46 protein-coding genes and 2 pseudogenes are annotated in these 51,435 nt (G+C 52.1%); 20 read left to right on the top strand and 28 right to left on the bottom strand.

Annotated features, from left to right (window positions below; genetic code table 11):
* The 3 genes from A7589_RS05670 to A7589_RS05680 form a co-directional block, all read left to right on the top strand.
* Positions 1-778: ABC transporter permease subunit (locus tag A7589_RS05670; RefSeq protein WP_108188760.1), on the top strand; the 778-nt coding region annotated here is incomplete at its 5' end.
* Positions 779-808: 30 nt separating this feature from the next.
* The gene (locus tag A7589_RS05675; protein WP_001237477.1) at positions 809-1,750 is read left to right on the top strand and encodes an ABC transporter substrate-binding protein; all 942 of its coding nucleotides are present in this window, start codon (positions 809-811) and stop codon (positions 1,748-1,750) included.
* Between the two features lie 60 nt (positions 1,751-1,810).
* Positions 1,811-2,812, top strand: a complete 1,002-nt coding sequence (locus A7589_RS05680) for a carbohydrate kinase family protein (RefSeq protein ID WP_000970595.1) — start codon at positions 1,811-1,813, stop codon at positions 2,810-2,812.
* On the opposite strand, the pseudogene A7589_RS05685 reads toward A7589_RS05680, so the two are convergent.
* A pseudogene (locus A7589_RS05685) lies at positions 2,809-3,375 on the bottom strand (winged helix-turn-helix domain-containing protein); the annotation flags it as partial. The gene A7589_RS05680 and the pseudogene A7589_RS05685 sit on opposite strands and share 4 nt — an antisense overlap.
* 299 nt (positions 3,376-3,674) lie before the next feature.
* Between A7589_RS05685 and yjcS the strand changes: the two are divergent.
* The 7 genes from yjcS to yjcO all read left to right on the top strand — a co-directional run bounded on the left by yjcS (position 3,675) and on the right by yjcO (position 13,836).
* The gene (gene yjcS, locus A7589_RS05690; protein ID WP_105282759.1) at positions 3,675-5,660 is read left to right on the top strand and encodes an alkyl sulfatase YjcS; all 1,986 of its coding nucleotides are present in this window, start codon (positions 3,675-3,677) and stop codon (positions 5,658-5,660) included.
* Positions 5,661-5,868: 208 nt separating this feature from the next.
* Positions 5,869-6,144, top strand: coding sequence for a YtcA family lipoprotein (locus A7589_RS05695; protein WP_010358139.1), 276 nt, complete (start codon positions 5,869-5,871; stop codon positions 6,142-6,144).
* Between the two features lie 18 nt (positions 6,145-6,162).
* On the top strand, positions 6,163-7,194 hold the full coding sequence (gene mdtN, locus A7589_RS05700) for a multidrug efflux transporter periplasmic adaptor subunit MdtN (RefSeq protein WP_000446396.1): 1,032 nt from the start codon (positions 6,163-6,165) through the stop codon (positions 7,192-7,194).
* Positions 7,194-9,245 carry a multidrug efflux transporter permease subunit MdtO gene (mdtO, locus tag A7589_RS05705; protein WP_001275235.1) on the top strand — a complete coding sequence of 684 codons (2,052 nt, stop codon included), beginning with the start codon at positions 7,194-7,196 and terminating at the stop codon, positions 9,243-9,245. The genes mdtN and mdtO overlap by 1 nt, the downstream gene beginning before the upstream one ends.
* On the top strand, positions 9,242-10,708 hold the full coding sequence (gene mdtP, locus A7589_RS05710) for a multidrug efflux transporter outer membrane subunit MdtP (protein ID WP_000610540.1): 1,467 nt from the start codon (positions 9,242-9,244) through the stop codon (positions 10,706-10,708). Before mdtO ends, mdtP begins: the two co-directional genes overlap by 4 nt.
* A 197-nt stretch (positions 10,709-10,905) precedes the next feature.
* The gene (gene fdhF, locus A7589_RS05715; protein ID WP_077630356.1) at positions 10,906-13,053 is read left to right on the top strand and encodes a formate dehydrogenase subunit alpha; all 2,148 of its coding nucleotides are present in this window, start codon (positions 10,906-10,908) and stop codon (positions 13,051-13,053) included.
* A gap of 93 nt (positions 13,054-13,146) precedes the next feature.
* Positions 13,147-13,836, top strand: coding sequence for a Sel1 family TPR-like repeat protein YjcO (gene yjcO, locus A7589_RS05720; protein WP_000719891.1), 690 nt, complete (start codon positions 13,147-13,149; stop codon positions 13,834-13,836).
* A gap of 194 nt (positions 13,837-14,030) precedes the next feature.
* On the opposite strand, the gene gltP is transcribed toward yjcO, so the two are convergent.
* The 8 genes from gltP to nrfA all read right to left on the bottom strand — a co-directional run bounded on the left by gltP (position 14,031) and on the right by nrfA (position 22,059).
* Positions 14,031-15,344 carry a glutamate/aspartate:proton symporter GltP gene (gltP, locus tag A7589_RS05725; protein WP_000789605.1) on the bottom strand — a complete coding sequence of 438 codons (1,314 nt, stop codon included), beginning with the start codon at positions 15,342-15,344 and terminating at the stop codon, positions 14,031-14,033.
* A gap of 341 nt (positions 15,345-15,685) precedes the next feature.
* Positions 15,686-16,282: a heme lyase NrfEFG subunit NrfG gene (gene nrfG / locus A7589_RS05735; RefSeq protein ID WP_000812887.1), complete on the bottom strand. Its 597-nt coding sequence runs from the start codon at positions 16,280-16,282 to the stop codon at positions 15,686-15,688.
* Positions 16,279-16,659: a heme lyase NrfEFG subunit NrfF gene (nrfF, locus tag A7589_RS05740; protein ID WP_001032529.1), complete on the bottom strand. Its 381-nt coding sequence runs from the start codon at positions 16,657-16,659 to the stop codon at positions 16,279-16,281. The genes nrfG and nrfF overlap by 4 nt, the downstream gene beginning before the upstream one ends.
* Positions 16,652-18,370 (bottom strand): heme lyase CcmF/NrfE family subunit, encoded by a 1,719-nt coding sequence (locus tag A7589_RS05745; RefSeq protein ID WP_071988046.1) that lies wholly within the window; start codon positions 18,368-18,370, stop codon positions 16,652-16,654. Before A7589_RS05745 ends, nrfF begins: the two co-directional genes overlap by 8 nt.
* Before the next feature lie 19 nt (positions 18,371-18,389).
* Positions 18,390-19,346, bottom strand: a complete 957-nt coding sequence (gene nrfD, locus A7589_RS05750) for a cytochrome c nitrite reductase subunit NrfD (protein WP_000189602.1) — start codon at positions 19,344-19,346, stop codon at positions 18,390-18,392.
* Entirely contained in the window at positions 19,343-20,014 is a 672-nt protein-coding gene (gene nrfC / locus A7589_RS05755) for a cytochrome c nitrite reductase Fe-S protein (RefSeq protein ID WP_000220281.1), read from the bottom strand. Before nrfC ends, nrfD begins: the two co-directional genes overlap by 4 nt.
* Positions 20,011-20,577 carry a cytochrome c nitrite reductase pentaheme subunit gene (gene nrfB / locus A7589_RS05760; RefSeq protein ID WP_010354304.1) on the bottom strand — a complete coding sequence of 189 codons (567 nt, stop codon included), beginning with the start codon at positions 20,575-20,577 and terminating at the stop codon, positions 20,011-20,013. The genes nrfC and nrfB overlap by 4 nt, the downstream gene beginning before the upstream one ends.
* A 45-nt stretch (positions 20,578-20,622) precedes the next feature.
* Entirely contained in the window at positions 20,623-22,059 is a 1,437-nt protein-coding gene (gene nrfA, locus A7589_RS05765; RefSeq protein ID WP_000196877.1) for an ammonia-forming nitrite reductase cytochrome c552 subunit, read from the bottom strand.
* A 393-nt stretch (positions 22,060-22,452) separates the two neighbouring features.
* Between nrfA and acs the strand changes: the two genes are divergently transcribed.
* The 3 genes from acs to actP all read left to right on the top strand — a co-directional run bounded on the left by acs (position 22,453) and on the right by actP (position 26,547).
* Positions 22,453-24,411, top strand: a complete 1,959-nt coding sequence (acs, locus tag A7589_RS05780) for an acetate--CoA ligase (RefSeq protein WP_108188761.1) — start codon at positions 22,453-22,455, stop codon at positions 24,409-24,411.
* A gap of 175 nt (positions 24,412-24,586) precedes the next feature.
* Positions 24,587-24,901, top strand: a complete 315-nt coding sequence (locus A7589_RS05785; RefSeq protein WP_001296646.1) for a DUF485 domain-containing protein — start codon at positions 24,587-24,589, stop codon at positions 24,899-24,901.
* Positions 24,898-26,547 carry a cation/acetate symporter ActP gene (actP, locus tag A7589_RS05790; protein WP_000832546.1) on the top strand — a complete coding sequence of 550 codons (1,650 nt, stop codon included), beginning with the start codon at positions 24,898-24,900 and terminating at the stop codon, positions 26,545-26,547. The genes A7589_RS05785 and actP overlap by 4 nt, the downstream gene beginning before the upstream one ends.
* Positions 26,548-26,585: 38 nt before the next feature.
* Here the strand turns inward: actP and A7589_RS05795 are convergent, their stop codons facing one another.
* Both A7589_RS05795 and A7589_RS05800 read right to left on the bottom strand, forming a co-directional pair.
* Positions 26,586-27,275 (bottom strand): LrgB family protein, encoded by a 690-nt coding sequence (locus A7589_RS05795; protein WP_000181101.1) that lies wholly within the window; start codon positions 27,273-27,275, stop codon positions 26,586-26,588.
* On the bottom strand, positions 27,268-27,678 hold the full coding sequence (locus A7589_RS05800; protein WP_000109437.1) for a CidA/LrgA family protein: 411 nt from the start codon (positions 27,676-27,678) through the stop codon (positions 27,268-27,270). Before A7589_RS05800 ends, A7589_RS05795 begins: the two co-directional genes overlap by 8 nt.
* Positions 27,679-27,781: 103 nt before the next feature.
* On the opposite strand from A7589_RS05800, the gene A7589_RS05805 reads away from it, so the two are divergent.
* The gene (locus tag A7589_RS05805; RefSeq protein WP_000354951.1) at positions 27,782-28,666 is read left to right on the top strand and encodes a LysR family transcriptional regulator; all 885 of its coding nucleotides are present in this window, start codon (positions 27,782-27,784) and stop codon (positions 28,664-28,666) included.
* Between the two features lie 35 nt (positions 28,667-28,701).
* Here the strand turns inward: A7589_RS05805 and A7589_RS05810 are convergent, their stop codons facing one another.
* The 3 genes from A7589_RS05810 to soxR all read right to left on the bottom strand — a co-directional run bounded on the left by A7589_RS05810 (position 28,702) and on the right by soxR (position 32,862).
* Positions 28,702-30,351 carry a Na+/H+ antiporter gene (locus A7589_RS05810; protein WP_000402211.1) on the bottom strand — a complete coding sequence of 550 codons (1,650 nt, stop codon included), beginning with the start codon at positions 30,349-30,351 and terminating at the stop codon, positions 28,702-28,704.
* Between the two features lie 150 nt (positions 30,352-30,501).
* Positions 30,502-31,851, bottom strand: a complete 1,350-nt coding sequence (gene ghxP, locus A7589_RS05815) for a guanine/hypoxanthine transporter GhxP (RefSeq protein WP_000106865.1) — start codon at positions 31,849-31,851, stop codon at positions 30,502-30,504.
* A 546-nt stretch (positions 31,852-32,397) separates the two neighbouring features.
* Positions 32,398-32,862 (bottom strand): redox-sensitive transcriptional activator SoxR, encoded by a 465-nt coding sequence (gene soxR, locus A7589_RS05835; protein ID WP_000412428.1) that lies wholly within the window; start codon positions 32,860-32,862, stop codon positions 32,398-32,400.
* Between the two features lie 85 nt (positions 32,863-32,947).
* Between soxR and soxS the strand changes: the two genes are divergently transcribed.
* Positions 32,948-33,271 carry a superoxide response transcriptional regulator SoxS gene (gene soxS, locus A7589_RS05840; protein WP_000019358.1) on the top strand — a complete coding sequence of 108 codons (324 nt, stop codon included), beginning with the start codon at positions 32,948-32,950 and terminating at the stop codon, positions 33,269-33,271.
* A gap of 2 nt (positions 33,272-33,273) precedes the next feature.
* On the opposite strand, the gene pdeC is transcribed toward soxS, so the two are convergent.
* Positions 33,274-34,860 (bottom strand): cyclic di-3',5'-guanosine monophosphate phosphodiesterase PdeC, encoded by a 1,587-nt coding sequence (gene pdeC / locus A7589_RS05845; RefSeq protein ID WP_000019885.1) that lies wholly within the window; start codon positions 34,858-34,860, stop codon positions 33,274-33,276.
* Between the two features lie 448 nt (positions 34,861-35,308).
* Between pdeC and A7589_RS05855 the strand changes: the two genes are divergently transcribed.
* The gene (locus tag A7589_RS05855) at positions 35,309-35,590 is read left to right on the top strand and encodes a YjcB family protein (RefSeq protein WP_000224315.1); all 282 of its coding nucleotides are present in this window, start codon (positions 35,309-35,311) and stop codon (positions 35,588-35,590) included.
* Between the two features lie 98 nt (positions 35,591-35,688).
* Here the strand turns inward: A7589_RS05855 and ssb1 are convergent, their stop codons facing one another.
* Complete coding sequence (gene ssb1, locus A7589_RS05860; RefSeq protein WP_000168309.1) at positions 35,689-36,225, bottom strand: single-stranded DNA-binding protein SSB1; 537 nt, start codon at positions 36,223-36,225, stop codon at positions 35,689-35,691.
* Positions 36,226-36,475: 250 nt separating this feature from the next.
* On the opposite strand from ssb1, the gene uvrA reads away from it, so the two are divergent.
* Positions 36,476-39,298 (top strand): excinuclease ABC subunit UvrA, encoded by a 2,823-nt coding sequence (gene uvrA / locus A7589_RS05865; RefSeq protein ID WP_000357758.1) that lies wholly within the window; start codon positions 36,476-36,478, stop codon positions 39,296-39,298.
* Positions 39,299-39,505: 207 nt separating this feature from the next.
* Here the strand turns inward: uvrA and A7589_RS05870 are convergent, their stop codons facing one another.
* The 6 genes from A7589_RS05870 to dnaB all read right to left on the bottom strand — a co-directional run bounded on the left by A7589_RS05870 (position 39,506) and on the right by dnaB (position 45,425).
* On the bottom strand, positions 39,506-39,862 hold the full coding sequence (locus tag A7589_RS05870) for an MmcQ/YjbR family DNA-binding protein (RefSeq protein WP_000155671.1): 357 nt from the start codon (positions 39,860-39,862) through the stop codon (positions 39,506-39,508).
* Positions 39,863-39,865: 3 nt separating this feature from the next.
* Positions 39,866-40,282 carry a secondary thiamine-phosphate synthase enzyme YjbQ gene (locus A7589_RS05875; RefSeq protein ID WP_000270381.1) on the bottom strand — a complete coding sequence of 139 codons (417 nt, stop codon included), beginning with the start codon at positions 40,280-40,282 and terminating at the stop codon, positions 39,866-39,868.
* Positions 40,283-40,392: 110 nt separating this feature from the next.
* Positions 40,393-41,106 (bottom strand): acid phosphatase AphA, encoded by a 714-nt coding sequence (gene aphA, locus A7589_RS05880; RefSeq protein WP_010344812.1) that lies wholly within the window; start codon positions 41,104-41,106, stop codon positions 40,393-40,395.
* 335 nt (positions 41,107-41,441) lie between these two features.
* A complete protein-coding gene (gene tyrB, locus A7589_RS05885; protein WP_108188762.1) occupies positions 41,442-42,635 on the bottom strand; it encodes an aromatic amino acid transaminase in 1,194 nt (397 codons plus the stop codon).
* 242 nt (positions 42,636-42,877) lie between these two features.
* Positions 42,878-43,957: an alanine racemase gene (gene alr / locus A7589_RS05890; protein ID WP_001147290.1), complete on the bottom strand. Its 1,080-nt coding sequence runs from the start codon at positions 43,955-43,957 to the stop codon at positions 42,878-42,880.
* Positions 43,958-44,009: 52 nt separating this feature from the next.
* Entirely contained in the window at positions 44,010-45,425 is a 1,416-nt protein-coding gene (gene dnaB, locus A7589_RS05895) for a replicative DNA helicase (protein WP_000918355.1), read from the bottom strand.
* 82 nt (positions 45,426-45,507) lie between these two features.
* Between dnaB and A7589_RS05900 the strand changes: the two genes are divergently transcribed.
* Positions 45,508-46,491, top strand: coding sequence for a quinone oxidoreductase (locus tag A7589_RS05900; protein WP_000235547.1), 984 nt, complete (start codon positions 45,508-45,510; stop codon positions 46,489-46,491).
* Between the two features lie 163 nt (positions 46,492-46,654).
* Here the strand turns inward: A7589_RS05900 and pspG are convergent, their stop codons facing one another.
* Together pspG and dusA are read right to left on the bottom strand one after the other, a co-directional pair.
* Entirely contained in the window at positions 46,655-46,897 is a 243-nt protein-coding gene (pspG, locus tag A7589_RS05905) for an envelope stress response protein PspG (protein WP_000891404.1), read from the bottom strand.
* A gap of 135 nt (positions 46,898-47,032) precedes the next feature.
* Positions 47,033-48,070: a tRNA dihydrouridine(20/20a) synthase DusA gene (dusA, locus tag A7589_RS05910; RefSeq protein WP_001528313.1), complete on the bottom strand. Its 1,038-nt coding sequence runs from the start codon at positions 48,068-48,070 to the stop codon at positions 47,033-47,035.
* A gap of 88 nt (positions 48,071-48,158) precedes the next feature.
* On the opposite strand from dusA, the gene A7589_RS05915 reads away from it, so the two are divergent.
* Positions 48,159-49,256: a tyrosine-type recombinase/integrase gene (locus A7589_RS05915; protein WP_000332274.1), complete on the top strand. Its 1,098-nt coding sequence runs from the start codon at positions 48,159-48,161 to the stop codon at positions 49,254-49,256.
* Between the two features lie 61 nt (positions 49,257-49,317).
* Positions 49,318-49,566 carry a DinI-like family protein gene (locus A7589_RS05920; RefSeq protein ID WP_001217553.1) on the top strand — a complete coding sequence of 83 codons (249 nt, stop codon included), beginning with the start codon at positions 49,318-49,320 and terminating at the stop codon, positions 49,564-49,566.
* Here the strand turns inward: A7589_RS05920 and A7589_RS23475 are convergent.
* The 4 genes and pseudogenes from A7589_RS23475 to A7589_RS05935 form a co-directional block, all read right to left on the bottom strand.
* A pseudogene (locus tag A7589_RS23475) lies at positions 49,563-49,643 on the bottom strand (capsid protein); the annotation flags it as partial. The gene A7589_RS05920 and the pseudogene A7589_RS23475 overlap by 4 nt on opposite strands.
* Positions 49,644-49,683: 40 nt before the next feature.
* Positions 49,684-49,971, bottom strand: a complete 288-nt coding sequence (locus A7589_RS05925) for a hypothetical protein (protein WP_021568063.1) — start codon at positions 49,969-49,971, stop codon at positions 49,684-49,686.
* Between the two features lie 43 nt (positions 49,972-50,014).
* Positions 50,015-51,055 carry a tail fiber domain-containing protein gene (locus A7589_RS05930; RefSeq protein WP_108188763.1) on the bottom strand — a complete coding sequence of 347 codons (1,041 nt, stop codon included), beginning with the start codon at positions 51,053-51,055 and terminating at the stop codon, positions 50,015-50,017.
* 12 nt (positions 51,056-51,067) lie between these two features.
* On the bottom strand, positions 51,068-51,337 hold the full coding sequence (locus A7589_RS05935) for a hypothetical protein (RefSeq protein WP_001544317.1): 270 nt from the start codon (positions 51,335-51,337) through the stop codon (positions 51,068-51,070).
* Between the last annotated feature and the right edge of the window lie 98 nt (positions 51,338-51,435).

Here is a 51,435-nt window from a genome sequence, read left to right on the forward strand (position 1 = left end):
CATTATATTGACCGGCGGGATCGATCTTTCTGTAGGTTCAATTCTTGGCACCACGGCGGTAGCGGCGATGGTCGTCTCCCTTAGCCCGGAGTTCGCCATGCTGTCGATCCCGGCTGCGCTGATGCTCGGCCTGCTGCTGGGGTTGTTCAACGGCGCGCTGGTAGCCTTCGCCGGATTACCGCCGTTTATCGTCACACTCGGCACCTATACGGCGCTACGCGGGGCGGCGTATCTGCTGGCGGATGGCACTACGGTTATCAACTCCAACATTAATTTCGAGTGGATAGGCAACAACTATCTTGGACCGATCCCCTGGCTGGTGGTCATTGCGCTGGCGGTAATCGTGCTGTGCTGGTTTATTCTGCGCCGTACCACGCTTGGCGTTCATATCTACGCCGTCGGCGGCAATATGCAGGCGGCACGTCTTACCGGCATAAAAGTCTGGCTGGTGCTGCTGTTTGTTTATGGCATGAGCGGCCTGCTTTCAGGGTTGGGCGGAATTATGAGTGCCTCGCGACTGTACAGCGCCAACGGCAACTTAGGCATGGGTTACGAACTGGACGCCATTGCGGCGGTGATCCTCGGCGGCACCAGTTTTGTCGGCGGCATCGGCACCATCACCGGCACGCTGGTGGGGGCGCTGATTATCGCCACGCTAAACAACGGCATGACCTTAATGGGCGTCTCTTACTTCTGGCAACTGGTGATCAAAGGGGCGGTGATCATCATTGCGGTGCTGATCGACAAATACCGTACCCGACATCATCAAAGCGCATAACAACAATACCCTACACATGAGGAATACAGCATGAGATTGAAGCCCTTAGTGACCGCGCTCTGTGCAGGCGCGCTGCTGGTCGCAGCACCGTTCGCCCAGGCGAAAGAACTGAAATCGATAGGCGTGACGGTGGGCGATCTGGCGAATCCGTTCTTCGTGCAGATAACCAAAGGCGCGGAGCTGGAAGCGCGCAAACTGGCAGGCGATAACGTCAAAGTGACGCTGGTTTCCAGTGGCTACGATCTGGGTCAGCAGGTTTCGCAAATAGATAACTTTATTGCCGCCAACGTCGATATGATCATCCTTAACGCTGCCGATTCAAAAGGGATCGGCCCGGCGGTGAAACGGGCGAAAGACGCCGGGATCGTGGTGGTGGCGGTGGACGTAGCGGCAGAAGGTGCCGACGCCACCATTACTTCCGATAACACCCAGGCGGGCGAAATGGCCTGTAAATACATCACCGATCGCCTGAAAGGCAAAGGCAACGTGGTGATCATCAACGGGCCGCCGGTGTCCGCCGTGCAGAACCGCGTCGAAGGCTGCCAGACCGAATTTAAACGCCATCCTGACATCAAGGTGCTCTCAGACAACCAGAACGCCAAAGGCAGTCGTGAAGGCGGGCTGGAGGTGATGACCGGGCTGCTGGCGGCGAATCCGAAGATCGACGGCGTATTTGCGATTAACGATCCCACCGCGATCGGTGCCGATCTGGCAGCAAAACAGGCACAACGTAACGAGTTCTTTATTGTTGGCGTGGATGGTAGCCCGGACGCCGAAGAGGCGCTGAAGCGTGAGAACTCGTTGTTTGTCGCGACTCCCGCGCAAGACCCACAGGTGATGGCGGCGAAAGCCGTTGAGATCGGTTATGACATTTTGCAGGGCAAGCCCGCGCCGAAAGAGCCGGTGCTAATCCCGGTGACGATGATCGACAAAGACAACGTCGGTAATTACAAAGGCTGGACGGTGAAATAAGTCCGAGGCCGGGCGGCGACGCTGCCCGGCGGTAGCGCATTAGCTAATCCAGGAGCTGGCATGATGGAACGTAAAGGTATTATCGCAGCAGGAAATATGTTGGTTGATCACGTCCACCAGATTATCCAGTGGCCGGAGCGCGGCTGGCTGGCGGAGATCACCCACAGCGAACGCTCTACCGGTGGCGCACCGCTTAACGTCCTGCTGACGCTGGCGAAAATGCGCGCCGGGCTGCCTTTGCAGGCGGTCGGACTAATCGGTCAGGACAGCGATGGCGATTACATTATGGCGATGCTTGAGCAATACCACGTCAACCGCCAGCATGTGCAGCGCACCACCTTTGCGCCGACGTCGATGTCGCAGGTGATGACCGATCCCAGCGGACAGCGCACATTTTTCCATTCACCGGGCGCTAACCGGCTGCTGGATCTCCCGGCGTTCGACCAGCTTGATAGCAGCATGAAAATCTTCCATCTCGGCTATCTGCTCCTGCTCGAAAGCCTGGATATGCCAGACGATGTTTATGGCACTCGCAGCGCCCGCTTGCTGGCGCAGATGCATGACGCTGGCTATGAAACCTGTCTCGATCTGGTTTCCCGCAAGGGCGATCCGCGCTATCAGCCGCTGGTATTGCCCGCGTTGCGTCATCTGGATTATCTGGTGATTAACGAACTGGAGGCCGGAGAATTTAGCGGGCTGGAGATTCGTTTGCCCAACGGTGAGCCACATATCGCGCATATTGCCGCCGCCGCGCGCGAACTGTTAGATGCGGGCGTGCGCCAGCGCGTGGTGATTCACTGCGCGGAAGGCGCATGGGGAGAGACGCCAGAACAGGGCGGCATGTGGATACCCTCACGGAAATTAGAACCGCGCGAGATTATCGGTAGCGTCGGCGCGGGTGATGCGTTTTGTGCCGGATTTTTGTATGGCTGCCACGAACGCTGGACGCTTACCGAGAGCATCAAACTGGCACATGCCTGCGCACGCGCGAGCCTGTTATGCGCCAACGCCATCGACGGGGCAAAAACACTGGAAGAGCTGCAAACAGAAATGTCGGATTAATGCACGTCGGCAGCGAAGACATAACCCAGACCGCGCAGAGTTTTAATCAACATTGGCTGATGCGGGTTCAGTTCGATTTTGCGTCGTAGTCGCATGATTAATACGTCGATGGTGCGATCAAACACCTCTATGCTGTCACTATGGGTAAACTCCAGCAACTGCTCACGGCTCAATACCCGACGGGCGTTTTGTGCCAGAGCCAGCAACAAGCCATATTCGCCCTGAGTCAGCTCAACAAGTTGCTGTCGCGGATTGTGTAGCTGGCAGCGTGTGGTATCGAGATACCAGCCATTAAATGACAGCCCGGCATTTTTCTCCTCATTGACCGCCAGCACGCCAACGCGCCGTAACACCGCTTTTAGTCGCGCGACCACTACCCGTGGGGTAAATGGCTTGCAGATGTAATCATCCGCGCCCATTTCCAGCCCGACCACCACATCAGACTCACTGCCCAGACCGGTCAGCATCACCACCGGCAATGCAGGACGCATTTTCTGTAGTTGTTGTAATACCATCAGGCCGTTGGTATCAGGCAACATCATATCCAGCACCACCAGCACCACGGGTTTCATGGTTACACTCCGCATTATTCGCCTGATTAATCATTGTGCGTACTTCCTGGCGAAGTGAAAGAGGAAAGCAATATATATAATGAAAATATAATTCATGTCACATTATTGATATTATTAATAGATATGCCGTACTTTTTCACCTTCAGCACAAATGCCTAATAAAATGGCTCGTTCCGCTCACACTTCCGTTTATTAAAGTCGTCGTTTCCCAATTATGATAACGCCAGCTTTAAATGACGTATTTTGCATGGATTACATATTTACGACATAAATGATAAATGGAGATTTATATGAATAACTCTCAGTTATTCCGTTTGAGCAGGATTGTTATTGCCTTAACCGCCGCCAGCAGCATGATGGTAAATACCGCTTACGCAACAGATGAAGCGAAAGCCGCCACTCAATATACGCAACAGGTAAATCAGAATTACGCCAAATCATTACCGTTTAGCGATCGTCAGGATTTTGACGATGCCCAGCGTGGATTTATCGCCCCGCTGCTCGATGAAGGTATTCTTCGTGATGCGAATGGCAAAGTTTACTACCGCGCGGATGATTACAAATTTGATATTAATTCCGCTGCACCGGAAACCGTAAACCCCAGCCTGTGGCGTCAGTCGCAGATCAACGGTATTTCTGGCCTGTTCAAAGTCACCGATAAAATGTATCAGGTGCGTGGTCAGGACATCTCCAACATTACGTTCGTGGAAGGCGAGAAAGGCATTATTGTTATCGACCCGCTGGTGACGCCGCCAGCTGCAAAAGCCGCACTTGACCTTTACTTCCAGCATCGTCCGCAAAAACCGATTGTTGCGGTTATCTACACCCATAGCCACGCCGACCATTATGGCGGTGTGAAAGGCATTATCTCTGAAGCTGATGTTAAATCGGGCAAAGTTCAGGTGATTGCCCCTGCTGGCTTTATGGACGAAGCCATCAGCGAAAACGTACTGGCGGGTAATATTATGAGCCGCCGTGCGCTCTACTCTTACGGCCTGTTACTGCCGCACAACACGCAGGGTAACGTGGGTAACGGCCTCGGCGTGACGCTGGCAACCGGTGACCCAAGCATTATTGCGCCAACCAAAACTATCGTCAGAACTGGCGAGAAGATGATTATCGACGGTCTGGAGTTTGACTTCCTGATGACCCCTGGCAGCGAAGCGCCAGCGGAAATGCATTTCTATATTCCGGCACTGAAAGCCCTGTGTACCGCCGAGAACGCTACTCATACCCTGCACAACTTCTACACTCTGCGCGGCGCGAAAACCCGCGATACCAGCAAATGGACCGAGTATCTGAACGAAACGCTGGATATGTGGGGTAACGAAGCAGAAGTCCTGTTTATGCCGCACACCTGGCCGGTATGGGGCAATAAGCATATCAATGATTATATTGGTAAATATCGCGATACCATCAAGTATATTCACGACCAGACCCTGCACCTGGCAAACCAGGGCTACACCATGAATGAAATCGGCGACATGATTAAGCTGCCGCCAACGCTTGCCAATAACTGGGCCAGCCGTGGCTATTACGGTTCTGTCAGCCACAACGCCCGTGCGGTATATAACTTCTATCTCGGCTATTACGACGGTAACCCGGCAAACCTGCATCCGTATGGTCAGGTGGAGATGGGTAAACGTTATGTGCAGGCGCTGGGCGGTTCTGCCCGTGTCATCAACCTGGCGAAAGAAGCGAACAAGCAGGGTGATTATCGCTGGTCGGCAGAACTGCTGAAACAGGTGATTGCCGCCAATCCGGGTGACCAGGTGGCGAAAAACCTGCAAGCCAATAACTTTGAACAGCTCGGTTATCAGGCAGAGTCCGCCACCTGGCGCGGTTTCTACCTGACCGGCGCGAAAGAGCTGCGCGAAGGGGTACATAAATTCAGCCATGGCACCACCGGTTCCCCGGATACCATTCGCGGTATGTCGGTCGAAATGCTGTTCGACTTTATGGCTGTTCGCCTCGATAGCGAAAAAGCCGCCGGGAAGAATATCAGCCTGAACTTCAATATGAGTAACGGCGATAACCTCAACCTGACCCTGAACGATAGCGTGCTTAACTACCGTAAAACGCTGCAACCGCAAGCCGACGCCTCTTTCTACATTAACCGTGAAGATCTGCACGCCGTGCTGACCGGACAGGCGAAAATGGCGGATCTGGTAAAAGCGAAGAAAGCCAAAATTATTGGCAATGGTGCGAAACTGGAAGAAATTATTACCTGTCTGGATAATTTTGATTTGTGGGTGAATATCGTAACCCCGAATTAATTCCACTCATTCTCGGGGGCGTTCAAGCCCCCGAAAGCATTTATATTAAAAATATATGCAGAAAATTAATACACAATATATATAAGTTATGAATGCGGTGGCTGAATAAAGCTATTTTTATTCATCAAGAAAATAGCCATACTGACGCCTTCAATGGATATTGATATTCACTACAGATATTGTTCGCAGCAGACAGGATGTATTTAATATGCCAACAGTTCTCTCTCGCATGGCGATGCACCTCAAAAAAACAGCCTGGATAGTTCCCGTCTTCATGGTTTCGGGATGCTCATTATCTCCGGCGATCCCGGTGATTGGTGCTTATTATCCAAGCTGGTTTTTCTGCGCTATCGCCAGCCTTATTGTGACACTCATCACGAGGCGAATTATTCAGAGGGCAAATATCAATCTGGCATTTGTCGGAATTATTTATACCGCCCTTTTTGCTCTCTACGCCATGCTGTTCTGGCTGGCATTTTTCTAATCTATTTGAGATGCGCTCATGGAAAGTACGCCGAAAAAAGCTCCTCGCAGTAAGATCCCTGCCCTGCTGGTCGTTGCGCTGGCGCTGGTTGCCCTCGTTTTCGTTATCTGGCGCGTAGACAGTGCGCCATCAACCAACGACGCTTATGCTTCTGCCGATACCATCGATGTGGTGCCGGAAGTCAGCGGTCGTATTGTGGAACTGGCAGTCACAGACAACCAGGCAGTCAAACAGGGCGATTTGCTGTTTCGTATCGATCCTCGCCCTTACGAAGCGAATCTGGCGAAAGCCGAAGCCTCCCTCGCCGCACTGGATAAGCAAATTATGCTCACCCAGCGTAGCGTTAACGCCCAACAGTTTGGCGCCGACTCAGTTAACGCCACGGTAGAAAAAGCCCGCGCCGCCGCTAAACAGGCCAGCGATACATTGCATCGCACCGAGCCATTACTGAAAGAAGGTTTTGTTTCTGCTGAAGAAGTTGACCGTGCGAGAACTGCACAGCGCGCTGCAGAGGCCGACCTTAATGCCGTATTGTTGCAGGCGCAGTCAGCCGCCAGCGGCGTCAGCGGCGTCGATGCACTGGTCGCCCAACGTGCGGCGGTCGAAGCGGATATCGCTCTGACCAAACTGCATCTGGAAATGGCAACCGTTCGCGCACCGTTTGATGGTCGGGTCATTTCTCTCAAAACCTCGGTTGGGCAATTTGCCTCCGCAATGCGCCCTATTTTCACGCTAATCGATACCCGTCACTGGTACGTTATTGCCAACTTCCGCGAAACCGATCTGAAAAATATTCATGCCGGTACGCCTGCGACAATCCGCCTGATGAGCGACAGCGGCAAAACCTTCGAGGGTAAAGTGGATTCGATTGGCTACGGCGTGCTGCCGGATGACGGCGGTCTGGTGCTTGGCGGCTTGCCGAAAGTGTCTCGTTCTATTAACTGGGTTCGCGTTGCCCAGCGTTTTCCGGTCAAAATCATGGTCGATAAACCTGACCCGGAAATGTTTCGCATCGGCGCGTCGGCAGTCGCTAATCTTGAGCCGCAATAATGAGCGCCCTCAACTCCCTGCCATTACCGGTGGTCAGGCTGCTGGCGTTCTTTCATGAAGAGTTAAGCGAGCGGCGGCCTGGTCGTGTGCCGCAGACCGTGCAGCTCTGGGTAGGCTGCCTGCTGGTGATTCTGATCTCAATGACCTTCGAGATCCCTTTCGTGGCGTTATCACTGGCGGTGCTGTTTTACGGTATTCAGTCGAACGCGTTTTACACCAAATTTGTCGCGATCTTGTTTGTGGTCGCCACGGTGTTGGAGATCGGCAGCCTGTTTTTGATCTACAAATGGTCATACGGCGAACCGTTGATCAGATTGATCATCGCAGGTCCTGTCCTGATGGGCTGCATGTTTTTGATGCGCACCCATCGGCTGGGACTGGTCTTTTTCGCCGTCGCCATTGTCGCCATTTACGGGCAAACCTTCCCCGCCATGCTCGACTACCCGGAAGTGGTCGTGCGTTTAACGCTGTGGTGCATCGTTGTCGGCCTCTATCCAACCTTGCTGATGACGTTAATCGGCGTGCTGTGGTTTCCCAGCCGCGCCATTACGCAGATGCATCAGGCGCTTAATGATCGGCTTGATGACGCGGTACGTCACCTGGCAGAAAGTCTTGCGCCGCTACCCGAAACGCGGATTGAAAGAGAGGCGCTGGCGCTGCAAAAACTGAATGTATTTTGCCTCGCGGACGACGCCGACTGGCGAACCCATAGCGCATGGTGGCAAAGCTGCGTGGCAACGGTAACCTACATTTACTCCACGCTGAATCGCTACGATCCCACCTCTTTTGCTGATTCGCAGGTAATCATTGAGTTTCGGCAAAAATTAGCCGCTGAAATCAACAAGCTGCAACATGCTATTGCCAAAGGGCAGTGCTGGCAAAGCGACTGGCGGCTTAGTGAAGATGAAGCGATGGCGGCACGGGAATGTAACCTGGAGAATATCTGCCAGACACTGTTACAGCTTGGTCAGATGGATCCGCACACGCCGCCAACGCCCGCCGTCAAACCGCCGTCAATGGTCGCCGATGCCTTTACTAATCCGGACTATATGCGTTACGCGGTAAAAACACTGCTGGCCTGTTTGATCTGTTACACCTTCTACAGCGGCGTGGACTGGGAAGGCATTCATACCTGTATGCTGACCTGCGTGATCGTCGCTAACCCCAATATCGGTTCTTCGTACCAGAAGATGGCGCTACGTTTTGGCGGAGCTTTTTGCGGTGCAATTCTGGCGTTGCTGTTTACGCTACTGGTCATGCCATGGCTGGACAATATTGTCGAATTGCTGCTCGTACTGGCACCGATTTTCCTGGTGGGCGCGTGGTTCGCCACCAGCTCTGAGCGTTCTTCTTATATCGGCACGCAGATGGTGGTGACCTTTGCTCTCGCCACGCTCGAAAACGTCTTTGGTCCGGTTTACGACCTGGTGGAAATACGCGATCGTGCCATCGGCATTCTTATCGGTACGGCGGTATCGGCGGTGATTTACACCTTTGTCTGGCCTGAAAGCGAAGCGCGCGCGCTGCCGCAAAAACTGGCTGGCGCGCTGGGTATGTTAAGCAAACTGATGCGTATCCCGCGCCAACAGGAAGTCACGGCTCTGCGCACTTATCTGCAAATTCGTATAGGTCTACATGCGGCGTTTAATGCCTGTGAAGAAATGTGCCAACGCGTGGCGCTTGAACGTCAACTGGATGGCAATGAACGCGCCTTACTGATTGAACGCTCGCAAACAGTTATTCGTCAGGGACGCGACATTCTTCACGCCTGGGATGCCACCTGGAACTCGGCTCAGGCGCTTGATCACGCGCTCCAGCCGGACAGAGCCAGCCACTTTGCCGATGCACTGGAGAAATACGCTGCCGCTCTGGCAACCGCACTCAGCCATTCTCCCCTGATAACGCTTGAAGAGATACCCGCCTCGCAGGCCATCCTGCCCACCTTATTAAAACAAGAGCAACACGTCTGTCAGCTCATCGCCCGCTTGCCAGACTGGACAGCCCCGGCATTAACGCCCGCCACGGAACAGGCACAAGGAGCCACTCAATGATCAATCGTCAACTTTCATGCTTGTTGTTGTGCAGCATTCTCGGCAGCGCGACGCTGATTTCCGGCTGTGCGTTAGTGCGTAAGGATTCAGCCCCTCATCAACAGCTTAAACCAGAACAGATCAAACTTGCCGATGATATTCATCTTGCCAGTTCCGGCTGGCCGCAAGCGCAGTGGTGGAGACAGTTTAATGATCCACAACTGGATGCGCTGATCCAACGGACGTTAAGCGGTTCTCACACCCTCGCCGAAGCGAAATTGCGGGAAGAAAAAGCGCAGTCGCAGGCAGATTTGTTAGATGCTGGTTCACAATTGCAGGTGGCGGCATTAGGGATGCTCAACCGCCAGCGCGTCTCTGCCAACGGCTTTTTAAGCCCTTATGCGATGGATGCGCCCGCACTGGGAATGGATGGTCCGTACTACACCGAAGCCACCGTAGGTTTATTTGCCGGATTAGATCTCGATTTATGGGGCGTACATCGCTCAGCGGTTGCCGCAGCCATTGGCGCGCATAACGCCGCGCTGGCAGAAACTGCGGCAGTGGAACTGTCGCTCACTACAGGCGTAGCGCAGCTTTATTACAGTATGCAGGCCAGCTACCAGATGCTCGATCTGTTAGAGCAAACCCGCAGCGTGATTGATTACGCAGTGAGAGCGCACCAGAGTAAAGTGGCGCACGGCCTGGAAGCGCAAGTACCGTTCCACGGCGCGCGGGCGCAGATTCTGGCGGTCGATAAACAAATTGCTGCCGTCAAAGGGCAAATCACTGAAACGCGAGAATCTCTGCGCGCATTGACTGGCGCGGGCGCCAGCGATATGCCGGAGATCAAACCAGTGGCATTACCGCAAGTCCAGACCGGCATTCCGGCGACACTCTCTTATGAGTTGCTCGCCAGACGCCCGGATCTGCAAGCCATGCGCTGGTATGTTCAGGCGTCATTAGATCAGGTGGATTCCGCACGGGCGCTGTTCTACCCAAGCTTTGATATCAAAGCGTTTTTCGGACTGGATTCCATCCACCTGGATACCTTTTTCAAAAAAACCAGTCGCCAGTTCAACTTCATTCCGGGTCTGAAATTGCCGTTGTTTGACGGTGGGCGGTTGAATGCCAATCTCGAAGGCACTCGTGCTGCCAGCAACATGATGATTGAACGTTACAACCAGTCCGTGCTGAACGCAGTGCGCGACGTTGCAGTCAATGGCACGCGTCTGCAAACGCTGAATGACGAGCGGAAGATGCAGGCAGAACGCGTAGAAGCGACCCGCTTCACCCAGCGCGCCGCCGACGCCGCCTACAAGCGCGGTTTAACCAGCCGCTTACAGGCAACCGAAGCCGAATTGCCGGTGCTTGCCGAAGAGATGTCACTACTGATGCTGGATAGCCGCCGCGTGATCCAAAGTATTCAGTTGATGAAATCGCTGGGCGGCGGGTATCAGGCGGCTCCCATCACCGAGAAAAAATAAAATGTCTGCCGCGTGATGGCTGTCACGCGGTATTTCGTTTCGTCACGTCAAAACTGACGACAGCCTGTTTTTCGTCAGAGTTTTGAATAAATAGTGCCCGTAATATCAAGGAATGTCCCCAAATAAAATGTGGCATAAAAGATGCATACTGTAGTCGAGAGCGCGTATGCGTGATTTGATTAACTGGAGCGAGACCGATGAAAAAAGTCGTCACGGTTTGCCCATATTGCGCATCAGGTTGCAAAATCAACCTGGTCGTCGATAACGGCAAAATCGTCCGGGCGGAGGCAGCGCAGGGGAAAACCAACCAGGGTACTCTGTGTCTGAAGGGTTATTATGGCTGGGATTTCATTAACGATACCCAGATCCTGACCCCGCGCCTGAAAACCCCCATGATCCGTCGCCAGCGTGGCGGCAAACTCGAACCTGTTTCCTGGGATGAGGCACTGAATTACGTTGCCGAGCGCCTGAGCGCCATCAAAGAGAAGTACGGTCCGGATGCCATCCAGACGACCGGCTCCTCGCGTGGTACGGGTAACGAAACCAACTATGTAATGCAAAAATTTGCGCGCGCCGTTATTGGTACCAATAACGTTGACTGCTGCGCTCGTGTCTGACACGGCCCATCGGTTGCAGGTCTGCACCAATCGGTCGGTAATGGCGCAATGAGCAATGCTATTAACGAAATTGATAATACCGATTTAGTGTTCGTTTTCGGGTACAACCCGGCGGATTCCCACCCAATCGTGGCGAATCACGTAATTAACGCTAAACGTAACGGGGCGAAAATTATCGTCTGCGATCCGCGTAAAATTGAAACCGCGCGCATTGCTGACATGCACATCGCACTGAAAAACGGCTCGAACATCGCGCTGTTAAATGCGATGGGCCATGTCATTATTGAAGAAAATCTGTACGACAAAGCGTTCGTCGCTTCTCGAACAGAAGGCTTTGAAGAGTATCGTAAAATCGTTGAAGGCTACACGCCGGAGTCGGTTGAAGATATCACCGGCGTCAGCGCCAGTGAGATTCGTCAGGCGGCGCGGATGTATGCCCAGGCCGAAAGTGCATCCATTCTGTGGGGCATGGGGGTTACCCAGTTCTATCAGGGCGTGGAAACCGTACGTTCTCTGACCAGCCTCGCAATGCTGACGGGTAACCTCGGTAAGCCACATGCGGGCGTTAACCCGGTTCGTGGTCAGAACAACGTGCAGGGTGCCTGCGATATGGGCGCGCTGCCAGATACGTACCCTGGCTACCAGTACGTGAAAGATCCGGCTAACCGCGAGAAATTCGCCAAAGCCTGGGGCGTGGAAAGCCTGCCTGCTCATACCGGCTATCGCATCAGCGAGCTGCCGCACCGTGCGGCACATGGCGAAGTCCGTGCGGCGTACATTATGGGCGAAGACCCGCTGCAAACTGATGCGGAACTGTCGGCAGTACGTAAAGCCTTTGAAGATCTGGAACTGGTCATCGTCCAGGATATCTTTATGACCAAAACCGCGTCGGCGGCGGATGTTATTTTACCGTCAACCTCGTGGGGCGAACATGAAGGTGTCTACACTGCGGCTGACCGTGGCTTCCAGCGTTTCTTCAAAGCGGTTGAACCGAAGTGGGATCTGAAAACGGACTGGCAAATCATCAGTGAAATCGCCACCCGTATGGGTTATCCGATGCACTACAACAACACCCAGGAGATCTGGGATGAGTTGCGTCATCTGTGCCCGGATTTCTACGGTGCGACTTACGAGAAAATGGGCGAACTGGGCTTCATTCAGTGGCCTTGCCGCGATACATCAGATGCCGATCAGGGGACTTCATATCTGTTTAAAGAGAAGTTTGATACCCCGAACGGTCTGGCGCAGTTCTTCACCTGCGACTGGGTAGCGCCAATCGACAAGCTCACCGACGAGTACCCGCTGGTGCTGTCAACGGTGCGTGAAGTCGGTCACTACTCTTGTCGTTCGATGACCGGTAACTGTGCGGCGCTGGCGGCGCTGGCTGATGAACCTGGCTACGCACAAATCAATACCGAAGACGCCAAACGTCTGGGTATTGAAGACGAGGCATTGGTTTGGGTGCACTCGCGTAAAGGCAAAATTATCACCCGCGCGCAGGTCAGCGATCGTCCGAACAAAGGGGCGATTTACATGACCTACCAGTGGTGGATTGGTGCCTGTAACGAGCTGGTTACCGAAAACTTAAGCCCGATTACGAAAACGCCGGAGTACAAATACTGCGCCGTGCGCGTCGAGCCGATCGCCGATCAGCGCGCCGCCGAGCAGTACGTGATTGACGAGTACAACAAGTTGAAAACTCGCCTGCGCGAAGCGGCACTGGCGTAAATCAGTCCCTCTTACAGCCTCCTTTCGGAGGCTGTTTTTTTATCTATTCGAACTCTTTATACTGGTTACTCCCTACCCAATCGTATTATCAAAATGAAAAAAATTATCGCATTGATGTTATTTTTGACATTCTTTGCCCACGCAAACGACTCCGAACCCGGCAGCCAGTATGTAAAGGCAGCAGAGGCCGGAGATAAACGCGCACAATATTTTCTTGCCGATAGCTGGTTTAGCTCCGGCGATTTGAGCAAAGCCGAATATTGGGCACAGAAAGCCGCTGACAGCGGTGATGCCGATGCCTGCGCGCTGTTAGCGCAGATCAAAATCACCAATCCGGTCAGTCTGGACTATCCACAAGCAAAAGTTCTTGCCGAGAAAGCAGCACAGGCGGGCAGTAAAGAAGGTGAAGTGACGCTGGCGCATATTCTGGTTAATAGTCAGGCGGGTAAACCAGATTATCCGAAGGCGATTTCGCTGTTAGAAAACGCTTCGGAAGATTTAGAGAATGATACTGCCGTTGATGCCCAGATGCTGCTTGGCTTGATTTACGCCAACGGCGTGGGCATTACCGCTGACGATGACAAAGCAACCTGGTATTTCAAACGCAGCTCCGCGATTTCCCGTACCGGTTATTCCGAGTACTGGGCGGGGATGATGTTCTTAAACGGTGAAGAGGGTTTTATCGAGAAGAACAAGCAAAAGGCGCTGCACTGGTTGAACCTGAGCTGTATGGAAGGGTTTGATACCGGGTGTGAAGAGTTTGAAAAATTAACCAACGGTTAAGCCAGGCCTGATAAGACGCGTTAAGCGTCGCATCAGGCGTTGATGTCGGATGCGGCGTAAACGCCTTATCCGACCTACAAAAATCACGCTAAATCAGGCTATTGCACTGTCTGGCGTAGGCCTGATAAGACGCGACAGCGTCGCATCAGGCATCACACATTGCCGGGTGGATATAACCCTCCGGCAATCTTCAATTATTGATCCGCAGTCTTATCAAATTTGCCCAGCATTTCACGTTCATAGGCCATCGCCTTTTTGCGGTCAAATTTGTGTTCCCACTTGGCAATCACCAGCACCGCCAGCGCATTACCCACCACGTTCAGCGCGGTACGCGCCATGTCGAGGATACGGTCAACACCAGCAATAAACGCCAGACCTTCCAGCGGAATACCCACGCTCCCCAGCGTTGCCAGCAGCACCACAAACGACACGCCCGGCACGCCTGCAATCCCTTTCGAGGTCACCATCAGCGTCAGCACCAGAATGATTTCCTGCCAGATGGAAAGGTCAATGCCATACAACTGCGCGATAAAGATAGCGGCAATACTTTGATACAGCGTCGAACCATCGAGGTTAAAGGAGTAACCGGTCGGCACCACGAAGCTAGTGATCGACGCCGGTGCACCGTAGGCTTCCATCTTTTCAATAATTCGCGGCAGCACGCTTTCAGAGCTGGCAGTGGAGTACGCCAGAATCAGCTCATCTTTCAGAATGCGAATCAGGATCCAGACGCTCAACCCGCACAGACGCGCCACAATTCCCAGCACCACCAGCGCGAAGAACAAAATAGCGAAATGCACCAGCAGCACCAGCTTCGCCAGCGGCCACAGGGAAGAGAAACCGAAGTTAGCCACCGTCACCGCAATCAGCGCAAATACACCCACCGGTGCATAACGCATCACCATGTGAGTCACTTTAAACATGGTTTCAGAGATGGAGCGGAACACGGTCACCAGCGGTTCACGATGCGTCGCGGGCAGGGAGGAAAGCCCCAGACCAAACAGCACCGAGAAGAAGATGATCGGCAGCATTTCGCCTTTCGCCATCGACGCCACAATGTTCGTCGGCACCAGCGACAAAATCGTGCCCATAATGCCGTGGGAACTGCTTTGTACCGCTTCCGTAGTGCTCTGATATTTCGAGATATCAACGGTCGCCAGCTGCGACATATCCACCCCGGCACCGGGCTGGAAGACGTTCGCCAGAGTGATCCCCAAAATGATGGCGACGGTGGTGATCACCTCGAAGTAGATAATGGTTTTCGCGCCAATACGCCCGAGCTGTTTGGCATCACCCACACCCGCGATACCCACCACCAGCGTGGAGATCACAATCGGCACAACAATCATTTTGATCAGGTGAATGAAGATATCACCCGCCGGAGAGAGCAAATTGACGACCAGCCATTCTCGACTGTCGCTATGGTAGTGCAGGTAACTTCCCAGGAGAATGCCCAGCACCATAGCAAACAGAATCTGCCAGGCCAGGCTGAATTTTATATTTTTCATATGAATGACTTCCTCAATGGAGCGCCGTTCCCCGCTCAGAAACGCGAGAACGTGACATACTGCCAGGGCATGAATTGTGTTGCGTTGGTTTGTAGATTTTTTTAACGCTTATGATCAGTATCATTTGCGCGGTATGTTGCGCAACCCTTTAACAACAGAGCTTTTCGCTGCATTAATGCATAATAACGCGAGTTTATGACAGGTTATATGAATAACCATTTGTTATGGAAAGATTTTTATTTGTTTAATCTGCAATAATCGTTAATGGTGATTATTTTTTACATGTGTTCATTCGATTATTTTTTACGCAGCTCAATAACATAATCTGCAATACCGAATGATTAGTCCGATCGCCGTTGAAGGAGTTTTGCCATATTAATCGACTCAACCAACTGTGTCCGGTTGACCCTGGGTGAATTGAGATCCATCACTTTTTGCCATAGTTCGATGGCTCGCGCGTAATTCGCCTGCATAAACGCATCGGAAGCCAGCAGCATCAGGGCGGTGATTTCGTTTTCGTCCAGCGCGAGAGCTTTGTCGATCATCGCGCGAGTCTGGGCGGTCATATGCTGGCTGGCCTGGTAATAAAGCACCGTCGCCAGCGCCGCGTACAGTTCTGCATTTTCGCCACGCAGCCGTAGCGCCTGACGGTACGCCAGCAGCGAATTACTGTAATCGTTTTGCCACAGGTAATACTCGCCCAGCAACGCCCATTGTTCGCTGTTTTGCGGGTTGGCGCGGATTTTATCCTGCAATGCCAGAAGCTGTGTCTCTGGTGTTTGCTGGCTGGCAAACTGATGCAACGGATCGCGCTGACGCTGATACTCCGCACGTACCGCCTGCCATTTTGGGCTTAACAGATAACTGCCGACACAGAGAAATACCATCAAAATCGTGAGTATTGTCAGCATTTTCACCGGTATTTTTGGCTGTTTCATCGCTTCGCCCTCACTCGCCAGAGGATTAGTGCCATCAGCAGTAACAACACCACAGGCAGCGCCCACAACACCAGCGTCTGACCCGTTAACGGTGGGTTATAGCGAACAAAATCTCCGTAGCGTTCGGTCATCCAGCCAATGATTTCGACTTCGTTCTTCCCCTCCGCCACCATGCTGTAAACCTGATGGCGCATACTGACTGCCACCGGCGCGTTGGATTCCAGTAAGTTCTGATTTTGGCACTGCGGACAGCGTAACTGACTGGCAATACTTAACGCCTGTTCCTGTTGCTGCGGATTGGCGAATTGCCAGGTGTCTACGACCTGAGCGTGCACAAAACAGGCGAACAGCAGCAAAGTGAGAAGCCCTTTATTCATCGCGCTTCCTCCCCCGCCATCCGCTTAATAACGCGCCCGCAATCATCAACAATCCTCCCCCCCAAATCCAGCGCACACCGCTTTGTACATACAAACGAAAAGCGTAACGATCCGCTCCGGTTTTTTCACCCATGACCGCATACCAGTCATGGATGCCGTTCCAGCGAATTGACGGCTCCATCATTTGCTGACGACGTGCTTCGTAAAAACGCCGCTCCGGTGTCAGTTCACCAATGCGTTGCTGATGGTCAAATAACGCCACTATCGCTTTTTCGCTGGTGTAATTACCTTTGGCTTGTAGATCGAGGCGCTCAAAACGGAAGGTGTATCCTGCCAGCGTCACCTGCTGACCCGGCTGTAAATTCAGGCTGATCTCCTGACGGCTGACGCTGGAGACCACGATCCCGACGGCAAATAACAGCACGCCCGCATGAGCTACCAGCGCCGGAAGCTGCACGCGTTTGCCAGAGACAAACGTCGCCAGCACAATCACCACCAGCATCAACAGACCAAACGGTAACGTCGCGCGGTTAAAATACGGCGCGCCAACGGAGAGGCGTCCCCAGCCCAGCAGGCCGTAAATCATCGGATAAAGCGTTCCCACCAGCACGATCAGTAGCACTGCGCAAAACAGCAACAGCGTAGCGAGGATTAACATTTCCCGCGATAACACCGAAAAACGCACCGCCGGGCCACCGTCCCGCGCTCGCCAGCCATACAGAGCCAAAGACGCAAGGCTAATCAGTGCAAACAGGCTGAACAACGGCACGGCGCGGACGTTATCCAGCGCGAACGCATGAACCGAAACCAGAATGCCAGAACGGACAATTAAGGTGCCCAGCAGCGACAGCATCAGAGTAACTATCGCCAGTAACAGCGACCAGTGGCAGAAAATCCCCCGCTGGCGTGTCAGGGACAAACTGTGCAGCAGCGCAGTGGCAGAAAGCCAGGGTAATAAAGAGGCGTTTTCCACCGGATCCCAGAACCACCAGCCGCCCCAGCCCAGTTCGCAATAGGCCCACCAGGAACCGAGGATGATCCCCGCCGTTAATGCGCTCCAGCCAGGTAGTGCCCAGCGCCAGCAAATTCGGGCGCTGGCCGCATCAAACTCGCCGCGCAGTAAACTCGCCAGCGCCACGCTCGCCGCCACCATCAAACCGCCATAGCCGAGATAAAGCAGCGGTGGATGAAAGATAAGGCCGGGATGTTGCAGCATCGGATTGAGATCGCGACCTTCAATTGCTGGCGGAAATATCCGTACAAAGGGATCGGACCACAGCACCACAAACAGCAACAGTGCGGCGAGCATGAGAGATAAAACGGCTAACGTCAGCGGAAATAACGGATCGGTTTGCTGCCGATAATGCCAGGCAAACAGCGCGCTCCAGGCGGAAAGTAACAACATCCAAAGTAGCAACGAACCTTCATGACCGCCCCACACCGCCGCCAGTTTGAGTTCCCACGACAGCAGGCTGTAGCTATGTTGGGCGACATAAATGACCGAGAAATCGCTGATGAGAAAACAATATGTCAGCACGCCAAAGGCGAGCAGCAGGAGCACGAACTGCGCCAGAATGCCGATGCAAGTGAGTCGCATCATGGCAGGCCAGCGCAACCGCACTCCCGCGAAGGTCGTCAACGGGGTCAACACATTGACCCCAAGACTTAACAACAACGCCAGAAAACCGACTTCAGGAAGGAATACGTCCAGAAACCACCTCTTTTCTGGTTTATGCCACCGTCAACTGTCCGGCGTAGAGAATGAAAAAGCGCAGCATCAATACACCGACCAGGCTGGCTCCACACGCCGCCAGCACGGCAGGAATGCCGGAACTGCGATTCACCCACGGTTTGAGCAGCATTGGCACAATCAGCCCCAGCCCGGCAACACCAAGCCAGAACCACCACGTCCAGAAACCGCCGCCCAACGCCGCCACCAGCGCACGCACTTTACCGTCATCGCCCAGCGCCAGACCGACGAAAAACGCCACCAGCAGGAAGATTTCACCCCATACCACGGGAATTTCCATACGGTGAACAAAGTGCGCTTCCGTAGAATGCGGATTACTGCGCTGGCGTATCGCCATGGCGATCAGCGCCACCGCCGCACCGGACGAGATACCGGAGAACAGGAACAGCACCGGCAGGATCGGGTTATTGAGAAACGGATACGACTTCAGCGCCGACAGCAGGAAGCCAGTATAAGCCCCCAGCAGCACCGCCAGCACCAGCATCAATGTTTCCAGTCCGCGATGAACGGGCGTCAGCAGGTTCAGAACCTTTTGCACGATCCCCTGCTTCGGCAACCAGCGTTGTTGCAGGGCAAGCAAATCGTGTTCAAAGATTTTCGCCAGCCACAGCACCAGCACCACCATGTAGAGCTGAAACAGCATTACCCCCATCGACATCACCGAGGTAAAACTGTAGTGGAACATCAGCTTCCAGAAGGTCCACGGCCTCGTCAGGTGGAAGACGAGGATCAACAGACCGAGGATCACCGCGCCAGGCCCGACAATCAGCGTGGTTCGCAGCAACGTACTGTCTGCGCCGCCCGCCTGCGGGTAGAAGCGACGCAGCAACACCGCCAGCGTCACCAGCCCGGCAGAAATCCCCACCAAAAACAGATAGATGGCAATCGGCCAGTCCCACACCAGTGATTCAAAATGAAATGCGGAAGCCTGCGTCATTGGCTCACCTCCCCGTATTTAAACGGTACGCGGTACAGCTTCGGTTTGGTTCCCAGCGCCAGCTTGTAGCGGTAAGTGGGCTTCTGGCGCAGCAATTGCGAAATCTCACTGTTGGGATCGTCCAGATTGCCAAACGTCAGCGCCTTCGTCGGACAAGCCTCGACGCACGCGGGCAGCTTACCGGCCTGCAAATTGGTCTTACGGCAGAAATCGCATTTGTCCGCCGTCTTTGTGACCGGATGGATAAAGCGCACGCGGTACGGACAGGCGGCGATGCAGTACTGACAACCGACGCAGAGATCCGGGTTAACATCGACAATCCCACTGGCAGCATCGCGAAAAGACGCACCGGTCGGGCAGACGTCAACGCACGGCGCATGATCGCAGTGCTGGCAAGACTTGCGGAAGAAGCGATATTTCACATCAGGAAATTCGCCCTGTGGCTCGCTACGAATAATCGTCAGGCGCGAGACACCTTCCGGCACCTTGTTCACTTCCCGACAAGCATCCATACAGGCGGTACAGCCGATGCATAACGACTCGTCATGCACCATGCCGTAACGCACGCCATTAATATTCAACGTTTTCGCCACCACGCGCCCTGCGGTGCCGCTGACGGCTGCCAGCACGCCGACGCCGGTGAGAAACTGGCGACGTGACCAGGTCATGGCTGCTCCTTAAGCAACGGAACAGACGCCGGGTTAAAGTTCGGATTGGTGCGCTGATCGCTGTGGCAATCGACGCAAATCTTAATCCGTCCTTTGTCACTTAACGTCTGCATCGTATCTTGCTGTGGATGCAGGGAATGGCAGCTGGCGCACGCCACTTTGGTCACGTGGACATCGTGCGGCCAGAACGCTTTTTGCAACTGTTCCGGCAGATGGCAGGACATACAGACACTGTTCTGCTCACCAACGTTGTACATCGGCTCGTTAAAGCGCATCACATCTTTCACCCCTTCACGGTGTTGCGGTGACGGCTGGCCGTGACAGTTGGTGCAGGTGACCGGCAGTTTATTATTTGGGTTGATAACGGAAGCATGTTTGCCATGCATACCTTCGGTGTCTGGCTTATGACAGTCCAGACAGGCGGCATCCGGGTTACGCTGCTGGGTAACTTCGTAGCGATCTTCAGATGCCTGCGCCGCAGGGGTAGCGGTAATTCCGTTCAGGCTCCACAACAGGCCCGACGCCAGCACCCCGGCAGTTAATAACGAACGTAATACGCTCATATTCACTCCATTGTGTTTTCCGCCCCTTGCGAGGCGGAACGGGGGTTATTGGCTTAACAGACCGTTTTTACGTGCCTGCTCTTCCCACTGCGGGATCACCGTTTTGATGAAGTCCTGCTTCTCGGCCTTGATTTGCTCCATGTTCAGGCCAATTGCCTGCTGGGCTTTCTCTTTGGTCGAGATATCCGGGATCTGGATTTCATGGGTGATGCCTTTGGTCGCCAGCAAACGCGCCAGTTTGGTACGCGCATCCGCCGCTTTATCCATCGCCGTGCCAAGCATCCGCAGACCTTCTTCCGGCGCGTGCATATGAATGCCGTGGGAAGCGATCGCCAGATCCCAACGCCACTGAGCATGACGGATATCGTCCTGAATCGGCTTCATTTCAGCCTCCGTCGCGCCTGCATCCAGCGCCGCTTTCGCTTCGAAGTGGGCGTGAACCAGTTGATCTTCAACCTTGATTTTCAGGTCGTTAATCGACTGTTTACGCTCCGCGACCACTTTTTGCAGCGTGGCTTTGTCCTGGGTATGGCAGTTCGCACAGGTCTGGGCAAAGTTATCAAACGGATTGCCAATTTTATGGTCGGTGTAGAGTTTGCCTTCGGCGTTCTGCACTTTCGGCATGTGACAGTCGATACAGGTCACGTTATTTTTGCCGTGAATGCCCGCACTCCAGGTTTCATATTCCGGGTGCTGCGCTTTCAGCATTGGCGTTTTCGACAGGGAGTTAGTCCAGTCAGAGAAGGCAATTTTGTCGTAATACTGCTCCATGTTTTCGACTTTCATGCCGTTATCCCACGGGAATTTAACGGCTTTATCTTTACCGTCAAAGTAATACTCCACGTGGCATTGACCGCAGACCATCGACTGCTGGTCGAAGCGTCCGCCTTTCTCAAAAGGTTTACCAATCGCTTCCATCGCACGAGCCGCATACGGACGTGAAAGGGTTAACTCCGGTTTGCCTTTGGCGAACTCTGGCGAAGCAGTGTTATGGCAGTCAGCACAACCCAAGTTGTTGACGATTTCCGGGCCGCCGCGCGCCCATTTACCGTGGAAGTAGCCATCTTCGCCGTCTTTCTGGATCAGACGCGCCACATCCGGGCTTTTACAACTCCAGCAGGCCATTGGCATCGTGCCATCTTCGGCATTTTTCGGCGCACCGGTACGCAAAGTTTCACGCACATCGGTCACAGCAAAGGCATGTCCGCGCGGCTTGTTGTAATCGCGTGAGAAGGGATATCCCGCCCACAGGATCACCAGACGTGGATCTTCCGCCAGTGCGTCAACACGCTCTGATTGTTCCGAGGTGGCTTTCCAGGAGAGATATTGATCGGGGTGCTGCGGGGCAAAGGTTTCATTCTTCGCTTCCACAGTTACAGGTTTCGCGGGAGCGGCCGTTTGTTCAGCGTGAACAGAAGTGAAAAAGAAAAAAGGAATCAATAAGCTGAAGATACGGCGTGCGTTTATTTTTATCCTTGTCATAGGGGCTTCATCCAAATTTTGCCATTGAGGAAATGGCAGTTTTTATTGTTTTTTCATAACAGTAACCGCACATACACTGTTATGACATTGCTCGCCCCTATGTGTAACAAATAACCACACTCAGAATGTTGTCTTTAATCAATTGTAAGTGCATGTAAAATACCACTTTAGAGTTAGTCAGTATCTTCCTCGTTTTCAACAGCATGCATAACTGCATGTTCCTCAAAGAATTAATCAACTTTTGTTGGTGACCTTCAAAAATTACCCTGCCGTTTATTTGCACAATTCTACTTTTGCGTGATCTGTCGCCCAAATACTAAACAAAACTGCCAATACCCCTACATTTAACGCTTACGCCACATATTATTAACATCCTACAGGGAGAACAAAAGCATGAGTCAAATTCACAAACACACCATTCCTGCCAACATCGCAGACCATTGCCTGATAAACCCTCAGCAGTACGAGGCGATGTATCAACAATCTATTAACGCACCAGATACCTTCTGGGGCGAACAGGGAAAAATTCTCGACTGGATCAAACCCTACCAGAAGGTGAAAAACACCTCCTTTGCCCCCGGTAATGTGTCAATTAAATGGTACGAGGACGGCACGCTGAATCTGGCGGCAAACTGCCTTGACCGCCATCTGCAAGAAAACGGCGATCGTACCGCCATCATCTGGGAAGGCGATGACGCCAGCCAGAGCAAACATATCAGCTATAAAGAGCTGCACCGCGACGTCTGCCGCTTCGCCAATACCCTGCTCGAGCTGGGCATTAAAAAAGGTGATGTGGTGGCGATTTATATGCCAATGGTGCCAGAAGCCGCAGTCGCGATGCTGGCCTGCGCCCGCATTGGTGCGGTGCATTCGGTAATATTCGGCGGCTTCTCGCCGGAAGCCGTTGCCGGACGCATTATTGATTCTAACTCACGGTTGGTGATCACTTCCGACGAAGGTGTACGCGCCGGGCGCAGCATTCCGCTGAAGAAAAACGTCGATGACGCGCTGAAAAATCCGAACGTCACCAGCATTGAACATGTGGTTGTACTGAAGCGTACTGGCGGGAAAATTGACTGGCAGGAAGGGCGCGACCTGTGGTGGCACGACCTGGTTGAGCAAGCCAGCGATCAGCACCAACCGGAAGAAGTAAACGCCGAAGATCCGTTGTTTATTCTCTACACCTCCGGTTCTACCGGTAAGCCGAAAGGCGTACTGCACACTACCGGCGGTTATCTGGTGTACGCGGCGCTGACCTTTAAATATGTCTTTGATTATCATCCGGGCGATATCTACTGGTGCACCGCCGATGTGGGCTGGGTTACCGGACACAGTTACTTGCTGTACGGCCCGCTGGCCTGCGGCGCGACCACGCTGATGTTTGAAGGCGTACCGAACTGGCCGACGCCTGCCCGTATGGCGCAGGTGGTAGATAAGCATCAGGTCAATATTCTCTATACCGCGCCAACAGCCATTCGCGCACTGATGGCGGAAGGCGATAAAGCGATTGAAGGCACCGACCGTTCGTCGCTGCGTATTCTTGGTTCCGTGGGCGAGCCAATCAACCCGGAAGCGTGGGAGTGGTACTGGAAGAAGATAGGCAACGAGAAATGCCCGGTGGTTGATACCTGGTGGCAGACCGAAACCGGCGGTTTCATGATCACCCCGCTGCCTGGCGCTACCGAGCTGAAAGCCGGTTCGGCAACACGTCCGTTCTTCGGCGTGCAACCGGCGCTGGTCGATAACGAAGGTAACCCGCTGGAAGACGCTACCGAAGGCAGCCTGGTGATCACCGACTCCTGGCCGGGTCAGGCGCGCACGCTGTTTGGCGATCACGAGCGTTTTGAGCAGACCTACTTCTCCACCTTCAAAAATATGTATTTCAGCGGCGACGGCGCGCGTCGTGATGAAGATGGCGATTACTGGATCACCGGGCGCGTGGACGACGTGCTGAACGTCTCTGGTCACCGTCTGGGAACGGCAGAGATTGAGTCGGCGCTGGTGGCGCATCCGAAGATAGCCGAAGCCGCTGTCGTCGGTATTCCGCACAATATTAAAGGTCAGGCGATTTACGCCTACGTCACGCTTAATCACGGGGAGGAACCGTCACCAGAACTGTACGCAGAAGTCCGCAACTGGGTGCGTAAAGAGATTGGCCCGCTGGCAACGCCAGACGTGCTGCACTGGACCGACTCCCTGCCTAAAACCCGCTCCGGCAAAATTATGCGCCGTATTCTGCGCAAAATTGCGGCGGGCGATACCAGCAACCTGGGCGATACCTCGACGCTTGCCGATCCAGGCGTGGTCGAGAAGCTGCTTGAAGAGAAGCAGGCTATCGCAATGCCATCGTAACCCACAATTGCCGGATGCGGCGTAAACGCCTTATCCGGCCTACATTTGGCAACGGCTGTAGACCTGATAAGACGCAACAGCGGCGCATCAGGCGATGGGTTACCTGAGCGTTAACCTTCTCCCATAAGGGAGCGGGAATTAAAACAATCCCTACATTACCTCTGGAGAATCTGTGATGAATGGCACTATTTATCAGCGGATAGAAGACAATGCGCATTTCAGGGAGTTAGTCGAAAAACGGCAACGGTTTGCCACCATCCTGTCGATTATTATGCTGGCAGTTTATATCGGCTTTATTTTACTGATCGCCTTCGCGCCCGGCTGGCTGGGCACTCCGCTGAACCCGAACACCAGCGTCACACGCGGGATTCCAGTCGGTGTTGGAGTGATTGTGATTTCCTTTGTTCTCACTGGTATCTACATCTGGCGGGCGAACGGCGAATTTGACCGTCTTAATAATGAAGTCCTGCATGAGGTACAAGCATCATGAAAAGAGTTCTGACGGCGCTTGCCGCCACACTCCCTTTCGCAGCTAACGCGGCGGATGCTATTAGCGGGGCCGTAGAGCGCCAGCCAACGAACTGGCAAGCGATCATTATGTTCCTGATTTTCGTCGTGTTTACGCTCGGTATTACTTACTGGGCGTCAAAACGCGTACGTTCTCGTAATGACTACTACACCGCAGGCGGCAATATCACCGGTTTCCAGAACGGGCTGGCGATTGCGGGTGACTATATGTCTGCCGCCTCATTTTTGGGGATCTCCGCGCTGGTGTTTACCTCCGGCTATGACGGCTTAATTTACTCGCTGGGCTTCCTGGTGGGCTGGCCGATCATTCTGTTCCTGATTGCCGAACGTCTGCGTAATCTCGGTCGCTATACCTTTGCCGATGTGGCCTCGTACCGTCTGAAGCAGGGACCAATTCGTATTCTTTCGGCCTGTGGTTCTCTGGTGGTCGTGGCACTTTACCTTATCGCCCAGATGGTAGGCGCAGGTAAACTGATCGAACTGCTGTTTGGCCTTAACTATCACATTGCGGTGGTTCTGGTCGGCGTACTGATGATGATGTACGTCCTGTTCGGCGGAATGCTGGCGACCACCTGGGTACAGATTATCAAAGCCGTACTGTTGCTGTTCGGTGCCAGCTTTATGGCCTTTATGGTGATGAAACACGTCGGCTTTAGCTTCAACAATCTGTTCAGCGAAGCGATGGCGGTACACCCGAAAGGTGTCGACATCATGAAGCCGGGCGGGCTGGTGAAAGATCCGATCTCCGCGCTGTCGCTGGGGCTGGGACTGATGTTTGGTACGGCTGGCTTGCCGCATATTCTGATGCGTTTCTTTACGGTCAGCGATGCCCGTGAAGCGCGTAAGAGCGTGTTCTACGCCACCGGATTTATGGGTTACTTCTATATCCTGACCTTTATTATCGGTTTTGGCGCGATCATGCTGGTCGGTGCGAATCCGGCCTATAAAGACGCGGCAGGGGCGCTGATTGGCGGTAACAACATGGCGGCGGTTCACCTGGCCAATGCGGTAGGCGGTAACCTGTTCCTCGGCTTTATTTCAGCGGTTGCTTTCGCCACCATCCTCGCGGTGGTTGCGGGTCTGACGCTGGCAGGTGCATCGGCGGTTTCGCATGACCTGTACGCCAACGTCTTCAAAAAAGGCGCGACCGAACGTGAAGAGCTGCGGGTATCGAAAATCACCGTGCTAATTTTGGGTGTGATTGCCATTATCCTCGGCGTCCTGTTTGAGAATCAGAACATCGCCTTCATGGTGGGTCTGGCGTTTGCCATCGCGGCGAGCTGTAACTTCCCAATCATTCTGCTTTCTATGTACTGGTCGAAACTGACCACGCGTGGTGCGATGCTGGGCGGCTGGTTAGGATTGATTACTGCGGTGGTACTGATGATCCTCGGCCCGACTATTTGGGTACAGATCCTCGGTCACGAAAAAGCCATCTTCCCGTATGAATACCCGGCGCTGTTCTCGATCACCGTGGCATTCCTCGGCATCTGGTTCTTCTCGGCAACCGATAACTCAGCGGAAGGGGCGCGTGAGCGTGAACTGTTCCGTGCGCAATTTATCCGTTCCCAGACCGGCTTTGGCGTTGAGCAAGGCCGCGCGCATTAATCTCTACCCTTCCCCGGTCGCCTGATCGGGGAATTCCTTCAGAACATCATCCAGGCCACCAGCGGCGACACCAGTACCATCAATACGCCAGAAAGCATCATGACCAGACTGGCAACCACGCCCTCTTGTTGACCCAGTTCATACGATCGCGCAGTCCCGGCGCCATGAGACGCCGCGCCAAATCCGGCACCTTTCGCCATCCCTTCGCGGATAGAGAGACGTAAAAACAGCACGTCGCCAATCGCCATACCAAACACGCCGGTGACCACCACAAACAGCGCCACCAGATCGGGCTGTCCGCCGAGCGACTGGCTCGCTGCCAGAGCAAATGGCGTAGTGACCGAACGCACCGCCAGGCTCCGCTGGATCTCATCCGGCAGGGTAAATAATCGCGCCAGCCACACCGAGCTGGTCACTGCCACCACCGTTGCCGTCAGTACGCCCGCCGTCAGCGACATCCAGTGACGTTTAATGATCGCCCGATTGTCATACACCGGCACCGCAAAGGCGATGGTTGCCGGGCCTAATAACCATAGTAGCCAGTGCGCTTCGCCAATATAGTTTTGCCAGGAAATATTGCCGAAAACCAGCAGCATAACCAGTAGTGCAGGCGTCAGCACCAGAGGCATCAACGGCAGTTTACGAAAGCGGCGATAAAGGCGTTTGTTAAGAAAATAGATAACCAGCGTAATCGCCAGGCAGAGCATACTTAGCTGAAAATTAGTCACGGTTTAACCTGCGCATTTCATAGCGATAGACTTTTTCCACTACCCAGGCGGTCGTGCCCAGAACCATCACCGTACTCAACGCAATCACCGCAAAAATACGCCAGCCATCTGCCAGTAATAGTTGTGCATAGTTCACCACCGCCACCACGGCAGGGACAAAAAACAGCAGCATTTCGGCCAGTAACCAGCGCGCCCCGGCACGTACCCATTGCAGAGGAATAATGCGGCAAACAATCAGCGCCAGCATCAGGATCATCCCCACCAGATTGGCGGGTAGCGGCAAATGCAGCCAGGAGACGAGATATTGCGCAAAAATAAATAAACCTGCATACAGCACAACCTGCACAAATACCTGCATAGATTGCACAACGGCAGGGGTAATGCGGCGAAGCGCCACGGACATGAGGGGATATCCTGAAAATAAAACAGAACGCTAAGTATAGAGAGCCTCATGCCGCTACTGAAATGAATTAAAATCATTGCAGGTATAGTCAAAGGGAATAGTTATGGATATCAGAACGCTGCGTTATTTTGTCGAAGTCGTGCGCCAGCAGAGCTTCACCCGCGCAGCGGAGAAGCTGTTTGTGACCCAGCCCACCATCAGCAAAATGCTGAAGAATCTCGAAGACGAGCTGAACTGTATATTGTTGATCCGTGATGGTCGTCGGCTGCTTCTCACTGATACTGGTCGCGTCGTGTTTGAGCGTGCACTGGCAATTCTTGCTGAGTTTCGGCAACTGGAGGCCGAGCTGGACGATATAAACCAACTCAATAAAGGCATATTGCGGCTGGGAATTCCGCCAATGGTTGGCATGTTAATGGCTGGACCTGTGGGGCTGTTCCGCCAGCGTTACCCCGGCGTGGAACTGAAGATTTCGGAGTTTGGTGGTCTGACGGTACAACAAGCGGTAATGAACGGCGAACTGGATATGGCACTGACCGCCCTGCCAGTAGAAGAAAGTGGCCTGACAACGTTATCGCTGTTTAGTCATCCGCTTTGTGTGCTGGCGCCGCGTTCAGGTAAATGGCTTGAGCGTGATGCCGTCTCACCAGAGACACTGGCGGAACATCCTCTACTTATCTATAACGAAGATTTTGCCTTAAGTAAGCAATTAATGGCGTTATTCGATGAACATGGCGTTAAGCCGAGGATTGCGGTTCGCAGCGGGCAATGGGATTTTCTCGCCGCGATGGTTCAGGCCGGTGTCGGAATAGCCATTTTGCCGGAACCCATTTGCCAGCGATTAGATAAAAACACCTTAAAATGGCTGCCGCTGGAAAGCGAACTACGCTGGAAATTAGGCATGATTTGGCGTGAGGGCGTTTACCTTTCCCACTGTGCCCAGGCGTGGCTGACCTGTTGTGAAGGATACTGGTTAACCCCAGAGTAAGGCAGGTTGGCGGGCTCACCCGCCAACCATGCAGATTATTGATTTTCCTCAATTAGCAACGCTTCAAGCAAATCGAGATCGTGCAGTAATTTTTGCAGCGTTTCGTTGCTGATCTCCCGCGTGGCGCGCAGGTGGTAGAGTTCAGCGCGTTCAGAACGCAGCGCCGCCAGACGGAAGCGACGCTCCAGGTTCTCTTCCTGAACCGAACTTTCGACGTCGTTGCGACCATCGGCGCGACGGCGCAGATTACCAATGACGCGAGAGCTGACTTCAGTGAGCAACTGGTTGTCGATATTCTCTTCGGTGTCCGCCGCCAGACGCTCCTCCATTTTCTGGATCGCCACAATCGCCACTTCAGCGGTTGCTGCACGCGCGATTCGCTCCTCTTTCAACTGTTGAGAGTGGTCCGCGACTTCAATGTGTTGCAGCAGAACAGGCAGCATCACTACGCCGACAAACAGCGAAAAGAGAATGACGCCAGCCGCCAGGAACACCAGCTCATAACGCGCCGGGAAGACATTTCCATCCGGCAACAGCAGAGGGATAGAGAGCACACCAGCAAGAGTGATTGCCCCGCGCACCCCAGCGAAAGACGCGATCAGAATTTCTCGTGTAGTCCACGAACCAAACTCCATCGGCTTCTTCTTCAGGAAACGGTTGCTGAACTTTTTCATCGTCCACAGCCAGCCAAAACGTACCAGCATTAGCGCCGCATAAATCAAGATGATGTCGGTAAACAGCATCCAGATTTCGACGTTAGGGTCAATTTCCGCCGCAACCAGCGACGTTTCCAGAATCCCTGGCAGTTGCAGGCCCAGCAGCAAGAACACCATGCCGTTAAAGACAAATTCCAGCATCGCCCAGGTGCTGTTCGCGCGCAATCGCATCGCCAGCGGCGCACGGCGCATCACGCCGGAACGGGTGATGGTCATCCCGGCGGCAACTGCTGCGAGGATGCCGGAAACGCCAATATGTTCAGCAATCAGATAAGAGGCAAACGGCAGTAGGAACAGCAATACGATCTGCGTCGCGGGTTCATCGCCGCCCCAGCGACTGAGGAAACGCAACGAGCGACCATACAGCCAGCTCACCACGAAGCCCGCCAGAATGCCGCCAATGGCCACTTTCATAAATTCGACCGTCGCACCGCCGACGGTGAAGATCATCGTCCCCATCGCAACTGCCACGGCAAACTTCAACGACACCAGGCCGGAGGCGTCATTCATCAACGCTTCGCCCTGCAAAATGCCCATGATTTTTTTCGGAATGCGCCCTTCGCCAACAATCCCGGAGAGCGCCACGGCATCGGTCGGAGAGAGCACCGCCGCCAGCGCAAAGGCGGGTATCAGCGGGATACCCGGCACCACCCAGTAAATAAGGAAGCCAATGCCGACCACGGTGACCACCACCAGCGCCAGCGCGAGGCCGAATATTTCCCGACCATGTTCGAGAAATTCGCGGGTTGGTGTTTTCCAGCCATCAGCAAACAGCAACGGCGGGATAAACAAGACTAAAAAGAGTTCAGGATCAAACTCCACATGCAAACCAAACGTCGGCCACGCCAGTAGCGCACCGATGGCAATTTGCATAAGCGGAAGCGGGATCTGAAAGGGCATGACACGAGTGACCACCCCGGACAGCGAGACCACGAGGGTCATTATCAGTATGGTGAAGAAGATTTCCATGCGTTCCCTGTTTGCAATGTTTTTTATGATTTGAGAAAGGCGTTATGCCCGGACTCTCAATTTTTCAGAATATCGCAAAAGCTCACACAATGTACGGAGAAAAATAAAAACGGGCAGCCATTGCCACCCGTTTTCAGAATCTTATTAAGCTTAGATGGCCCAACCTCCGGCATAGAAGGTGACCAGCGCCACGGCGATAACGACCGTACCGATGTTCAGCTTACGCCATTCGCCAGAAACCAGACGACCAATCACCAGGGTCGCGAAGCCGATCATGATGCCAGTTACGATATTACAGGTCAGCACGATGAATACTGCCGTTACCAGACCCGCCATTGCATCGACGAAATCAGCAAAGTCGATTTTCGCCACGTTGCTCAACATCAACAGGCCAACGTACATCAGCGCCGGAGCTGTTGCGTAACCCGGAACGAGGTAAGAGAGCGGAGAGAGGAACAGAATCAGCAGGAACAGCACGCCAACCGTGATTGCCGTCAGACCGGTTTTACCGCCCGCCGCTGTACCCGCCGCAGACTCAATGTATACCGCAGCCGGAGCCGCACCGACCAGGCCAGAGAAAACACTGCTCAGGGAGTCGGTGGTCAGAGCTTTGCCGCCGTCGATAATCTGCCCGTCTTTATCCAGCAGGTTCGCCTGACCGGCTACCGCACGGATGGTTCCGGTGGCATCGAAAACAGCAGTCATCACCAACGCCAGTACGCTCGGCAGTACCACAGGGTTCAGCGCCCCCATAATATCCAGGCTACCAATTAGCGAATTACCGTTCTCATCGCTCAATGAAGGCATGGCGAAAACGCCAGAGAAGTGGACGTTAGGATCAAAAAGCAGACCCACAATCGAGATGCCGATAATGGTTAACAGGATACCGCCTGGTACTTTCAGTTTTTCCAGGCCGATAATCACCGCCAGACCTACCAGCGACATAATCACCGGGAAGGTCGCGAAATCACCCAGCGCCACTGGCAGACCATCGAGCGGGTTTTTAATCACCAGACCGACGCCATTGGCAGCAATCAGCAGCAAGAACAGGCCGATACCAATCCCCGTGCCGTGCGCCACGCCGTGCGGCAAGTTGCGCAAAATCCAGCTACGGATACCCGTGGCAGAAATTACCGTAAACAGCACACCCATCAGGAACACGGCACCCAGCGCGACAGGTACGCTAATATGTTGCCCCAGCACCAGGCTGAATGCGGTAAACGCCGTCAGAGAGATGGCGCAGCCGATAGCCAACGGCAGATTGGCCCATAACCCCATCGCGATAGAGCCAATCCCGGCAACCAGACAAGTCGCAACAAAAACTGCCGCTGGCGGGAAGCCCGCTTTACCCAACATACCTGGAACGACGATAACCGAGTAAACCATCGCCAGAAACGTTGTTAACCCGGCAACCACTTCCTGACGGACAGTGCTTCCACGTTGTGAAATTTTAAACCAGGCGTCGAGTGAACCGCCGGTACGCGCTGATGGCGTAGACATAAGAAAACATCCCCTGAGAGTTTATTTTTCGTCAAGATGCGTGGCGGACAATCCCCTGCCAGCGAAACGTTATCTTCCTGCTTCAGGTTTGCGACAATCTGGGGCGTCGCAAAAAAGCAAACGTTTAGCTCCGCGCATACAAAACGGGTGGTAAAAAAAAGCAAACGATTATCCGGCGATCATAGCGGCTTTTTCAACCGAAGTTTGCTGCTTTTTTCCCTTTTCTTGTGTTGACGATGAAAAACCAGGCAATTGATGCGCAAACGTTATCGTTGATGCGCAAAATTACGGCATTTGTAGGCAACTTGTGGCGAAGGTTCGCGGTAAAAAATCACGCAAGATGACAAAAATATTGCGGCTAAAAAGGATCACTTTGCACTGGCGAAGAAACAGCGGTGACATACAATTAAAGTATCAACACTAACCGGAACCTCCACCACGTGCTCGAATGAGGTGTGTTGACGTCGGGGGAAACCCTCCCGTGTACCAGCGGGATAGAGTGAAAGACAAAGACTGGAAAACAAACTAAAGCGCCCTTGTGGCGCTTTAGTTTTGTTCATCTTCCAGCAAGCGTGCGCCGGTGCCTTCTTCCCCTAAGCGGTCGCCAGGGTTACGCAACGGGCAGTCGCTACGCGAAAGGCAGCCGCAGCCAATACAACCGTCCAGTTCATCACGCAGCGCGACTAAGGTATGAATGCGCCGATCCAATTCTTCTCGCCATTGCGAAGATAGCTGTTTCCACTCTTTCGCACTTAACGTATGCCCTTCGGGCAACACACCAAACGCTTCACCAATGGTCGCCAGCGGAATGCCAATGCGTTGAGCAATTTTGATAATTGCGACATATCGCAACACATCACGCTTATATCGCCGCTGATTACCGCTATTGCGGATACTGGTAATCAATCCTTTGCTTTCATAGAAGTGCAGCGCCGATACCGCCACGCCGCTACGTTTCGCCACTTCGCCTGGAGTAAGCAAGGCTTTAATGCGGGGTAATTTCTTTTCCATAAATCGCTTTACCTCAAGTTAACTTGAGGAATTATACTCCCCAACAGATGAATTAACGAACTGAACACTGAAAAGAGGCAGATTTATGTCCCATCAGAAAATTATTCAGGATCTTATCGCATGGATTGACGAGCATATCGACCAGCCGCTGAACATTGATGTGGTGGCGAAAAAATCAGGTTATTCAAAGTGGTATTTACAGCGGATGTTCCGCACAGTGACGCATCAGACGCTTGGCGATTACATTCGTCAACGCCGCCTGCTACTGGCTGCCGTTGAACTGCGCACCACCGAGCGCCCTATTTTTGATATCGCGATGGATCTGGGTTACGTCTCACAGCAGACCTTTTCCCGCGTTTTCCGTCGGCAATTTGATCGCACTCCCAGCGATTACCGCCACCGGCTCTAGGGTTACTGCCCGCGCATGGCGTCATGCGCGGGTAATTGCTCTGCCCATGCCATAAAAACCTGCGGCGGCATCGCCTTTGCAAAGTACCAGCCCTGACAATAGCGCACGCCGCGTTTGCGCAGCCAGTTGACCTGATCCTCAGTTTCCACCCCTTCTGCAATCGTTTTTAGACCCAGACTGTGTGCCAGTTCGATGATGTGTTCCGCTATCAAATGGCTGGTTTTATGCGTGGTCAACGTCTCAACAAACGATTTATCGATTTTCAGGATATCAATATTCAATGAGTTAAGGTTATGCAGGTTGGAGTAGCCAATACCAAAGTCATCGATCGCCACTTCGTAACCAGCCTGACGGAAAGCCAGAATAATCGGCGTCATTTTGGCAACATCAAGAAATGCATGTTCAGTGACTTCAAATTTAATTTGCTGCGGACGCACCGTGAATTGCTCTATTTTTTGATTAGTTAAGGCAATCACCCTTGAAGTATGAAAATCGGAGGCAGACAAATTAATTGAAGTAGATAATTCAGGGTGTTTTTCCAGCCAGGAACCGAGATCGTCAAACACCATATTAATGACATAATCTGTCACCTGCGCAATTAGCCCCTCTTGTTCCGCCAGCGGAATAAACTCTGCTGGCGTCATTACCTGTCCCTGATTCCCCGGCCAGCGTAGCAATGCCTCAGCGCCAATACATTTATTCGTTTTAATATCAATAATCGGTTGGTAATAGAGACAAAGCTGCCGTTTTTCGAGGGCACGTTGCAATTTACGCTTAGGTGACTGGTACTTCTGGTTTATACGCAGCCAGAGTAAAAGCAGCACCAGGCTGCCCATAATGCCTGCCGGTAAGGCAAATACAAGGTGATTATAAAAATGTGACAAAATGCGCTGAGTTGAGGTTGCAACGATAGCAGCAATGGGACGTTTTGTTGAATGGACTATCGCATATAAATAACCGTTATGCTGTACGGTTATTTCCCTTTGATGAATCAATGGTGAAAATTTTTCTGCTGAGGCTTGTTTGCTTAAAGAGAAAAAGGTTTTCGTCACCGTATCATATACCCCCCATTGCAGCGTTGGATCGTCAGACATCACCTCGCTCCAGAATAAAGGGTTAATTACCGCGACATAGTTTCCTCGCTGCATATAAGTCATTTTATAACCGGCAAAAAAAGGAGTGTCGCGATAATAATAGATTGAGACATTAGGTTCACGCTTATAGTTCGCTGGCGGCATCGTATAGCCGTTAACGGGAGCCATTAATGTTGAGCATAAAAAAAGGTTATCGTGGGCATAGATCAATTCGTTGATATAAAGATAACCACGGATAATATTCAGCATTTGTTGTTGATGAGAGGGAGTACAAATTTGTCCCTGATAGCGTTCCGCATCGTCGCTTGCTAAATCTGCCTGGCGAATGACCAGCTCGGATTTCTCCAGTGCCAACAGAGCAAAAGCACGCAGTTGATTATTCGCTTCCGCTTTAGCCCAAAGAAAGGCAATCCATAGCGACAGAATGATGGGAAGGAGGACTACAAAGATAATACCCGGCAACGCCAGCAATTTGTGTCGCACACTATGGCTCATTTCTATCAATTCCCTGCCTGGTTATACCTGGTCATTGCAAGGTGAAAACCCTGACTACCGACGACGTTAGATAAATCTTACGGTATAAATAGCACTTTTGCCTGATTTGAAATTGATACCTTTATAATTGTTGTTTAAATGAAAATAACTCGCTGATATCAAAAGGGCTTTGTTGAAAAAACGCAGGTCAGGCAGGAAGTTACAATTTTTCTTTATTGTGCATTGTCTCGATTTCACTGAAAAACCACATAATTAGTGCAGCAATAAAAGTAGCTGCATAATCTGGCTAACAAACGAGCAATTGTGATATAGTTCACAAAAATTTATGAAACAAACTAAGTGTTTCATTTTATGTTCTGAAAGTCCCGCGATAGCCAGAGTGTACCACGCCCCCCCGTGAGTAATGCCGCGCTATCCAGGGCTTGGTAATTTTCAGAGGAAATGTTTGATGGCTACCCTCACCACTGGCGTGGTTCTTCTTCGCTGGCAGCTTATTAGCGCCGTATTGATGTTTCTGGCCAGCACGCTCAACATCCGCTTTCGGCGCTCTGATTATGTCGGGCTGGCAGTGATCAGTAGCGGTCTGGGCGTGGTTTCCGCCTGTTGGTTCGCAATGGGGTTGCTTGGCATCACAATGACCGATATTACCGCCATCTGGCACAACATTGAGTCGGTGATGGTGGAAGGGATGAGTCAAACTCCACCACAGTGGCCGATGATTTTGACCTGATATGCAGAAGCCTCCATAACGGAGGCTTCTTTTTTATGGCTGGCGGATGCTTTAATCATCCACCTTAAAACAATATAACCTATTGTTTTAATGACAAATCAGAACGGAATGTCGTCATCGAAATCCATCGGCGGCTCGTTAGACGGCGCTGCCGGTGCGGACTGCTGCGGGCGAGACTGAGCACCGCCGCTGAACTGATTGCCACCCTGCGGCTGCTGAGGCTGACCCCAACCGCCCTGCGGCTGGCCGCCGCCGACGTTACCGCCTGCCGGTGCGCCGCCGCCCTGGCGACCACCCAGCATCTGCATGGTACCGCCAACGTTCACCACCACTTCTGTGGTGTAGCGATCCTGACCGGATTGGTCAGTCCATTTGCGGGTACGCAGCTGACCTTCGATATAAACCTGAGAACCTTTACGCAGATATTCGCTGGCAACTTCCGCCAGTTTGCCGAACAGCACAACACGGTGCCATTCAGTCTGCTCTTTCATCTCGCCGGTCGCTTTATCACGCCAGGATTCGGAAGTAGCCAGCGTAATGTTGGCAACTGCGCCACCATTTGGCATATAGCGTACTTCCGGGTCCTGGCCCAGATTACCAACGAGAATAACCTTATTTACGCCTCTGCTGGCCATGTCGTGTCTCCTGAAAAAAACGTTCTAATAAGTGTAAACGCGCGATTGTAGCATTACCAATAGCGGTTTTACCACGATGTGACCTCGGTTCCGGTAAACAAACATGGCCCGACATTGTTACACAGCACTCCGGGTTTTGCATTCCAATACTGTATATTCATTCAGGTCGATTTGTGTCATAATTAACCGTTTGTGATCGCCGGTAGCGCCATGCCGCCGGGCAAAAAAGTGTTTAATCCGGGAAAGGTGAATGGATAAGATCGAAGTTCGGGGCGCCCGCACCCATAATCTCAAGAATATCAACCTCGTTATCCCCCGCGACAAACTGATTGTCGTCACCGGGCTTTCGGGTTCTGGCAAATCCTCGCTCGCTTTCGACACCTTATATGCCGAAGGGCAGCGTCGTTACGTTGAATCCCTTTCCGCCTACGCGCGGCAGTTTCTGTCACTGATGGAAAAACCAGATGTCGATCATATTGAGGGGCTTTCTCCCGCCATCTCAATTGAACAGAAATCGACGTCTCATAACCCGCGTTCCACAGTGGGGACCATCACTGAAATCCACGACTATTTGCGTCTGCTGTACGCTCGCGTCGGCGAGCCGCGCTGCCCGGATCACGACGTTCCGCTGGCGGCGCAAACCGTCAGCCAGATGGTGGATAACGTGCTTTCGCAGCCTGAAGGTAAACGTCTGATGCTACTCGCGCCAATCATCAAAGAGCGCAAAGGCGAACACACTAAAACGCTGGAGAATCTGGCGAGTCAGGGTTACATCCGCGCGCGCATTGATGGCGAAGTCTGCGATCTTTCCGATCCGCCCAAACTGGAACTGCAAAAGAAACACACCATTGAAGTGGTTATCGATCGCTTCAAGGTGCGTGACGATCTTACCCAGCGTCTGGCTGAATCGTTTGAAACCGCACTGGAGCTTTCCGGCGGTACAGCGGTTGTTGCGGATATGGACAATCCCAAAGCGGAAGAACTGCTGTTCTCCGCGAACTTCGCCTGCCCGATTTGCGGCTACAGTATGCGTGAACTGGAACCACGCCTGTTCTCGTTTAACAACCCGGCGGGTGCCTGCCCGACCTGTGACGGCCTCGGCGTACAGCAATATTTCGATCCCGATCGCGTGATCCAGAATCCGGAACTGTCGCTGGCTGGCGGTGCGATCCGTGGCTGGGATCGCCGCAACTTCTATTATTTCCAGATGCTGAAATCACTGGCAGATCACTATAAGTTCGACGTCGAAGCGCCGTGGGGCAGCCTGAGCGCAAACGTGCATAAAGTGGTGCTGTACGGTTCTGGCAAAGAAAATATCGAATTTAAATACATGAACGATCGCGGCGATACCTCCATCCGCCGCCATCCGTTCGAAGGCGTGCTGCACAATATGGAGCGCCGTTATAAAGAGACGGAATCCAGCGCGGTACGTGAAGAGTTAGCCAAATTTATCAGCAATCGCCCGTGCGCCAGTTGTGAAGGGACGCGTTTGCGCCGTGAAGCGCGCCATGTTTATGTCGAGAATACGCCGCTGCCTGCAATCTCCGACATGAGCATTGGTCATGCGATGGAGTTCTTCAACAATCTTAAACTCGCCGGACAACGGGCGAAGATTGCGGAAAAAATCCTCAAAGAGATTGGCGACCGCCTGAAATTCCTCGTTAACGTTGGGCTGAATTATCTGACACTTTCCCGCTCGGCAGAGACACTTTCCGGCGGCGAAGCCCAGCGTATCCGTCTGGCGAGCCAGATTGGTGCGGGCCTGGTTGGCGTTATGTATGTGCTGGATGAGCCGTCTATCGGCCTGCATCAGCGCGATAATGAACGTCTGCTGGGTACGCTTATCCATCTGCGCGATCTTGGTAATACCGTGATTGTAGTGGAGCACGACGAAGATGCGATTCGCGCCGCTGACCACGTTATCGACATCGGTCCGGGCGCAGGTGTTCACGGTGGCGAAGTGGTCGCGGAAGGGCCGCTAGAAGCGATTATGGCAGTGCCAGAGTCGTTGACCGGGCAGTACATGAGTGGTAAACGCAAGATTGAAGTGCCGAAGAAACGCGTTCCGGCGAATCCGGAAAAAGTGCTGAAGCTGACTGGCGCACGCGGCAACAACCTGAAAGATGTGACGCTAACGCTGCCAGTGGGTCTGTTTACCTGCATCACAGGGGTTTCAGGTTCTGGTAAATCGACGCTGATTAACGACACGCTGTTCCCGATTGCCCAACGCCAGTTGAACGGCGCGACTATCGCCGAACCGGCACCCTATCGCGATATTCAGGGGCTGGAGCATTTCGATAAAGTCATAGATATCGACCAAAGCCCAATTGGCCGTACTCCGCGTTCCAACCCGGCGACCTATACCGGCGTGTTTACGCCTGTACGTGAACTGTTTGCGGGCGTACCGGAATCCCGTGCGCGCGGCTATACGCCAGGACGGTTCAGCTTCAACGTCCGTGGCGGACGCTGCGAGGCCTGTCAGGGCGATGGCGTGATCAAAGTTGAAATGCACTTCCTGCCGGATATTTACGTACCGTGCGACCAGTGCAAAGGTAAACGCTATAACCGCGAAACGCTGGAGATAAAGTACAAAGGCAAAACCATCCACGAAGTGCTGGATATGACCATCGAAGAGGCGCGTGAATTCTTTGATGCGGTGCCAGCTCTGGCGCGTAAACTGCAAACGTTGATAGACGTTGGCCTGACGTACATTCGCCTCGGGCAGTCCGCCACCACACTTTCCGGTGGTGAAGCCCAGCGCGTGAAGCTGGCGCGTGAGCTGTCAAAACGCGGCACCGGGCAGACACTGTATATTCTCGACGAGCCGACCACCGGTCTGCACTTCGCCGATATTCAGCAACTGCTCGACGTACTGCATAAACTGCGCGATCAGGGCAATACCATTGTGGTGATTGAGCACAATCTCGACGTGATTAAAACCGCCGACTGGATTGTCGATCTTGGTCCGGAAGGCGGCAGCGGCGGCGGCGAAATCCTCGTCTCCGGTACGCCAGAAACCGTCGCAGAGTGCGAAGCTTCGCATACAGCGCGATTCCTCAAGCCAATGCTGTAATCACAAAGGCCGCTTTCTGAGCGGCCTCAGATTATTGACAAAGTGCGCTTTGTTCTTGCTGGATGCGCGTGAACCGCCTTATCCAGCCTACAAAAACATGCAATTTCAATATATTGCAGAGATTGCGTAGGCCTGATAAGCGTAGCGCATCAGGCAATTTTGCGTTTGTCATCATTCTCAGGCCGCTTTCTGAACGGTCTTTTCCTTTCAGAGTTGCACCAGCAATTTACGTTTTTCTTCCGGCAGCAAATTCACCGCCTGCTGATACGACGCATCGACCAGATAATAGATTTGCGAATCCGGCAACGATCCGTCGAGATATACGGTACTCCAGTGCGCTTTATTCAGATGTCGGCTGGGACGTACATCACTGTGCTGCTGACGCAGAAGATCCGCCAGTTCCGGGCTGGTTTTCAGCGAAACTGCCGGGCGATTTTCCACTTCTTTCACCATCGCAAACAGCACATCTTCCACTTTGATTTGCGTCGCTTTCCAGTCGCTGTGAACGCTCTGTTCAGCGCCAGGTTTTGCCATGCAATATTGTAGCAACTCCGATATGGTCATTTTTTACTCCCCTTGTAGTGTCGCGATGATGCGACGCGATCCGCCGTGGACACGATGTTCCCCCAGCCAGATACCCTGCCAGGTGCCGGTCTGAATACGTCCTTTATGCACTGGCAAAACAAGCGATACTCCCAGCATGGAAGATTTGATATGTGAAGGCATATCGTCTGCTCCTTCATAATCATGCTCATAGTTTCCGTTATCGGGAACAGTGCGGAGGAAAAAACGTTCCATGTCCTGGCGTACCGTGGGGTCGCAATTCTCATTAAGTGTCAGAGAGGCGGAAGTGTGTTGCAGCAACAGGTGCAGTAAACCGACATTAACACGCGGCATATCAGCCAGTTGATTCAGAATTTCATCCGTTACCAGATGAAACCCACGAGATTTGGCGCTAAGCGTGAGCGTCTTTTGATACCACATGTGCTGCTCCTTGATAAAACTCTCTTATTCAGTTTGCAGCAAGACAGCGAAAGGATAAAGGTGTGATTAAAAAAACAGCATTCGGGAGAGTGAAACACTCTCCCGCACTATCAGTATTCTGAATTAACGATCACCTCTTCACCAAAAGCACCCGCTTGTGGCAAGGGTTTGTAGGTAGAGTTGGAGGCACGCAGAATACGGATACCACGAATGCCGACATCACGCGCAGCAGTCATATCATTATCGGAATCGCCATAAAACATTCGGATATTTTTATCCTGCAACCACTGCGTTTTCGTGTTTTGTCCTGGTTTATCACCCGCAAAAATTACCGGATTCATACTACTTGCCGGAATGTGGAAATCATCGGCTAATGTTTTTGAAACCGTTTCTGTTTTCGTTGGACTACGACCAGTCACAAAAAAGATGGTATCGCCACGGCGGACATGTATATCAATCAGCTGACGTGCGACCTCTTTTGGAATGCTGAATTCATCCCAACCGTTGTTCATCTTTTCCCAGAATGCCGGGTTTTTCAGATAATCTTCGCTTTCTGGTGAGAATATTTTCTTGCCGCGCCAGAATCCGGGGCTGGAAAACAAAACGGTATCATCGATATCAAATCCAACCGCCATCGGCGGGCGACCGGCAAGGCTATTTTCAATTTGTGCGACTGATACCCAATGGACAGGTGCCTGTTCAGCGAGTCTGGCAACATTAGTGCCGGGATTAAGCGGTGAAGGTGAAGAGGCCAACGCAACAGCAGAACTGTTTAGAGCGAACAATAAGCAAACGGCACTCAATGCCTGTGTGATCTTGCGCATATTTTTCCCTAAATAGTCAGTAAGTTGAAACTTTTTATTATGAAGTTTGTTGAAAAAGCCATCTGACCATAACGCCAGCAGCAAGGGAAAGGAAGGATTATCTGCGGCTTTTGTGAAGAAAGGGAGAAGGATCACATGAGACCAGCCCGTGTTTGTGACTATTTAATAACTTAATATATTTCCATGGTATAAAAATGTTCGGAAATAAAACGCCTATTTTATTCACTTTTATAAGAAATAAGTCTTCATCTCCTTCGTACTATTTGCCTGGATAATACATAGCACCCCTTATTTATAATAGAGCAGGCGGCTTTTCAACCGCCTGCTGGTTAACCTTACATCACTGCAGCAAACGCCTTTGCAACGCGCTGCACGTTCGCAGAGTTAAGTCCGGCAACACACATACGACCGCTGGCGATCAGGTAAACGCCAAACTCCTCGCGCAGGCGATCGACCTGGGCGGCGCTTAAGCCGGTATAGCTGAACATGCCGCGTTGCTTAAGCAGGTAATCAAAATTGCGCTCCGGCATCTCAGTGCTCAACACCCGCACCAGTTGCTGACGCATTGCCAGAATACGGGTTCGCATTTCTTCTACTTCTGCCAACCAACTGGCTTTCAACGCCTCATCGTTCAGCACCGTTGCCACTACCTGTGCACCAAAATTCGGCGGGCTGGAGTAAATACGGCGCACAGTAGCTTTCAGTTGCCCCAGCACGCGACCTGCGGCTTCAGCATCTTCACACACCACCGAAAGACCGCCGACACGCTCGCCGTACAGGGAGAAAATTTTCGAGAATGAATTGCTTACCAGTGCAGGTAATCCGGCGCTGGCAATGGCGCGAATGGCGTAGGCATCTTCATCCATACCGGCACCAAATCCTTGATAGGCGATATCGAGGAATGGGATAAGCTCGCGTGCTTTGAGAATTTCAATGACCGCGTCCCATTGGTCGTTGGTGAGATCGGCGCCCGTTGGGTTATGACAGCACGGATGCAGCAGCACAATACTGCGGGCAGGCAATGTTTTCAGCGTCGCCAACAGATCGTCAAAGCGCACACCGTTGGTCGTTTCATCATACCAGGGGTAAGTGCTCACTTCGAATCCAGCCCCGGCGAATATTGCTACGTGGTTTTCCCAGGTGGGATCGCTGACCCACACACCTGAATCCGGGAAGTAGCGTTTCAGGAAGTCAGCCCCCACTTTCAATGCCCCTGAACTGCCAAGCGTTTGAATAGTCGCCACGCGCTGTTGTTGTAACACCGGATGATTAGCGCCAAACAGCAGTGGTGCAATAGCATGACGATAGCTGTTAAGCCCTTCCATCGGCAGATAAAGTGAAGCGCCATGAGGCTGCGCATTCAGGCGCGCTTGCGCTTCTTCGACGGCTTTTAATTGTGGAATAATCCCGTCTTCGTTGTAGTACAGACCGATACTCAAATTCACTTTGTCGCTGCGAGGGTCTTCTTTAAAACGCTCCATAAGCGAAAGAATCGGGTCGCCAGCGTAGGCGTCAACTTTTTGAAACACGCGATGGTTCTCCAGGTTTACGGGCAGGTGGTTAAAACACAATAAACCGGAAGATGGGGAAGATCGAGAGTATGTTTAACAACGAGCGGCAACTAATAACACTGCGAGGCTGATAAAAAGCGCAAAACCTCTAAAGACAAGAACGACAAGAGTGTATCAATTTATTGAATTTACATAGCTTTGCAGGCCGGATAAGGTTTTCACACCGCATCCGGCACAGACAATCAACTATTGCAGAACGATTAATCCACGTATTTCATCGCCACCCTTGACGTCAGGCGCGTGATAAGTTCGTAAGCACTCACTTTCGTCATTTCTGCGATACGCTCTACGGGCAGACCTTCGCCCCATAAAATGACCTGATCCCCGGCTTTATCCTGCGCCTGTGGACCTAAATCTACGCAGATCATGTCCATCGCGACTCGCCCCACAATCGGCACTTCGCGACCGTTCACCAGCACTGGCGTACCGGACGGCGCGGCGCGCGGGTAGCCATCGCCATAGCCCATCGCCACCACGCCAAGGCGGGTATCGCGCTCGCTAATCCAGGTGCCGCCATAGCCTACCGGTTCACCTGCTTTATGCTCACGCACGGCAATCAGGCTGGAGGTCAGTGACATCACTGGCTGGCAACCGAAATCGGCACCGGTGGAGCCATCTTCCAGCGGTGATACGCCATAAAGAATGATGCCTGGGCGCACCCAATCAAAATGCGACTGCGGCCATAACAAAATTCCGCCCGATGCGGCGATTGAACGCTTGCCAGGTCTGCCTTCGCAAAAGGTATTGAAGATATCGAGTTGTTTCTCAGTCGCACCACATTTTGGCTCATCGGCACGAGCAAAGTGGCTGACAATATTCACCGGCTGGCGAACATTTTTACATTGCGTAAGACGTTGATAAAACGCCTCAGCTTGTTCCGGTAACACGCCCAGTCGGTGCATACCGGTATCGAGTTTCATCCAGACGGTAACTGGCTCCTCCAGATTGGCCTCTTCCAGAGCAGCAAGCTGTTCTTCGTTATGCACAGCGGTATGCAGATGTTCAGCGGAGATCGTCGGCAGATCGTCAGCTTCAAAAAAGCCTTCCAGTAACAAAATAGGTTGCGTGATGCCCCCCGCCCTAAGCCGCAGGGCTTCTTCGAGACGGGCAACGCCAAAGGCGTCGGCATCGGGGAGCGTTCGCGCGGTCTCAATCAGACCGTGACCGTAGGCGTTCGCTTTCACCACCGCAACCAGTTTACTGGCAGGTGCCAGTTCACGCAGACGTTGCAGGTTGTGTCGCAGAGCGCGGCGGTTAATCACAACAGTTGCCGCTTGCATTTGTGTTCCTTGATAAGTGTTTGCTTTAATTACCTAATTCATAAAATAATTATTATTCGTCGTCGTACTGTGGTCCCGCGTAGTTGTCGAAACGCGACCATTGACCGTTAAAGGTCAGGCGTACCGTCCCGATTGGGCCGTTACGTTGTTTACCGATAATAATTTCCGCGATGCCTTTTAAGTCACTATTTTCGTGATAAACCTCATCACGATAGATAAACATGATCAAGTCCGCATCCTGCTCGATGGAGCCGGATTCACGCAGGTCGGAGTTGACCGGGCGTTTGTCGGCACGTTGTTCCAGAGAACGGTTCAACTGAGACAGCGCCACCACCGGCACATTCAGTTCTTTCGCCAGGGCTTTTAGCGAGCGGGAGATTTCTGCAATTTCCAGCGTACGGTTGTCTGAAAGCGCCGGTACGCGCATCAATTGCAGGTAGTCGATCATGATGAGTCCGATGCCACCGTGTTCTCGGGCAATACGCCGCGCGCGGGAACGCACTTCCGTTGGCGTCAGACCGGAGGAGTCATCAATGTAGATATTACGTTTTTCGAGCAAAATGCCCATCGTGCCGGAAATGCGCGCCCAGTCTTCATCATCCAGTTGCCCGGTACGAATTTTGGTCTGGTCAACTCGCGACAACGATGCCAGAGAACGCATCATAATCTGTTCCGATGGCATCTCCAGCGAGAAGATCAATACTGGTTTATCCTGCAACATCGCCGCATTTTCGACGAGGTTCATAGCAAATGTCGTTTTACCCATCGACGGACGCGCGGCGACGATGATCAAATCCGACGGCTGCAAGCCAGCGGTTTTTTTGTTGAGATCGTCATAGCCGGTATTTACCCCGGTAACGCCATCGTGTGGCTGCTGAAACAATTGCTCAATACGCGCCACCGTGGCGTCGAGCACATCGGCGATGTTCTTCGGCCCTTCGTCTTTATTGGCACGGCTTTCGGCAATTTTAAAAACGCGGGATTCAGCAAGGTCGAGCAAGTCTTCGCTGGTGCGCCCTTGCGGATCAAAACCGGCTTCGGCAATCTCATTCGCAACAGAGATCATCTCGCGGACAACGGCACGTTCGCGCACGATGTCGGCATAGGCACTGATGTTCGCTGCACTTGGCGTATTTTTTGACAGCTCCGCCAGATAAGCAAAACCACCAACACTATCAAGTTGCCCCTGACGTTCCAGCGATTCCGCCAGGGTGATCAGGTCAATTGGGCTACCGCTTTCCTGCAAACGCGCCATTTCGGTAAAGATATGGCGGTGCGGACGGGTGTAGAAATCATCTGCCACCACTCGCTCGGCCACATCGTCCCAGCGTTCGTTATCCAGCATTAAACCGCCCAACACCGACTGCTCCGCTTCGATCGAGTGCGGAGGCACTTTCAGCCCGGCAACTTGTGGATCGCGATCGCGGGGTTCAGCTTGCTGTTTGTTGAAGGGTTTATTTCCTGCCATATTGAATGGAGTTACCGAGATAAAGAATGGGTCGAAACTTTACCATATGAAGCAGACCCTGACGATACGTTCTGGAGGACACATGGCAACACGAATTGAATTTCACAAGCACGGTGGCCCGGAAGTACTTCAGACTGTGGAATTTACTCCTGCCGATCCGGCAGAGAATGAAGTCCAGGTCGAAAATAAAGCCATTGGCATCAATTTTATCGACACGTATATCCGCAGCGGCCTTTATCCGCCGCCATCGCTACCCAGCGGATTAGGCACCGAAGCGGCTGGCATTGTGAGCAAAGTCGGCAGCGGCGTGAAACATATTAAAGCAGGCGATCGTGTGGTTTATGCGCAGTCAACGTTAGGGGCTTACAGCTCTGTGCATAACGTCAATGCCGATAAAGCGGCAATTCTGCCAGCGGCGATCTCTTTTGAGCAAGCTGCCGCGTCGTTCCTGAAAGGCTTAACGGTTTATTATCTGCTGCGCAAAACGTATGAAATCAAACCTGACGAACAGTTCCTGTTCCATGCGGCTGCTGGCGGCGTGGGCTTAATTGCCTGCCAGTGGGCAAAAGCCTTAGGGGCAAAACTTATTGGCACTGTTGGCAGCGCGCAAAAAGCGCAAAGTGCATTAAAAGCGGGAGCGTGGCAGGTAATTAACTATCGCGACGAAAATCTGGTCGAGCGATTAAAAGAGATCACCGACGGCAAGAAAGTGCGCGTGGTGTACGATTCCGTAGGCAAAGATACCTGGGAACGGTCGCTGGATTGCCTGCAACGTCGCGGTTTAATGGTCAGTTTTGGTAATTCATCAGGCGCGGTGACGGGGGTGAACTTAGGCATTCTCAATCAGAAAGGCTCGCTGTATGTGACACGCCCTTCCCTGCAAGGCTATATCACCACGCGGGATGAGTTAACCGAAGCCAGTAACGAACTGTTTTCATTGATTGCCAGCGGCGTGATTAAGGTCGATGTCGCAGAGCAGCAGAAATATCCGCTGAAGGATGCGCGGCGTGCGCATGAGATTCTGGAAAGCCGGGCGACGCAGGGTTCCAGCTTACTGATCCCATAAAGAAATTGGGCTTCCACCTGGGAAGCCCTTTCTTTTATAGTTCGGCTGTATGTAGGGTACAGCACGATGAATCTGTTAGAGGCGCAATAGTGACAGATTTGATAATCAATTCCTATTTTGTTCTAAGGATAAAACCTTAGGTTGTGATCATCCGCACAATCCCTTAGTAACGCCAGCGGTCATAACGCTGATATTTCGGCACTTTTGGTGCTTTAATCGCCTTTATTACCCACACTACTGCAATCGCCAATAGCAGCCACGGCAGCAACTTGATCATCAACGCCAGCATACCACCGAGGAACATAATGGCCGTCGCCACAACCAGCGCGGCGATAATGCCCAGCAACGAAACGCCGGTGACCATCAACATGACAAAAAAGCCAATCACAAAAAGTAGTTCCAGCATGATGTTCTCCCAAAAATGAAATCTCTTGCAGCCATTACAAGAATCATGCCAAAACCTAACATTATGATTTATAAAAAAATATGCCCCGCGACGGTGCGCAGGGCATAGTGAATTTGACTACTTTGTGGTGAAAAATTAACGCTTATCCGCCACCAGTTTGAGCGCATGTTCCAGCACGTTAATGTCAGCACCCGCTTTATGAGCATTTTCACTTAAATAACGACGCCACTGCCGCGCACCAGGAATACCCTGGAACAGACCCAGCATATGCCGGGTAATATGACCGAGATATGTCCCCTGGCTAAGCTCACGCTCAATGTATGGGTACATAGCGCGCACCACCGCCACCGGATCGGCATCGGTATCCGAGGAACCAAAGATCTCTCGATCTACCGCCGCCAGAATCCCCGGATTCTGGTACGCCTCACGCCCAACCATCACACCGTCCATATGTTGCAAATGCGCTTTAGCCTCTTCCAGCGACTTGATGCCACCGTTAATCGACATCGTCAGATGCGGAAAGTCACGCTTCAGTTGATAGACGCGCGGGTAATCGAGCGGCGGGATTTCACGGTTTTCTTTCGGACTTAACCCAGAAAGCCAGGCTTTACGCGCGTGGATGATAAACATCTCACATTCGCCTTTACCGGAAACGGTGTTGATAAAATCACAAAGAAATTCATAGCTGTCCTGGTCGTCAATACCAATACGCGTTTTCACCGTGACTGGAATCGACACTACATCGCGCATCGCTTTCACGCAGTCGGCTACCAGTTGTGCATTACCCATCAGGCACGCGCCAAACATCCCGTTCTGTACCCGGTCAGACGGGCAGCCGACATTCAGGTTGATTTCATCGTATCCACGCGCTTCCGCCAGCTTCGCACACTGCGCCAGCGCCGCTGGATCGCTACCGCCCAACTGCAACGCCACCGGATGCTCTTCTTCACTGTACGCCAGGTAATCACCTTTACCGTGAATAATTGCCCCCGTGGTCACCATTTCGGTATAGAGAAGCGTATTACGGGAAAGCAGACGCAGGAAATAACGGCAGTGTCTGTCCGTCCAGTCGAGCATAGGAGCAATGCTAAACCGAGAACTCCCGTAAGCGCCAGTTTTCTCAGGCATCGCGCTGGTTTGATTAGTTTTCTGTGTTTCAGGATTATCGTGCATTTTTGAACATTTCAGGCTATTTTTCTCGCGTTAGGTTCCCGCACAGGTTCCCACGATTTATGGGAACCCGAAATAACGAGGTCGTGTAATGGCGTACTATAACATAGAGAAACGACTAAAATCCGATGGCACACCACGCTATCGCTGTAATGTGATTATCAAAGAAAAAGGTGTTATCACTTACAGGGAAAGCAAAACATTCCCTAAACATGCCCATGCCAAAACATGGGGTACACAGAAAGTGATGGAATTAGATCTATATGGCATTCCATCATCAAATGCAGTTGACGGACTTACAGTCCGTGACTTACTACACAAATATTTAAATGACCCAAATGCCGGAGGTAAAGCAGGTCGTACTAAAAGATATGTGCTGGAACTGCTTATGGATAGTGACATCTCCGCGATCAAACTATCCGAACTGACAGAAAATGACGTAATTGAACATTGTAGGCTAAGAAACAACGCTGGTGCAGGTCCAGCAACAGTCAGCCACGATGTTAGTTATCTTGGCAGTGTTCTGGATGCGGCAAAACCTGTATACGGAATTAATTACACATCAAACCCGGCGAAAAGTGCTCGTCCATATCTACTTAAACTTGGTTTGATTGGTAAATCAAACCGTCGTAATCGTAGACCGGCATCTGATGAACTGGACATGCTCATTGAAGGTCTTCAACAACGATCTACACATAAATGCTCAAAAATTCCGTTCGTTGATATCCTCAAATTTTCTGTGTGGTCCTGTATGCGAATCGGAGAAGTATGCCGGTTACGATGGGAAGATCTCGACCAGGAACAAAAATCTATACTCGTAAGAGACAGGAAAGATCCACGCAAAAAGGAAGGCAACCACATGAAAGTAGCCTTGCTTGGGGAAGCCTGGGATATCGTCCAACGACAGCCCCAAAAATCGGAATTCATTTTTCCATATAACAGCACTTCTGTTACTGCGGGATTTCAGAGGGTAAGAAGCAAATTAGGTATTAAAGATCTGCGATACCATGATTTGCGTAGAGAAGGGGCAAGTCGCTTATTTGAGGCTGGTTTTAGTATTGAGGAAGTCGCCCAAGTTACAGGGCATCGTTCATTAAACGTGCTATGGCAGGTATATACCGAACTGTATCCGAAATCTTTACATAATCGTTTTGAAGAGCTCCAAAAGAGCAGAAATAAGACCTCTTGACACTGTTTATCCATACAGTTAAAAATAACACTGTATACAAACACAGTATAGAGGGACTTTTATGCGTATTGAAATCTGCATAGCCAAAGAAAAAATGACTAAAATGCCAACCGGTGCTGTGGATGCGTTAAAGGAAGAATTAACCCGACGCATCAGTAAACGTTATGACGATGTAGAGGTGATCGTAAAAGCCACCAGCAACGATGGCCTTTCTGTTACGCGCACCGCCGATAAAGATTCAGCTAAAACTTTTGTTCAGGAAACTCTGAAAGATACCTGGGAGTCTGCTGACGAGTGGTTTGTTCACTAATTAACACGTAAAATCGGTAACGGCTGGAAATCATTCAATACTCGCACTATCGAAAGTTAACCAGCCAGCCGCAGTATCCTATCATGACAAGTTACTGCGGCTTTTTACTTTTTATATTTAACGGATCAACATCCAGATCAGCAGACACGCCACCACCGGCACAGCAAAATCCATCAGGCTTGCCACATCCCATGCACGTGGATCAAAACCGCCCCACCACGGCATATTCATACGCTTGCCATGCCCGAACATTTCAATCCAGCGATATTCTGCCTGGGTGTGTTCACGCGCAATGAAGAACGTACAACCGGCTATCGCTCCGTAAGCCCAGTTCCCGGTAAAAAGACCAATCAGTAGCTGCGCAGCCACAGCACAAAGTGCATGAAGGAAAGGTGTTATATCCATTTTCATCCTACCCAATAAAACGGGGCGCTCGGCCCCCTTAATATTATTTGGACGCAAGCGCCGCCTCAATTGCAGATAATCTTTGTTTTAATTCTGCGTTTTCTTCTTCCAGTGCTGTTATTCTGTCGTCTGACTCTCTGGCTACCTGAACAAGCAAACCCGTTACGCCTGAGTAATCGACGGTATAGTATCTTTCTCCCTCTTCTCCATCAGACCCATTGTCCCCGCTCTTGTACTTTATTGTGCTACCAACTGATTCAGGGATTGCATTAAGTGCCTCTTGCGCAATAACGCCAGCATAAGGCATACCATTAGACTTGAGACGGTAAGTATACCCATTCATTAATCTGATGCGCTCAGTGGCATTATCAATAACCTGAATGTTTTCTTTAAGATCTCTGTCCGACACCTGGTCGAATGATGTTGCCTTGCATGGCCCGTTTATCTCAAGCTGATAGGTTTTATCTGGGTTCCTTTGTGCATAAAACAAAAAAAGCCCGCCATCATCCCTAATTTCATAAACAACTGGACGACTGGAATTTCCCCATAATAACGTCGACACACCAGAATACGCCGTACCTTGCGTGTTTAATGTCATGGTTGACCCATGATTAGCGTATTTGATTTGTAATGTGTCTGTATTATCAAACTTAATAAGCGCGTTACTTCCCCGCACACCATACGACATGAGACAGTTCCCCATTTTCAGATAACCTGAAGTACCAGGGAAGATCATTGTTCCGCCGTAAAGGTTGGTAAAATCCCAGCAAATATTTTCACCGTTATCGTTCAGGTTAAGGCGCGCCATTGCGTTCCCTGGACTGTCTATCCATTTTTTAAGGTATAGTTCGCAATACGCATCCTCAACACCTGCCGTCCTGTGAGTTGAGCGAAGTTTTCGCCCAAATATAGCTCCGCTAGTTGGCAATACCTGCTGATACCATGAAGCAGACCAGTCACCAACGGTTTCATCTTTGCTGTCTACATATGATTTTGTTGCGTAGCTTCCTTGATCGTTTTGTAGTTTACTAACATCGGATTTTAGCGTTTTGATGTCATCAGGAATTACTGTTTTTGTAACCATTGTCTTACTCCATTAAGCCCATGTCCTTACATGCTGATCTGTCGTAATGAAAGGCATTAAAGAAGATATGTTTTTACTGCCATCAACAATCCTCATGTTTACGAAAAAACCACCGCGATCAATGCCTGTACATCTTTCGTTTTCTGGCTCCTCGTAATCAATAATGCAGCCAATAACATCAACAAGAACCCCATTTTCTTCTTCAAGACTGAACAGGCCACTGTCATATACAATTGCGTTAAACTGTTCTCTGTTATCGAATCGTAATGTTATATCCCGCATTATACGTATTCCTTAAGCTGCGTATCTGACAATGCTCTGTTCCAGAAACGGAGGTTTTTTATATGACCATTAAGGTGTCGTAATCCTGTCGTCGTTTG

It is taken from the genome of Escherichia sp. MOD1-EC6475 (assembly GCF_003046645.1).
Lineage (GTDB): Bacteria > Pseudomonadota > Gammaproteobacteria > Enterobacterales > Enterobacteriaceae > Escherichia > Escherichia ruysiae.

What these genes read in the sequence shown, in the direction of transcription:
- A7589_RS05675 (WP_001237477.1), top strand. Translation starts at nt 809, where the DNA reads ATGAGATTGAAGCCCTTAGTGACCGCGCTCTGTGCAGGCGCGCTGCTG.
- A7589_RS05680 (WP_000970595.1), top strand. Translation starts at nt 1,811, where the DNA reads ATGATGGAACGTAAAGGTATTATCGCAGCAGGAAATATGTTGGTTGAT.
- yjcS (WP_105282759.1), top strand. Translation starts at nt 3,675, where the DNA reads ATGAATAACTCTCAGTTATTCCGTTTGAGCAGGATTGTTATTGCCTTA.
- A7589_RS05695 (WP_010358139.1), top strand. Translation starts at nt 5,869, where the DNA reads ATGCCAACAGTTCTCTCTCGCATGGCGATGCACCTCAAAAAAACAGCC.
- mdtN (WP_000446396.1), top strand. Translation starts at nt 6,163, where the DNA reads ATGGAAAGTACGCCGAAAAAAGCTCCTCGCAGTAAGATCCCTGCCCTG.
- mdtO (WP_001275235.1), top strand. Translation starts at nt 7,194, where the DNA reads ATGAGCGCCCTCAACTCCCTGCCATTACCGGTGGTCAGGCTGCTGGCG.
- mdtP (WP_000610540.1), top strand. Translation starts at nt 9,242, where the DNA reads ATGATCAATCGTCAACTTTCATGCTTGTTGTTGTGCAGCATTCTCGGC.
- yjcO (WP_000719891.1), top strand. Translation starts at nt 13,147, where the DNA reads ATGAAAAAAATTATCGCATTGATGTTATTTTTGACATTCTTTGCCCAC.
- gltP (WP_000789605.1), bottom strand. Translation starts at nt 15,344, where the DNA reads ATGAAAAATATAAAATTCAGCCTGGCCTGGCAGATTCTGTTTGCTATG.
- nrfG (WP_000812887.1), bottom strand. Translation starts at nt 16,282, where the DNA reads ATGAAACAGCCAAAAATACCGGTGAAAATGCTGACAATACTCACGATT.
- nrfF (WP_001032529.1), bottom strand. Translation starts at nt 16,659, where the DNA reads ATGAATAAAGGGCTTCTCACTTTGCTGCTGTTCGCCTGTTTTGTGCAC.
- nrfD (WP_000189602.1), bottom strand. Translation starts at nt 19,346, where the DNA reads ATGACGCAGGCTTCCGCATTTCATTTTGAATCACTGGTGTGGGACTGG.
- nrfC (WP_000220281.1), bottom strand. Translation starts at nt 20,014, where the DNA reads ATGACCTGGTCACGTCGCCAGTTTCTCACCGGCGTCGGCGTGCTGGCA.
- nrfB (WP_010354304.1), bottom strand. Translation starts at nt 20,577, where the DNA reads ATGAGCGTATTACGTTCGTTATTAACTGCCGGGGTGCTGGCGTCGGGC.
- nrfA (WP_000196877.1), bottom strand. Translation starts at nt 22,059, where the DNA reads ATGACAAGGATAAAAATAAACGCACGCCGTATCTTCAGCTTATTGATT.
- acs (WP_108188761.1), top strand. Translation starts at nt 22,453, where the DNA reads ATGAGTCAAATTCACAAACACACCATTCCTGCCAACATCGCAGACCAT.
- A7589_RS05785 (WP_001296646.1), top strand. Translation starts at nt 24,587, where the DNA reads ATGAATGGCACTATTTATCAGCGGATAGAAGACAATGCGCATTTCAGG.
- actP (WP_000832546.1), top strand. Translation starts at nt 24,898, where the DNA reads ATGAAAAGAGTTCTGACGGCGCTTGCCGCCACACTCCCTTTCGCAGCT.
- A7589_RS05800 (WP_000109437.1), bottom strand. Translation starts at nt 27,678, where the DNA reads ATGTCCGTGGCGCTTCGCCGCATTACCCCTGCCGTTGTGCAATCTATG.
- A7589_RS05805 (WP_000354951.1), top strand. Translation starts at nt 27,782, where the DNA reads ATGGATATCAGAACGCTGCGTTATTTTGTCGAAGTCGTGCGCCAGCAG.
- A7589_RS05810 (WP_000402211.1), bottom strand. Translation starts at nt 30,351, where the DNA reads ATGGAAATCTTCTTCACCATACTGATAATGACCCTCGTGGTCTCGCTG.
- ghxP (WP_000106865.1), bottom strand. Translation starts at nt 31,851, where the DNA reads ATGTCTACGCCATCAGCGCGTACCGGCGGTTCACTCGACGCCTGGTTT.
- soxR (WP_000412428.1), bottom strand. Translation starts at nt 32,862, where the DNA reads ATGGAAAAGAAATTACCCCGCATTAAAGCCTTGCTTACTCCAGGCGAA.
- soxS (WP_000019358.1), top strand. Translation starts at nt 32,948, where the DNA reads ATGTCCCATCAGAAAATTATTCAGGATCTTATCGCATGGATTGACGAG.
- pdeC (WP_000019885.1), bottom strand. Translation starts at nt 34,860, where the DNA reads ATGAGCCATAGTGTGCGACACAAATTGCTGGCGTTGCCGGGTATTATC.
- A7589_RS05855 (WP_000224315.1), top strand. Translation starts at nt 35,309, where the DNA reads ATGGCTACCCTCACCACTGGCGTGGTTCTTCTTCGCTGGCAGCTTATT.
- ssb1 (WP_000168309.1), bottom strand. Translation starts at nt 36,225, where the DNA reads ATGGCCAGCAGAGGCGTAAATAAGGTTATTCTCGTTGGTAATCTGGGC.
- uvrA (WP_000357758.1), top strand. Translation starts at nt 36,476, where the DNA reads ATGGATAAGATCGAAGTTCGGGGCGCCCGCACCCATAATCTCAAGAAT.
- A7589_RS05870 (WP_000155671.1), bottom strand. Translation starts at nt 39,862, where the DNA reads ATGACCATATCGGAGTTGCTACAATATTGCATGGCAAAACCTGGCGCT.
- A7589_RS05875 (WP_000270381.1), bottom strand. Translation starts at nt 40,282, where the DNA reads ATGTGGTATCAAAAGACGCTCACGCTTAGCGCCAAATCTCGTGGGTTT.
- aphA (WP_010344812.1), bottom strand. Translation starts at nt 41,106, where the DNA reads ATGCGCAAGATCACACAGGCATTGAGTGCCGTTTGCTTATTGTTCGCT.
- alr (WP_001147290.1), bottom strand. Translation starts at nt 43,957, where the DNA reads ATGCAAGCGGCAACTGTTGTGATTAACCGCCGCGCTCTGCGACACAAC.
- dnaB (WP_000918355.1), bottom strand. Translation starts at nt 45,425, where the DNA reads ATGGCAGGAAATAAACCCTTCAACAAACAGCAAGCTGAACCCCGCGAT.
- A7589_RS05900 (WP_000235547.1), top strand. Translation starts at nt 45,508, where the DNA reads ATGGCAACACGAATTGAATTTCACAAGCACGGTGGCCCGGAAGTACTT.
- pspG (WP_000891404.1), bottom strand. Translation starts at nt 46,897, where the DNA reads ATGCTGGAACTACTTTTTGTGATTGGCTTTTTTGTCATGTTGATGGTC.
- dusA (WP_001528313.1), bottom strand. Translation starts at nt 48,070, where the DNA reads ATGCACGATAATCCTGAAACACAGAAAACTAATCAAACCAGCGCGATG.
- A7589_RS05915 (WP_000332274.1), top strand. Translation starts at nt 48,159, where the DNA reads ATGGCGTACTATAACATAGAGAAACGACTAAAATCCGATGGCACACCA.
- A7589_RS05920 (WP_001217553.1), top strand. Translation starts at nt 49,318, where the DNA reads ATGCGTATTGAAATCTGCATAGCCAAAGAAAAAATGACTAAAATGCCA.
- A7589_RS05925 (WP_021568063.1), bottom strand. Translation starts at nt 49,971, where the DNA reads ATGGATATAACACCTTTCCTTCATGCACTTTGTGCTGTGGCTGCGCAG.
- A7589_RS05930 (WP_108188763.1), bottom strand. Translation starts at nt 51,055, where the DNA reads ATGGTTACAAAAACAGTAATTCCTGATGACATCAAAACGCTAAAATCC.
- A7589_RS05935 (WP_001544317.1), bottom strand. Translation starts at nt 51,337, where the DNA reads ATGCGGGATATAACATTACGATTCGATAACAGAGAACAGTTTAACGCA.